Genomic DNA, 57,671 nt, shown 5'->3' with positions numbered 1-57,671 from the left:
TCGAGGCGGGCGTGCGGTTCGCCCGCAGCGAGGGGATCGTGCCGGCGCCGGAGTCCAGCCACGCGGTGCGGGTCGCCGTGGACGAGGCGCTGCGCTGCCGGGAGACCGGCGAGGAGAAGGCGATCCTGTTCTCCCTGTCCGGGCACGGCCACTTCGACATGCAGGCGTACATCGACTATTTCGCCGGAAAGCTGACGGACTGACACCGGCCGGGACGCGGCGCGGTGCGGCGCCGCGTCCCGGCCGACGAGCCCTCGGGGGTGCGATTGCCCAGCGAAGCAGCCACCATCCTGGCCATCAACGGTTCCGAACGGGCGGGCGGCAACACCGACCTCGCGGTCGCGCACGCCGGACGCCTGATCGCCGAGCGCGGGGCCGTCCTGCGCACCATCCGGCTGCGCGAGCACCGGATCTCGCCGTGCAGCCCGTGCGGCGACTGCAACAGCCGTACGCTGCCGTGCACCGTGGACGACGACGTCCCCGCCCTGGTGGAGCAGATGGTCCGCGCCGACGGGCTGATCTACGCCGCGCCGGTGCACGGGTTCGGCCTGGCCCACCTGATGCAGATCTTCATCGAGCGGGCCGGGGTCGGCTATCTGCGCTTCACCCGCCCGCTGGCCGACAAGGTCGGCGGCATCATCGTCACCGGACGCCGCTACAGCGACTCGTCGGTGCACAACCAGATCGTCAACAACCTGCTGCTCAACCGCATGATCCTGGTGGGCAGCGGCTTCCCGGTCCTGCTGCGCAACACCACCGGCACGCCCGGCCTGACCGACCCCGAGGGTGTCGACGCGCTGGAGCGCATGGTGCACCGCATGGTCGACATGGTGCAGCTGCTCAAACGCCACCAGAGGGTCACCGGCGGCCCGGTCCTGCCCTCGCGGGACCGCAACGAACGCGTGCCGCGGCCTCGCCGCGCCGAATCCGTACCGACCAGAGGAGACAGCGAGAATGTCCACTGAGCAGGCGACCGTTCCGGTCGGCATCGACTTCCCCGCCACCGAGTGGGAGAAGTGGGACAAGCCCGGCGCCGAGGGCCGGGTCAAGATCGCGTACGTCGGGGGGCAGCGGCTGCGCCTGCTGGAGCTGCCCGCCGGGTTCGACGAGCACCACTGGTGCCTGCGCGGGCACACCGGCTACGTGCTGCGGGGCGAGTTCACCATCCACTTCCGGGACCGCTCGGTGCCCTGCCGCCCCGGCATGGGCTTCGTCATCCCGGACGACGAGGAGCACCGCTCCCAGGGCAGCACGGACGAGCCCACTGTCGTGTTCGTGGTCGACCGGGTCGACCAGCCGTGAGCGACGTCCCCGCCGGGACGGACGGCGCGGCCCGCATCACCGAGCTGCGGGCCGCCGTGGACCGGCTCGACCAGCGGATCGTCGAGCTGCTGGCGGTCCGTACCCGGGTGGTCCGGGAGCTGACCGCGCACAAGTCCGACGAGGCGGCCGTGCGGTCGCCGGACCGGGTCCGGCAGGTGCTCGACCGGGTCGCCGAGCTGGCCGGCCGGCACGGCATGCCGCCGGAGGTCGCGGTGGCCACGTACCGCACGCTGATCGAGGAGCTGACCCGGATGCAGCTGGACATGCTGGCGGACCGCCGTGCCGCCGGGACGGCTCCGGCCGCCCCGGCGGCGCCGGAGCGGCGATGACCGGCGGCCGGGCGCCCGTCGACCTGCGGCACGCGCTCGCCACGCTCGACCCGCTGCCCGGCGAGCTGGTCCGGGTCGCCGAGGAGCTGCCCGCCCGCTACGGCGTCTCCGCGCACTACGCCCGGTGGGCCGGCGCGCCCGCCGCGCCGCCCACCGGCCCCGGCCCCGCGGTGCTGTTCGACCGGGTACGCCCCGCGCACGGCCCCACCCGGGCCGTGCTGATGGGCCTCTACGGCACCCGGCGCCGCGCCGCCGGGCTGCTCGGTGTCACCCCGGCCGAGCTGCCGCACCGGCTGCTCGACGCGGTGGCCGCGCCCCGGCCGCCGGTGCCCGCCACCGACCCGGCGCGCTGGCCCCGCCATCGGCTGCCACTGGATCTCACCGCGCTGCCGGTGCCGGTGCTCACCGACGAGGACGCCGGCCCGTACCTGACGCTCGGGGCGGTGCTCGCCACCGATCCGGACACCGGGGTACGCAACCTGTCCGTGCACCGGATGTGTGTCCAGGGTCCGGACACGCTGACCATCTGGATGGTCCCCGGCCGCGACCTGGAACTGGCCCACCAGGCCGCGTTGCGCCGGGGCGCGGCGCTGCCGGTGGCGATCCACCTCGGACTCGGCCCGGCAGTCCTGCTGTCGTCCTGCTGCCCCACCTCGCTGGTGCCGCCGGACCTGGACGAGCTGGCGGTGGCCGGGGCGCTCGCCGGCCGGCCGGTCGAGCTGCTGCCCTGCACCACTGTGGACGCCGAGTTCGTCGCGCACGCCGAGTACGTCATCGAGGGCGAACTGCTGGCCGAGCACGCGCCGGAGAGCCGGCACGGCGCGGTCGCCACCCCGGAGTTCCTCGGCTACCAGGGCCGCGCGCACCCGTCGCTGCCGCTGATCCGGGTCACCGCGATCACCGCTCGGGAGAGCCCGATCCTCCAGGCCGTGTCCGGGCCCGGGCACGAGCAGTCGGTGCTGCTCGGCTTCGGGATGGAGGCCGCGGTGCTGGACCTGCTGCGCCGCCGGGGCACGCCGGCGCTGGCCGCGCACTGCCACACAGCCGGCGGCGGCCAGCTCATGGTGGTGCTCCAGTGGCCGGCCAAGCGCGGCCCGGCCGACGACGACGCGGTACGGGACGCGGCGGAGGCGGTGCTGGACGGCTTCCGGATGGCCAAGCTGGTGCTCTGCGTGGACGAGGACGTCGACATGGAGTCCGACCAGGACCTGTGGTGGGCCATGGTGACGCGGTTCCAGGCGGACCAGGATCTGCGGGTGCTGGCCGACCGGGAGGGCTTCCCGCTGGACCCGAGCCAGCACACCGGCTACTCCCGGTCGCTGTCCGCCGACGGGCGCACCGCGAAGGCGGTGTTCGACTGCACGGTGCCGTACGCCCAGCGGGACCGGTTCCGCCGGCCCCGGTTCACCGAGCCGTCACTTCCCGTGCCGCGCCGGCCAGCAGCGCCACTCCCTCGCTGATCCGGGCGGTCGGCAGCGCCGCGTACCCGATCAGGAACGTCGGCTCCGACGGCGGATGGGTGACGAAGTAGCCGGAGGCGGGATAGACCCGCACGCCGCGCGCGGCGGCGGCGCGCACGATCGCCGCCTCGCCGGCGCCGGGCGTGCCGCCGAGCGTGACGAGGACGTGCAGCCCGGCGGCGGCGCCGGAGACGCGCACCCCGGCGCCGAAGTGCTCGTAGAGCGCCTCCAACAGCCGGGCCCGGCGCTGCCGGTAGAAGCGGTCCATCCGGGCGATGTGCCGGGCGTACGCGCCGGAGTCGATGAACTCGGCGAGCGCCTCCTGGGTCAGCGTCGGGGTCAGCCGGTCGGTGATCCACTTGATGCCGAGGAACGGCCGGACCAGGTGCGGGGGCAGCACCGCGTAGCCGATGCGCAGCGACGGGAACAGCGTCTTGCTGAAGCTGCCGACGTAGGCCACGTCGGCGCCCTGCGGGTCGGCGGCGAGCGACGGCAGCCGTTCGGCGGCGAACGTGAACTCGTTGTGATAGTCGTCCTCCAGCACCGTGACGGCGTGCTCGCGTGCCCAGCGCAGCAGCGCCCGCCGTCGCCGCTCGGACATGACGAACCCGGTCGGGAACTGGTGCGACGGCGTGACGTAGACCAGGCGGACCCGAGCCGGGTCCAGGCCGTGGCCGCGTACCCGGTCCTCGATCTCGCCGACCCGCAGCCCTTCCTCGTCGACCGGCACCGGCACCACGGCGGCCCGGGAGTAGCCGAAGATCTGCCGCAGCACCGTGTGGCTGGGGTCCTCGATCACCACCACGTCGTCGGGGCCGACGAGCAGCCGGACCAGGATGTCCATGGCCTGGGTGGCACCGCTGGTGACAATGGTGTGCTCGCGGGCGACGTCGAGCGCCCGGCTGCGCCGCAGCAGCGCGGCGATCTGCGCGCGCAGCGCCGGTGAGCCCTCCGCCGGGCCGTAGCCCAGCGCCACCGCGTCGGCCCGGCTCACCGCCGTGGCGAGCGACTGCCGCCAGCGCGCCACCGGAAAGCTCGCCAGCGCCGGGGTGCCGTGCCGGAAGTCGTACGCACCGTCCGGCCGGTGCATGGGTGCCGGCTCCCACGGCCGCCACAGCGGGCTGCCGGCGTCGGTGGGCAGCGGCGGTTCGGGGCGCAGCGGGGCGCGGGCCGGCGGGTCGCGGTGCGGCAGGTCGGGCAGGGCGTCGCTGACCCGGGTGCCGGAGCCGCGCCGGGAGGTGAGGACGCCGTTGGCGCGCAGCAGCTCGTACGCGCGGGTGACCACGGTGCGGGAGACGCCCAGTTGGTGGGCCAGTTCCCGGCTGGGCGGCACCGGGTCGCCGGGGCGCAGCCGGCCGGCGCGGACGGATCCGCTGATCTGGTCGCAGAGCTGCTGCTGCAACGGCACCGGGCTGTCCCGGTCGAGCACCACGAGCAGCTGCGACGACCCCACCCGCGACGCTCCCCCACCTAGCCGCCCCTTCCCCCGATCCTAGTCCCACCCCACCCCCACATCCGGTCGATCATGAAGTTGACGGCGTTCTCGATCTCCGATCCGGCCGCCAACCTCATGATCAACCGGATGTGGGGGTGGGGTCAGAGGGAGACGGGGCGGCCGCCGAGGGTCACCGTGAGGCGGCCGTCGCCGGTGAAGGACCAGGCGAGCGCGCCGGAGTACGTGGAGCAGCGGGAGCCGTTGCTGCCGGACCAGAACTGGTTCGAGCCGTCCACGTTGCCGACCGTCTTGTCGTTGGAGCCGCTGCCGGCGAAGCGGCAGGACGTGTTGCTCCGGAACACCGAGGTGCCGGCGTCGAACGAGAAGTTGCGTTCGGTGTTGTCGATGCTCAGGTTGTTCGAGATCGTCATGGTGCCCGGGTTGCGGTTGTACGTGAACCCGTGCTTGCCGTTGCGGTACGCGATGGTGCGCCGGACGGTGTGGTTCACCGCGATGTCCTCGCCGCCGAGCTTGAAGCCGTTGCGGTCGCCGTTGCCGTTCTGCGTGCCGTTGCTCAGCGTGCCGTTGCTGTACGCGAGCGAGTCCTCGATGGTCACCGTGCCGATCGCGCCGGTGTCGGACTTGGTGTACAGGTCCCACCCGTCGTCGATGTTGTGGTGCGACACCGCGTACCGGAAGACGTTGCCGCCGCCGACGGTGAGCTTGGCCGCGAAGCCGTCGGCATCCTCGCCGTCGGAGTCGGCGTTGTCGTGCGACTCCACGCTGACCATGAGGTTGTTGGCGGGCCACTGGTCGCGGGGCGTGCTGGAGGCGATCCGGGACAGTTGCAGTCCGGTGTCGCGGTTGAAGCGGGTCACCGTCCGCTCGATGATGTTGTTGCTGCCGCCGACGAAGATGCCGTTGTCACCGGCCCGCTCCACCACGATCCCGCGCACGTGCCAGTACGAGGCGTTCAGCGCGAGCCCCCGGTTGGCCGGGTCCTCGCTCATCGCGGAGAAGTTCAGGATCGGCGTCTCGCCCGGGTAGGCGTACAGGTTCTTGCGGGCGCTCGACGTGCCGTTGTTGCCGGCGGCGACGGTGACCGTCTGGGACAGGTTGTAGGTGCCGCCGCGCAGATAGACCGTGCCGCCCGCGCCGACGCGGGTGATCGCCGCGGCGATCGTGGTGGGGCTGGCCTGGGTGCCGGCCGCCCCGGCGGTGCCGTTCGGCGCGGCGTAGATCGCGCCGCCGGTCGGCGGCGGCGTGCTGGGGGGTGGCGTGCTCGGGGGCGGGCTGCTGGGCGGCGGCGTACTCGGCGGCGGGGCGCTGGTCGGCGGCGTGCCGGTGGTGGGGGTGACGCCGCCGGTGCAGGTGACACCGTTGACGGCGAACGAGGCCGGGACCGGGTTGCTGCTGTTGTTCCAGGTGCCGTTGAAGCCGAACGACGTGCTCGCGTTGGTGCCCAGGCTGCCGTTGTAGCTGACGTTGGCGGCCCGCACCGAGGCGCCGCTGGCGGTGATCTCGGCGCCCCAGGCCTGGGCGACGGTCTGACCGGCGGCGAACGTCCAGGTGACGGCCCATCCGTTGAGCGGGTCGCCGAGGTTCGTCAGGTTGACGTTGGCGGTGAAGCCGCCGCCCCACTGCGCGGTGACGGCGTAGTCGACGCGGCAGCCGGCGGCCGCCTGCGCGGCGGTCGCGCCGACGGCCAGGCCGGACGCGGCGAGCGCGGCCGTCGCCGCGGCGGACGTCCACAACACCGTACGGCGGTGTCGGTTGATCATGCTGGTCTCCTGCGGGTGGTGGTGCCGTGCCCGCGCCGGCACCGATGCCCTGTCGGTGTCGGGGGCGGGCCTTGATACCCGGACGTCCCACGAACGCTCACGTCTCCCGCGCAGTAAGCGCTTTCAGCGCAGCCTAACGACGGACGTCGATGTGGTCAAACCTCGGTACGCACTGAACGATCTCGACGCGCCGTCCGTATCCACTGCCGACCGGAACATCGGCCGGAACCGCGATGCCGGAGCGGGCACGAGCACGATTCCTCCAGTCGTCACTTCGCACCGTGGAGACGGGGCGGCAGCCGCCGCACCGGCCCTCCCGGTCAACCAGAGGAGAGGTGCATGGCCAGGGGTACGCGCAAGACCGCGGTCCTGAAGCTCGGCGGGGTGGGCGCCCTCGCGGCGCTGTTGTTCGCCGGCGGACTGCAACTGGCGTCGGCGGGCGAGAACAACCGCCCGGCCACCACAGCCGCCGCGCAGACCGTGAACTGCCCGACCGTACGCGACAAGCTGCCCGCCGTCCCCGCTGCGGCGTCGGCCCAGGTGGAACGGGAACTGGCCAACCTGGACCAGGAGATCGCCCGGCAGAACGAGCGGCTGGCCCGGCAGGCGGTACGCCCCGAGGGCGGACCGGCGTTCATCGACAACGCCATCCTCGGCCCGCTGCGCAGCAAGCGCGTCGCCGTGCTCGACCGCATCGAGATCGCCTTCAACCGGATCGGCGCGCAGCGACCTAACCTGGACGCGCTGGCGGCCTGCTCGCTCAACGCCCCGGGCGTGCCGAGCGCCGTCAACGGCGGCGCCGGCCAGAACGGTGCCGGCCAGAACGGCAACGGCAACGCCGGCGGGCAGAACGGCAACGGTCAGACCGGCAACGGCAACGCCGGGGGTCAGAACGGCAACGCGGGCGGCCAGAACGGTAACGCCGGCGGCGCGGCGCGGACCGTCAACTGCCCCCGCGTCGTGCTCCCCGCCGTCCCGGCGGCGGCCGCGGGCCAGGTGCAGGCCGAACTGGCCACGCTGGACAAGCAGATCGCCGAGGCCGACGCCCGCCTGGCCCGGCTCGCGGTACGCCCCGAGGGCGGACCGGCGTTCATCGACAACGCCATCCTCGGCCCGCTGCGCAGCAAGCGCGTCGCGGCGCTCGACCGCATCGAGATCGCGTTCAACCGGGTCGGCGCGCAGCGGCCGAACCTGGACGGGTTCGCCACCTGCGGCCTGAACTGACAGGGACCGGTCGCGGCCCGGCGGTGCGCATCCCGCCGGGCCGCGACAGCGGTCACAACGGCCCGAACACGTCGCCCGGGTCGACGTCCAGCGAGAGCGTCTCCAGCACGGTGAGCAGTTGCCGTTCCTCGTACCGGAAGTGCGACTCCATGATCGCCGCCACGCCCTCCAGGTGCCGGGCCAGTTCCCCGGGCGGGGCGTCGCGGGCCACCGCCGCGCTCAGCCCGGTCAGCAGGTACCCGATCATCGAGTGGTCCTGCCGCAGCCGGTCCAGCGTGCCGCGCAGCTCCGGATGCCGCGCTGCGATCGCCGGGAAGAGGCTGTGGTCCTCGCCCTCGTGATGCGCGGTCAGCGCCGCGCAGAACCCGTGGCAGAACAACAGCAGCTCACGTGTCGCCGGGCTGGCCGGCTCGCCGTCGGCGAGCGCCCGCCGGGTCACCGCCAGCGCCTCGCGCAGCCGCTCGTGAACGGCGCGCATCTCGCGGCTCCAGGCCACCAGCCTGGTCTGTTCGCCCTCAGCCATGAGGCGAGGGCGAAGGGACGACGAGTGTCATCGTCGTACTCCCTTCGATCCGGCGCCTCCATGCCTGACACGGTCTGCCACCGGCACGCGACGCTGGGCGGAGCCTAACCGGCGGTACCGGCGCCATCAAGTAGTGCCAGCGCTACCCCGGTTCGGCAGCTGGCGGTATGGAGCGCGGGGCCCGGTTCTCCGAGGCTTGAGGTCGTACCCGTTCACCTCCGTCGAGGAGTTCCCATGACCCGCCGTACCTTCCCGGTGGCCGTCGGCGCCGCGGCCCTGCTCACCGTCACCGCGCTGGGTGTGCCCGCCGCGTCCGCCACCACCACCGACCCCCGGCGTCCGGCCGCCGACGCGGTCCAGCAGCGACTGGACGGCCTGGTCGCCGAGCACGGCTTCCCCGGGGCGTTGGCCTCCGTACGCCGCGACGGCCGGGTGCGCGACTACACCGCCGGGGTCGGTGACCTGCGCACCGGCGCCGGGATCCCCCGCGACGCCCGGGTGCGCGTCGGCAGCAACACCAAGACGTTCACCGCGGTGGTCGTCCTCCAGCTCGTCGGCGAGGGCCGGATCGACCTGGACGCCAGCGTCGAGCGCTACCTGCCCGGCTTGGTGCGCGCCAACGGCAACGACGGGCGGCGGATCACCGTACGCCAGCTGCTCCAGCAGACCAGCGGCCTGCCCGACTACGACGACGTGGTGTTCGGCAAGGCGCAGGACCTCGTGGACCGGCGCAGCGACTACTTCGACCCGCGCCGGCTGCTGGACGAGGCACTCACCCAGTCGCGGCACTTCCCGCCGGGCGAGAAGTGGGAGTACAGCAACACCAACTTCGTCCTCGCCGGACTGATCGTCGAGCGGGTCACCCAGCGCCCGGTCGGCGAGGAGATCACCCGGCGGATCATCGAGCCGCTGCGGCTGCGCGACACGTACTGGCCGCAGACCGGCGAGCAGGACCTGCCCGGCCGGCTGCCGCGCGGATACGTGGCGGTGGAGCCCGGCGCGCCGTGGGTCGACGTGACCCGGATGGACCCGTCGCTGGGCTGGGCCGCCGGCCAGCTCGTCTCGACGCCGTCGGACCTGCGCACGTTCTTCGAGGCGCTGCTGGCGGGCCGGCTGCTCAAGCCGGCCCAGCAGGCGGCCCTGACGCGTACCGTGCCGGCGCCCGACTTCGAGCCCGGCGGCGTGTGGGAGTACGGCCTGGGCATCGCCCGGCACGAGTTGCCCTGCGGCGGTCACGCCTGGGGGCACGGCGGTGACATCCAGGGCTTCCAGACCCGCAACCTGTCCACCACCGACGGGCGCAGCGCGGTGGTCGCGGTGACCGGGCTGCCGACGAGCATGGAGATGCTGGAGGCGGTCACCAGCACCGTCGACGCGGCCCTTTGCGGCACCCGCCGCTGATCCGCCTCGACACCGCACGTGCGCCGCCTCCCGCGAGGCGGCGCGCGGACGTGCGTGCGTCTACCGCCGGCCGTCGAGGTAGCGCAGCACGGCGGTGACCCGGCGGTCGGCGCGGTCGTCAGGCGGCAGGCTCAGCTTCGCGAAGATGCTGCGGATGTGCTTGTGCACCGCGCCGTCGGTGACGAACAGCCGTTCCGCGATCGCGCCGTTGCCCAGCCCTTCGGCCATCAGCGCCAGCACCTCGTGCTCACGCGGCGACAGCTCGGCCAGCGCGGTGTCCGGCCGCCGGTTGCGGGCGAGCAGCTGCCCGACCACCTCGGGGTCGATCACGCTGCCGCCGGCCGCGACGCGGTGCAGCGCGGCGAGGAACTCCTCGACCCGGCCCACCCGCTCCTTGAGCAGGTAGCCGAGCCCGGAGGCGCCGACCGAGAACAGCTCGGTGGCGAACGCCTGCTCGACGTACGCGGACAGGACCAGCACCGCGAGGCCCGGCAGGCGGCGGCGGGCCTCGACCGCGGCGACGATCCCCTCGTCGGTGTGCGTGGGCGGCATCCGCACGTCGACGATCGCCACGTCCGGCCGGTGCTCGTCCACGGCGGCCAGGAACTCCCCCGGCGTGCCGGCGGTGGCCACCACGTCCAGGTCCTCGGCGCGCAGCAGCAGCGCCAGCCCCTCGCGCAGCAGCGCGTCGTCCTCGGCGATCACGATCCGCATGGCAGCTCCACGTGCATCCTCGTCGGTCCTCCCGGTGGACTCGTCAACGTCATCCGCCCGTCGTACGCCTCGACCCGGCGGCGGATGCCGGTCAGCCCGGAGCCGCGCGTCTCGTCGGCGTCCCCGCGCCCGTCGTCGGTGACTGTGACGAGCAGCCGGTTCCCCTCCCGGCGCACGGCGACGTCCACCGCGCTCGCGCCGCTGTGCCGGACCACGTTCGTCAACGCCTCGGCCACCACGAAGTACGCGGTGGCCTCGACCGACGCCGCGCAGCGCACGTCGACGTCCACCGACAGGCGGCACGGCACCGCGCACGCCGCGGCGAGTCCGTCGAGCGCCCCGGCCAGGCCCCGGTCGCCGAGCACCGGCGGCAGGATGCCGCGCACCACCGTACGCAGCTCACCGAGCGCCTGCTCGGCCGCGTTCTGCGCGCGTTCCAGGATCTCGTCGGCGCGGGCCGGGTCACGGCGTACCGCCCGCCGCGCGGCGCCGAGCAGCACGTTCACCGCGACCAGCCGGTTCTGCGTGCCGTCGTGCAGCGAGCGTTCGATCCGGCGCAGCTCCACCGCGTGGGCGTCGAGCGCGGCGGCCCGGGTGGCGGTCAGTTCGGCGACCCGCAGCGACAGGTCGAACCCGGGCGGCGGGGGCAGCAGCCGGCGGCCCGGCCGGGCCTGGATCCGCGCCAGGGCCGGCCCGGTCGCGACCGCGAGCACCAGCCACCCGATGCCGAGCACGCCGACCGTGAGCGCGTCGCCGAGCCCGTCGACGCGCCACCAGCCGATCCCCGGCGCACCGGCGTCCGGCGGCACCAGCCGGTACCACAGCGGGAACGTCATGTCCTGCACGGCGTAGATCGGCAGCGCGAGCGCGATCAGCCCGGCGCCGAAGCCGAGCGTTCCGTGGGTGGCCACCCAGCGCAGTTCCCGCCGGACGACCGGGTCGCGCAGCGCCGGGCGCACCCCGGCCGGCACCGGGCCGGGCGACGGGATCGGCGGCCCCCACCGGGACAGCCGGGCACGCTCGCGGTCGGCCACCGACCGCACCGCCCGCAGCATCCCGGGTACGAGCAGCAGTCCGACCCCGCCGACGCAGGCCGCCGCCACGACGACGGCCCCGAACAGCGCGCCGAGCGCCAGCACGGCGGTGCCGAGCCCGCCGACGAGGTGCTCCAGCGCGTCCACCGCGGCGCGGAACCGCCTGCGTACGTACTCCATCCCCGGCCCACCCCCGGCCGCCACGATAGGTCACCGCTGTCGCCGTCCGTCAGGTCCGGGCGCGGAAAGTACAGCCTGCTGTACCCCGGTCGTCGTGCTGGCGGGATCGTTCCCGGCCGGCCGCGCGCCTAGCGTCGAGGTGCAAGGACGTCACCCGAGGAGGCAGCCGTGAGCGACCTGGACCGTACCGCCGAGAACACCGCCGCGACGACGCCCGTCACCCGGATGCGCCCGCTGCTCTGGCTGGTGCTCGTCGTCAGCGTGGCGGCGAACGTGACGCTGTCGAGCGTCCTGGACAACCCGTGGGCCGGTTCGGCCTTCGGCGCGCTGGCGCTCGCATCAGGCGCGGCGCTGGCAGTGAACCACTACCGCAACCGCTGACCCGCCGCCGTGCGGGCGGCGCCGGGAAGCCGGGCGGGGCGGGCCGTGACGACGATCGGCCCGCCCTGCGACGTTCGCCCCGCGACCACTCCCCGGCTGGTACGACTGGTGTCGTCGCGGGAGGTCCGCAGCTGAGCGCGTTAACGTCACCACTCGATTGACAGACGACTATGTGAACGCCAGGCTAGGGGGGATTGTTAGCGCTAACGCGGACGTCATCCCCACCGCAGAGGAGGGCCCCCGTGCCCCTGACCCGACGCGCGTTCACCCTCGGTGCCCTGTCCACCGCCGCAGCCGCCTCCGGCGCGCTCAGCCTGCCCCGCGGCGCGCTCGCCGCGCCGAACACGGCCTACGCCATGGCCTACTTCACCGAGACGCCGAACGGTCTCGGCGCCGACTACGGCCTGCACCTGGCCGTCAGCCGGGACGGCCTCAACTGGACCCCGCTGAACCAGAACAACCCGGTCGTCACCCCGACCGCCGGGCAGCTCGGCCTGCGCGACCCGTTCGTGCTGCGCAGGACCGACGGCACGTTCGTGGTGCTGGCCACCGACCTCAAGGGCACCAACTGGGGGCTGACCAGCCAGTACCTGCACGTGTGGGACTCCACCGACCTGACCGCGTTCACCGGTTACCGGCGCATCCGGATGCACACGCTGGACACCCACACGTGGGCGCCGACCGCGTTCTGGGACGCCGCCCGCGGCCAGTACGCTATCGTCTACTCCGCCAACAACGGCCGGGACGTGCTGTTCGTCAACTACACGAGCGACTTCCGCACCGTCAGCGCACCGCAGGTCTACTTCAGCCCGGGCTTCGGCGTGCTCGACGGCGACGTGGTGGTCGACGGCGGCACCACGTACCTCTACTACAAGAACCTCGACGACGGGTACCTGTACGGCGCCCGGTCCGCCACCGGCGCGCCGAACAGCTTCACCACGTACACCAGCGGGCTGCGGCAGGGAAACGCGATCGAGGCGCCGCTGCTGCTGCGCACGAACGAGGGCGGCTGGCGGCTGTGGGGCGACTCGTTCAGTCCGGTCAACAACGACTACTACGCCTGGTCCACGACCACCATCGCGGGCAACTCGTGGACGCCGCTGAACCAGCGCGACTACACCCCTCCGCTGAACTCCAAGCACGGCTCGATGGTCGGCATCAGCGACGCCGAGTACGCCGGGATGGTCAACCGCTGGGGCACGCCGAACTGGGTGCGGCTCAAGTCGTCGAACCTGCCCGACCGCTACGTCCGGCACGCCGATCGGATCGCCCGCGTCGACGCGTACCCGTTCGACCCCTACCAGGACCAGATGTGGCGCATGGTCCCCGGCCTGGCCGACTCCGCCGGCGTCTCGTTCGAGTCGGTCAACTACCCCGGCAACTACCTGCGGCACTACGACTACGCGGTCCGGCTGGACCCGAACGACAGCACCGCCACGTTCCGCGCCGACGCCACCTTCCACCGCGCCGCCGGCCTGGCGGACAGCACCTGGTCGTCGTTCCGCTCGCACAACTTCCCCACCCGCTACCTGCGGCACTACGACTACCGGCTGCGCATCGACCCGCTCGGCGCCGGCTCCCCCGCGATCGACAGGCAGGACGCCACGTTCCGGGTCACCGCGTAACCGCCCCCACCACCACCGTCCCCCCACCACCACCGTCCCCCGCCACGGAGGCCGCCATGCCCGCTCCCCTGGTGAACCGCCGATTCCTCCTGCGCACGACCGCCGCGACGGCCGTCGCGGCCACCGCCGGCGCCGCCGCCGGGTCCGTCTCCGCAGGCGGTACGGCACACGCCGCGCTGCCACCGGCCCGCCCCGACATCGGCGTGTCCGCGTACGCGTTCGACCCCGGCCAGGTACGGCTGACCGCCGGCCGCTGGCAGGACAACCAGAACCGTACGGTCGCCTACCTGCGCTTCGTCGACGTGAACCGGCTGCTCTACAACTTCCGGGCCAACCACCGCCTGTCCACCGGCGGCGCCGCCGCCAACGGCGGCTGGGACGCGCCCAACTTCCCGTTCCGCACCCACATGCAGGGGCACTTCCTGACCGCCTGGGCACAGGCGTGGGCGGTGCTCGGCGACACCACCTGCCGGGACAAGGCGCTCACCATGGTCGCCGAACTGGCCCGCTGCCAGGCCAACAACGGCGCGGCCAGGTTCAGCGCCGGGTACCTGTCCGGCTTCCCGGAGTCCGACTTCACCGCGCTGGAGGCGCGGACGCTCAGCAACGGCAACGTGCCCTACTACTGCATCCACAAGACGCTCGCCGGGCTGCTGGACGTGTGGCGGCTGATCGGCAGCACCCAGGCCCGGGACGTGCTGCTGGCGCTGGCCGGGTGGGTCGACCAGCGCACCGGCCGGCTCACCTCGGCCCAGATGCAGGCCATGCTCGGCACCGAGTTCGGCGGCATGAACGCGGTGCTGACCGACCTCTACCAGCAGACCGGTGACGGGCGGTGGCTGACTGTCGCGCAGCGGTTCGACCACGCCGCCGTGTTCAACCCGCTCGCCGCCAACTCCGACCAGCTCAACGGGCTGCACGCCAACACGCAGGTGCCCAAGTGGATCGGCGCGGCCCGGGAGTACAAGGCCACCGGCGTCACCCGCTACCGGGACATCGCCGCGAACGCGTGGGCCATCACGGTCGGAGCGCACACGTACGCCATCGGCGGCAACAGTCAGGCCGAGCACTTCCGGGCACCCAACGCGATCGCCGGCTACCTGCGCAACGACACGTGCGAGGCCTGCAACACGTACAACATGCTCAAGCTGACCCGGGAACTCTGGCAGCTCGACCCGGACCGGGTCGCGTACGCCGACTTCTACGAGCGCGCGTTGCTCAACCACATGATCGGCCAGCAGAACCCGGCCGACGCGCACGGCCACGTCACGTACTTCACCCCGCTCAACCCGGGCGGGCGCCGCGGTGTCGGCCCGGCGTGGGGCGGCGGCACGTGGAGCACCGACTACAACTCGTTCTGGTGCTGCCAGGGCACCGGGCTGGAGACCAACACGACGCTGGCGGACGCGATCTACTTCCACAACGGCACCACGCTGACCGTCAACCTGTTCGTCCCCTCGGCGCTCACCTGGAGCCAGCGCGGCATCACCGTCACCCAGGCCACCTCGTACCCGGTCGGCGACACCACGACGCTCACCGTCACCGGCTCGGTGGCCGGGTCGTGGACGATGCGGATCCGGATCCCGGCGTGGACCAGCGGGGCGAGCGTCAGCGTCAACGGCGTCGCGGCGGGCATCGCCGCCACGCCGGGCAGCTACGCCGTCCTGACCCGCGCCTGGACCTCCGGCGACACGGTCACGGTCCGGCTGCCGATGCGGGTCACCACTGTGGCGGCCAACGACGACGCCGCGGTGCAGGCCGTCACGTACGGGCCGGTGGTGCTCTCCGGTAACTACGGCAACGCCACGTTGAGCGGTCTGCCGACGCTGGACCCCGCCTCGGTCACCCGTACCGGCGCCGGCAGCCTCGCGTTCACCGCCCGGGCCGACGGCGCCACCGTCAACCTCGGCCCGTTCTACGACGCCCACGGGCACAACTACACGGTCTACTGGCGGGTCGGCGCGGGCGCCGGCGGCGGGGAGGCGAGCTTCCGGCTCGCCAACGCGGCGAGCGGCCTGGTGCTCGGCATCCAGAACATGTCCACAGCCGACGGCGGGCTCGCGCTCCAGTGGGGCGACACCGGCACCGCCGACCACGACTGGCAGCTGGTGGTCGACGGGTCGGCGCTGCGGCTGCGCAACGTCAACAGCGGCAAGGTGCTGGGCGTGGAGAACATGTCCACGGCTGACAACGCCCGGATCCTCCAGTGGGCGGACAACGGCACCGCCGACCACCTCTGGACCGTCGTCGACGTGGGCGACGGCAGCCACAAGCTGCGCAACGTGCACACCGGCAAGCTGCTCGGCATCTCCGGCGGCTCGACCGCCCAGGGCGCGTTCGCCGTGCAGGATCCGGACAACGGCAGCCTGGACAACCAGTGGCGGTTCCTGCCCAACGGGGCGCGGCGGATCCAGAACCTCGGCAGCGGGCTGGTGCTCGGCGTGCAGAACATGTCCGCAGCGGACGGCGGGCTGGTCGTGCAGTGGGGCGACACCGGCACCGCCGACCACCTCTGGACCGCGCTCGTGGACACCGGCGGCTACCTGCGGCTGCGCAACGGCAACAGCGGCAAGGTGCTGGGCGTCGAGGGCGGCTCGACAGCGGCCGGCGCCCGGATCGTCCAGTGGGCCGACAACGGCACCGCCGACCACAGGTGGCGGCTGCGGCACGGCGGAGGCGGCTGGTTCCGCATCCAGTGCGCGAACGGCGGCCGGGTGCTCGGGCTCAGCGGCGGCTCCGGCGCCCAGGGCGCGCAGGCGGTCCTCGCCGACGACACCGGGGCCGCGCACCAGCGCTGGCGGTTCCTGTAGATCAGGCGGTGACGGTGGGAGCGGTCCGGCCGCTCCCACCGCCACCGGGATCGGTCAGGGCGTCAGGGCGTCAGGGCGTCCGGGGCGGGAGTCCAGGTCGACTCGTCCCGCACGTCGTCGGCGACGGTGATCCCCTCGGCGATCCGCAGCAGCTCGGCCTGGGGCAGCCGGCCGCCGACGCCCTCGGAGCTGACCTGGACGACGACAGTGCCGTCGGCGCTCCAGATGTTGCAGAACCCGCCTCCGCGGGCCGCCCCCGGGTAGCACTTCGTCGCACCGGGCTCCGGTGACTGGTTGGAGCTGGTGCTCGGCGTGACGAAGATGTGGAACCCGTCCCTGATCCCGCCCTCGACCGAGTCGAACGGCGCGGTCAGGCCCGAGGTGCGCAGGGGCGGCCTGGTGTACGTCGCGCCGCCGTAGTCACCGGCGCGGGCGGTGGCGATGCCGCTCAGGCCGGGCATGGCGTGCGTGCCCACCTGGAGCGGCACGTAACCCCGCGGCAGGTAGCCCACCGTGAACGGCAGCGGCGCCGGCGTCGGCCCGGCCGGCTTCAGGCCCGCGACCAGGCCGCTCAGGTCCGCGAAGCTCGGCGTCGCCGCGTCGCCGGAGATCGATGTGACGGCCGCCCAGGCGTTGTGGGCGTACTCCCAGGCGAACAACTTGTTGCCCGGATCCACCGGGTTGCGCGGGTCGAGGCCGAACGGCAGCGTCGCCTGCACCGCCCTGCGCCCGGCCACCCTGACGCTCCGACCGTCCTTGACCGCGGCCGGATCGAAGGCGCCGGGCCGGTAGACGGTCAGGTACGCCCACAGAGTCGGCTTCGCCCCGGCGGCCGTCCTCTCCTGCTCGAACGCCTCGGCCTCGTCCTGGCTGACGGGCTTGTCGTTCGAGGTGTGCCGGTCGGAGTAGACGGGGGCGATCTGGTACGCGGTCGACACGACGATCGGGTCCTGCACGTGCAGCGTGCCGGCGTCGTACCCGGTGAAGGTGAAGGTGAACGGCGAGGCGTCCGGCCAGGGGCTGACGCCCGGACGCGGCGCCTCGGACAGCGCCGAGGCGGTGCGCCTCGCGTCCAGGGTCGGCACCGTGATCGCGGCGGCGACCGCCACCGCGACGAGGCCCGCCGCGCCGGCTGTCGCGAACCGGTTCCGGCGGCGCCGCTCGGCGCGCCGCCCGGCCGCGACGATGTCGTCGACGGTACGGCCCATCGGCGGCTCGTCGCCGGTCACGGCGTCCACCAGTTCACGCAACTGCATTCGTCCACTCCTCCATCGGCCTGCCGGTGAGATTGAGGTGTTCGCCGCCGAGGGACTCGCGCAGCTTCGCCAGCCCACGGGAGACCTGGCTCTTGGCCGTGCCGACCGTGCAGTCGAGCACGGCGGCCGTGTCCTCCAGGCTCAGGTCCAGGTAGTGCCGCAGCACCACGGCGGCCCGCTGTCCCGCCGGGACGGCTTCGAGCGCCGCCCGCAGGCGCATCCGCTCGTCAGTCACCGCCGCCGTGTCCCGCACCGCGGCGTCCGGCATGGCGTCGCCGGCCGACCGCTCGCGCCGCCAGGGCCGGCGGGTCTCGTCGATCGCGGCCCGGTAGACCATGGTCTTGACGTAGAGATCGGGCCGCTCCAGCTTCCGCCAGCGTGGATAGAGCTTGACCAGCGCGTTTGCCACGGCGTCCTCCGCGGCGTGCCAGTCGCCGCAGGTCATGTACGCCAGCTTGCGCAGGGACGCCATCTGTGACGTCACGAACTCGCGGAACGCTTGCTCGTCTTCGGCTTTCAATCGACTGCCTCCTCGTGACGGAGGTAGAACGGCTACGCCCGCCCGGGAAGTTGCACGGACGGCGGACCAATTCCGCCACGTGTCCGGAGACCTCGTCAGTACCGTCCCGGTGGCGGCACCGGCCACGAGCGGATCATGGTCGCCAGCAGCGCCGGATGGTCGGTCGCCCCGCGCATGTCCACCGACCGGCGGCAGCAGATCGTCACGCCGCTCGACGCCAGGATCTGCTGGCGGCCGCCGTCGTCGATCCGCCGGTAGCCCACCGGCACGCACGACCGCACGTCCGGCATGCCTCCGGCCCGCAGGTTGAGGTCACCCCCGAGGACGGTCGCCGCGCCGACGGCGTCGCCCCGGACGCCCGGCACGACGGTGCCGAGCAACTGCCCGCACTGGGCCAGCGCCACCTGGCCGCTGGTGTTCGCCAGGTGCGTGGTGCACGCGTGCAGCCCGCCGGCCCGGACGCAGAGCCAGACCCGCTCCTCGGGGTCGGCGAGGTCCTGCGCCGGATAGGTCCCCCGGTGCACCGACGGCCGGTCGTCGCGGTCGTCGAGGCGGGTCAGCAGCCCGATCCCGTACGGCTCGCCGTTGTTGCACCGGGTGGGACCGCCGGAGGGGCGGTCACCGGCGGCCTGGAACGCGGACACCACTGTGCCCCCGGCACGGGCGGCCCGCAGCGCCCGCCCCAGCGTCACCACGTCGTCGCGGCAGATCTCGTTGAGCGTGACCACGTCGGGCAGTTCCGCGGCGATGACGTCGGCGGCCTGCGGGACGGCCCGGCCGGTGTAGCAGCCGGCCCGGCCGCTGTTGCAGAGGTTCATCTGGAGCACCCGCAGCGTCCCCGCGCCGGCGGCGCCGGCGCCCGACGACCCTGCGGGCAACCCGGCAACGACGAGAAGGCACACCGCGGTCAGCACCCGGCGGACACGCCGGGCGAGGTGGGTGACCGGCTGCGCTGACAGCGGGGCTCCAACGGGTACGGGCGGCGGCGGGCGCCGGTGATCCTATCGCCGCAACGCTCCCGTCGCCGCCCGGCGCGGCCTACCTCGGTACGTCCCGGAACCACGCCTCCCGGTCGTCCGGGTCCGGTCCGCGCCGGGGCAGTGTCGGGGGTTCCTCGCCGGTGACCGGCGCGTAGTGGTCGAAGGTGGTGGTCAGCACCGCCTCGCCGCCGGTGAGGTCGGGCAGGGCGGCGACGACCCGCGGCACCCGGGCGGACGGCAGGGTGCCGCTCACCTCCAGGTAGCCGCCAGCGACTGCGGTGTCGTGGACGACCGCGCCGAGCCGGCCGAGCAGCGCCAGCACCGTCTCGACCGCGTGCCGGGGCAGGTTGACGTCGAACCGCTCGATCGGCTGGCACACCCGCGTACCGGCCTGCCGCAGCGCGGCGGCGACCACGACCGGGGCGAGGTTGCGGAAGTCCGCCGCCACCGTCGAGATCGACTTGTCGAACTTCTGGTGCGGCCGGCTCTGCCGGGGCCAGTACCGGGACGCCGTCATGGTGACAGTACAGTCGGTGACCGGCCAGCCGTGCCGGCCCTGCCGCAGCGCGGCCCGCACGCCCTCCTCGGTGGCGGCGACGAAGGCCGGCGGCAGCCGGCCCGGCTCGATCCCGGGACGGAACTCGATGCCGTGCCCGGCCGGTGCGGCGTCGATGCGCAACCCCAGCCCGGCCAGGTACGGGTTGCCGCGCTCGCGCAACCGCTCCTCGGCGGCGCCGGTGCCGGCGACCCGTTCGATGCAGGCGGTGAGCGTGCCGGAGAACCGCACCCGGACGCCGTACCGGTCCTCCATCAGGGCGGCGAGGACCTCCTTCTGGACCTCGCCGTGCAGGCGGATCACCGCTTCCGCCTGCTGCTCGTCGAGGCGCAGGTCCACGAGCGGGTCCTCGTCGGCCAGCTCGGCCAGGCCGGCGAACATCGCCAGGCGCTGCGCCGGGTCGACCGGCTCGACGACCGCCTGCCGGGTCGGTGGCGGGAACCGGTAGCCGTGCCGCCGTGGCGGGTCGCCGATGTGCTGGCCGATCCGGGCCGACACCCCGCGTACCGCCGCGATCTGCCCGGCGGAGACCGACCGGCGCACCAGCACGCCGGCGGGCTCGATGACGGCGATCTCGGTGACCGGCTCCGGACGACCGCCGGCGAGCTGCACCCGGTCCCGCACCCGCAGACGCCCGGACCACAACCGCAGCCAGACGCGCCGGCCGTGCCCGTCCCGGTCGACGGCGAAGACGGTGCCCGCCGGCGGACCGTCCCGCGCCTCGCCGTACGGGAGCAGGTCGGCCAGGACGTCGCACAGCCGGCGTACCCCGGCGCCGGTGATGGCCGAGCCGCACACCGCCGGGACCAGCTCGGCGCCTCGTACCGCGCGGCGGAGCGCCCGGCGGACGTCGCGGACACGTACCGGCCGGTCGGTCAGCCAGCGTGCCGCCACCGCGTCGTCGACCTCGGCCACCTCCGCCACCACGGGTTCGGCGTCGAGGTCCACGGCATGCACCAGGGCCTCGCGGCGGCCCTGGCCGGTGACAGTGGTGAGCAGGACCGGCCGCGCCCCGAGCCGCTGCCGCACCTGGGCCGTCACCCGGTCCACGTCGGCGCCGCCACGGTCCACCTTGTTGAAGAAGAACACAGTCGGTACGCCGATGCGGCGCAGCGCCCGCCAGATGGCGACGGTCTGCGGCTGGACGCCCTCCACGCTCGACACCACGAGCACTGCGGCGTCGAGGACGGCCAGCGACCGCTCGACCTCCGCGATGAAGTCGGGGTGGCCGGGGGTGTCCAGCAGGTTGATGCTGAGGTCACCGATGGTGATCGAGGTGACGGCCGCCCGGATGGTGATGCCGCGGCGGCGTTCCAGCTCCATCGAGTCGGTCCGGGTCGTGCCGGCGTCGACGCTGCCCGGCTCGGCCACCGCGCCCGCCTCGTAGAGCAGGCGTTCGGTCAGGCTGGTCTTTCCGGCGTCAACATGCGCGACGATTCCGAGGTTCAACAGGGCCAAGGCGGAGCTCCACGGTAGGACGGGCAAGGGTCCGAAGCGTGGAAGCTGCTCGCATTGTCTCTCCTGGTGACAGTCGTGGTGGCGGCGCTCGCCGCCGGTGCGCAGTCCTACTTTGCCCGTCCGCCGCGACCACCACCACCGAATTCGGTCCGGCTCAGCGCACGGACGCGGCCGTATTCGGCCAGGGCGTGAAAGGCGGCCTTGGGCGTCCACGAGCCGTCCGGCAGCACGCGCACGATCCCCCGTGACGCCAGGTCGTAGTCGTGCTCGGGGTCGCCGGTGGTCGGCAGGTGCCGGTTCGCGAACGTGTACACGAACGCCGCCTCCGCCCCGCCGGCCTCGTAGTCGCGCAGCAGGTCGACGAGGTAGCGTGCCTGGCCCTCCTCGTCGCGCTCCAGCTCCGCGGTGAGCTTCGCCGCACGGCCGTGCTCGTCGTAGGCCACGGGCTCCGTCGCGCCCGCGACGTCGGCCGCGCCGCGGAACGTGCAGCAGCCGAACTCGGTCGCCGCGTACGGCTTGCCCTGCCCCACGGCCGCCGCCAGGGACTGCGGGAACACCGCGGAGTTGGTCGCGTCACGGTAGCCGGCGTCGCTGGCGATGATGTCGAAGGCCGTCCAGTCGACGTCCTCGAGCGGGATCGACGCGTACCCGACGGGGCCGCCGAAGCGCTCCCGCACCGCGGGCACCGCTTCCGCGAGGAAGTCGCGCACCGCCGCCCGCGCGGCGGGGACCGCCTCCCGCATCCGCATCGGGTCGGTGAACACCGCCATGCGCTCGGTCAGGTCACGGCCGGGCAGGAAACCGTCGGTGAACAGGGAGATCTCGGAACCGGTGAGGTAGACGACCGGGGCGCCGACACGCCGCAGCCGCTCGGCCCGCTCGGCGCCGTCGAGCAGGAACGCCATGAGGCCGTCGCGGTCCAGGCCGTTGGTGAACGGGCAGTACCACACCTCCAACCCCGCCTCGGCCGCCAGCCGCGCGGTCAGCTCCAGCCGGTCCTGCACGCCGCCGGTGACGCGGACCGCGTCGCAGCGCAGCTCGTCGCGGATGACACGCAGGTCGCTGCGCACGACGTCGGGGTCGAACGGCTCGTGGGTGGTGGATCCGGCGCTGACGAAGCCGGTGTCGTAGTTCATGCCGAAGACGCGCATCGAGAACTCCACTCTTAGGGTACGACGCGTACCCTATAAGGTACGGCGCGTACCCTGCAAGGCATGAGCAGGAGGCGACGGGGCGAGGAACTGGAACAGGCGATCCTGCGGGCCGCGGCGGAGGAACTACGCGAGTCCGGATACGCGGGGATGACGATGGACCGGGTGGCCGCCCGCGCCGGAACCAACAAGAACGCCATCTACCGCCGGTGGCCGCACCGGGCGGCGCTCGGCGTCGCGGCGTACCGCCACCTGTCCGACGCGGCCATGCCGAATCCGGACACGGGCACGCTGCGAGGCGACGCGCTCGAGATGCTCCGGCTCGCAAACGAGACGTGGTCGTCGCCGCACGGGGCCGTCCTGCGCGGCCTGCTCGCCGCCGCGGCCGACGATCCGGAGCTGCTCACGCTCATGCGCGAACGATCCGGCGCCGACACCATGGACCGTGCGTGGACCGGGATGCTGGAACGGGCCGCGGCCCGGGGCGAGGCGCCTGCGGCGGCCGTCCGTCACCGGGTGGCGACGGTACCGATGATGCTGCTGCGCGCCGAGTACGCGATGCGCGGCGTCCCGTCCGTCCCCGACGAGGTGCTGGTCGAGATCGTGGACGAGGTGTTCCTGCCCCTGGTACGTGGTCGCGGCTGACGCCACAGTTCATCGGCGGGCCCGCGCGATGTCGAGGCGCCGGCGCAGCACCCGTGGAGCGCGGGCGAGCACACCCGGGCCGTACCGGCGGCCGCCACCGCCCACAGCGGCAGCACACCACCGTGGGCCACCAGGACGATCACCAGCGTCAGGACGAGGACCGGCGGCAGCCCGACGAGCGTCTCCACCGCCGTGTCCACCACCAGCTGATCGTCGCCCCCAACGGGTTGACCGGTGGCGAACCGGAGCATCCGCCGGGTCGGCGATCCGTAGGGTTCGGATCGACAGCAGGCATCTGCGCCGACTGAGGGGCGGCCGAGGACCGGTGGCAGCGCGTACGCATCGCCCGTCGCCCGCCCTGCTGGTCAGCCTGGCCACCTCGACCGGTCTGCTGGCAGCGCTGAGCGCGGCCGTCCGGAGCCGCCGGGTGCCGCCCTGGGAACGGGACCTGTTCGCCCTCCTCAACCACCTTCCCGCCGGGCTGACTCCGGTCCTGGTCCTGGTCATGCAGCTCGGCTCCTACCCGGCGGTGTTCGTCGCCGCCACCGCGGCCGTCCTGGCCCGCCGGATCGGCACGGCGTGGAGCCTGCTGCTGGCCGGGAACCTGGCGTACTGGCTCGCGGTCGCCGCCAAGGCCGCGGTCGCCCGGCAGCGGCCGGCGGCGTTGCTCACCGATGTGGTCCTGCGGGAGACGATCACCGGGCGGTACGGATACCCCTCGGGACACGTCGCGGTCGCCACCGCCCTGGCGCTCGTCGCGGCGCGGGCCGGGGGCACCCGGTGGCGCCGGGCGGCCTGGGTGGCGATCGCCCTGGTGGCCGGGGCCCGGATCCACGTCGGGGCGCACCTGCCGGTCGACGTGCTCGGCGGGTTCCTCGTCGGCTGGCTCGCGGTCTGCGTGACGCGGCTCGTGGTCGGCGAGGTCGGGCCGCAGCGGTCGGTGCCCGCCCTGCGGGCGGCGCTGCGGCGGCGCGGGATCGACGTGGCAGGGCTGACGCCGATCCACGGTGACGCCCGGGGTTCGCAGCCGTGGCGGGCGGTCACCACCGGCGGGCGGCAGTTGTTCGTCAAGGTGACCGGCGGCGAGCAGCGCGACGCGGACTGGGCCTACAAGCTCTACCGCCGGGCGCGGTACCGGCACGTGGCCGACGCGCCCCCGTATCTCAGCGCCCGCCAGCAGAGCGAACACGAAACCTGCATGACCCTGCTGGCCGAGCGCGGGGGCGTGCGGATCCCGGCGGTCGTCACGACCGCCGCGATGTCCGGCGGGGACGCCGTCCTGGTGCAGGAGTTCATCGACGCCGCCCCGCTGCACGCCGTCGTCGGACCGGTCCCGCCCGCCGCCGTGCGCGACGCGTGGGACCAGGTGGGTCGCCTGCACCGGGCCGGCATCGCACACCGCGACCTGCGCGCCGCGAACGTGCTCGTCGGCCGGGACCACGTCTACCTGGTGGACCTGGGCTTCGCCGCCGACGACGCCCCGGCCGACCAGCGGGCCCGTGACGTCGTCGAGCTGATGGTCGCGCTGTCCACGCGGGTGGACCCCGCCGCTGTGGTCGCCGCCGCGGTCGACCGTCTGGGCGCCGCGGCGGTCGCGGACAGTGTGCCGTTCCTGCAACCCGCGGTGCTGTCCCGCGCCGGCCGCAGCGCCCTGCGCGGCCGTCCCGGCATGCTCGACAGCCTCCGTCAGGAGATCGTGCGGCGCTGCCCCGACCGCGACCGCCCGGCGGCGAAGGTGGTCCGGTTCAACCGCCGCACCGTCCTGGAGCTGCTGATCCTGGGGCTGATCGTGCACCTGCTGCTTCCGCAGCTCGGCGAGATACGCACCGCGGCGCGTCTGATCCTGCACGCCGATCCGCTCGCGGTCGCCGCGGCGCTGCTCGGCTCAGCCCTGACCTACCTGCTCGGCGGCGTCGTGCTCCGGCTCGCCGCGGCCAAGCGGATCCCGCTGGGCGAGGCCACCCTGGTGCAGGTGGCCGCGTCGTTCGCCAACCGGCTGGCTCCCGGCAGCCTCGGCGGCGCCGCGCTCAGCCTGCGGTACCTGCACCAGAGGGAACTCACCACCGCCGACGCGGCCACTGCCGTCGGTGTCTCCCGCGCCGCCGGTGCGGTGTCGGTCGTGCTGCTCCTGCCGGTGCTGCTGCCGTTCGCCCGCCGGCCCGCCCGCATCCTCACCCATGACGCGACCAGGGCGATACCGCTGCTGCTGGGCGCCCTGGCTGTGCTGCTCGTCCTGGCGGCCGTCCTCGCCGCGCCACGGCTCCGGCGGCGCGGACGCGACGCGGCCGGCCAGGTCGTCACCGCCCTGCGCGCCCTGACCCGTCAGCACGGCCTGTGGTGGCTCGTCGTCGCGTCCACGGCGCTCACGCTCACCTACGGCCTCTGTCTCTACCTCGCGCTCCTCGCCACCGGCCCGCTCCCCCTCGCGCACCTGCCCCCGGTGATCCTGGTCTGCCTCGTCGGCGAGGGAGTCTCGTCCGCCGCGCCCACCCCCGGCGGGCTCGGCGCCACCGAGGCCGCGCTCGTCTCCGGGCTGCTGCTCTACGGAGTGCCACTGGACGCCGCCGTCGCGGGCACCCTGATCTACCGTCTCGCGACGTTCTGGCTCCCGGTACCGCCGGGGTATCTGGCCTTCCGGCTCCTGACCCGCCGCCGGCTGCTGTGAGCGCCACAGTCGCGGCGGCCGGCGGCGGTACGCGGGGCGGCCTCAGCCGGGGGCACCGGCCCGGATGTCGTCGACGAGTTCCCGTACGGCCTCCCGGTACTCCGGCTCGGTGTGGTAGTGCCAGTGGCGTTCGACGGGCGGCGGCACGGTGTCCGGCGCCTCCACGACGACGCTGCGCGGATCCCGCAGCCGGACGTCGACCGCCTCGGCGGCCGGGGGCAGGTGGGCCCGCAGAGCCGGGTCGGCGAAGATCGGGCCGCCGATCGGATCGGTGTCGCGCCACAGGTTGCGCCAGCGCCAGCCGATCCGGTCGCCGACGTCGCGCAGCGCCTCCTCACCGAGATAGGCGGGGTAGAGGCGGGCGTAGATGCGGTGCAGTGGACTGCCGTGGGTCAGCAACGCGACGTGGGGCAGGGCCTCCGGCGGCAGTTGCAGGACGGTGGCGGCGGCCAGGACGGAGCCGTGGCTGTGTCCGGAGATCACCACCGGGCCCTGCGCGGCGAGCGCGGAGACCCGCCGGGCCAGCTCCGGTACGGCGCGGGCGGCGTAGCACGGCGGCGCGAACGGGTGCACCGTACGCGGCCAGAACGTGCCCAGGTCCCACAGGACGCCGACGAGCCGGCGGGTCTCCGGCGACCGGTACGCCCGGTAGCCCAGGATCAGCAGCCCGATGACGAGCAGACTGATGGCCCAGATGCCGACGTCCGTCACGTACGCGGTCAGCACGGCGAGCGTGTCGTGCCGGCGGCCGAGGCGGGCAACGAGCTGGGTCGGGCCGATCCCGATCAGGTCGAGCGCGACGGTGGCGAGCCCGACCGACGAGATCACGAAGAACGCCACGAACGTCGGCCCCAGTTCGTCGGTCACGAAGGACCGGGCGATCGTCGAGCGGACCGCGTCGAGTCGTGGTGTCGCCTCGGCGGGCGCGTCGGGATAGTCGTGCTCGACCACGTGCCGCGCGTACGCCCGCCGCCGGCGCCGGGCCACCGGCAGGGTGACGGCGATCGCCGCGCTGACGACCAGCAGAGCGGCGAGCCCGGCCAGCGCCGCCCACCAGTACCCGACGGGTGGTTCCAGCGGGCCCAGGGCGGGTGGGTTGTTCCGGATCGGGTCGGGGATACGGCCCCGGTCGAGCTGGTCCGCCGTCCGGAACACGAGCGTGGCCGTGTAGGCCGAGGCGACGGTGACCGACATGGCGGCGACCAGCGGTGTGCCGAGCCCCCGGAGCAGGGCGCGGGAACCGGCCGGCCGGGCGCGCCGGCGCACGAGCGTCACCGCGGCGATCAGGACCAGCATCAGGCCCTGCGCCGCGACCAGACCGGCGACGGCGCCCTCGTAGCCGGGCATCTGCCCGGCCGGCACGGGCACCTCCCGCCGGGACACGGCGTACCCCAGGCTCGACACGGTGGCGACCGCGACCAGGATCCAGACCACGCGGCGCAACGGCCCGGCCCGCCCGGCGGGGACCGTCACTGTCAGCAGCACGGCGCAGAGGACCACGAGCCCGGCGGTGAGGCCGAGCAGCCCGACGGCGACGGCGCCCCACCGGCCGTGCGACACCGCGACGACGAGGCTGACGCCGACGGTGCCGGCACCGAGACCCACGTGGATCTGGCGCAGCCACGAGGTCATCTGCTCGTCGTGCCAGACCCCGGGGGCGGCGAGACTCCCGGTGGACTCCAGGAACCGCCCGCGCGGCGGGGCCGAGCCGAAGCCCTCGAAAGCGGCGGCCGACCGCTTCCCGACGGCCCAGAACACCCGCAGCGCCAGCAACGGGACCAGTGCCAGCACGGCCAGGCGCGGGCCGATCGGCAACGCCACCAGCCACGACAGGTACGGTCTCCCCTCCCGGCACTCGGCGTACGGGACGCACTGCCAGCCGGTCAGGTTCATGGTGACCCCGACCAGCGCCAGCGTGAACGCCACGGTCAGCGATCCGGCCAGCAGGCGGCACAGCCCGCCGAGCAGGCCGCAGCGGTCCACCGGCGTGGAACGCATCCACACCGCCAGGTTGCTCAGCATGAACGGCAGCAGCACCAGCATCGACGCCGTCCGCACCGCCACCCCGGCGGTCAGGGTTCCCCACCGGTACGCCTCCACCACCACCCCGGCAGTCGCGCCGCCGGCCGAGCCGAGCCCTTCCCGGACCCGGTAGAACCCGGCGTGCCCGTCGCCGGCCACACGCACCACTATCGGATGGTCGACGATCGTCTCCGCCGACGCACCGGACACCCCGTGGATGCGCAGCTCGACGCCTCTGTCGCCGCCGGGTATCTCCACTATCGAAGCGTCACAAAGACGGCCCGCCCCGCGCTGCCGAACGCGGAACAGAGGGCCGCTGTCACCTCATGCCGGCCGCGGCGGCGGTAACCGGGTGCGGACCGGACCGGACGGGAAACCGCACGCCGGTGAGGTCCTCGGAGACGGCCCAGAGCCGCTGCTGGACGGCCGCCTCGTACGACTGCGGGCTGGAGGTGACCAGCCGGGGGTGACCCTTCACCTCGTACCGTCCGCCGGGGCCGTAGTACTGGCCGCCGAGCACGGCGGGGTCGGTGGCGGCCCGCAGCGTGGGCAGCGCGCCCATCGCGGGTGTCTGGGTGATCAGCGGCGCGAGCCAGGTGAGCGGGAGCCGCAGGGCCGCCGGGGTGTTGCGGGCGAGTTCGGTGCTGGACATGCCGGGGTGCGCGGCCACCGCGACAGTGGTGCCGTACGGGGCGAGCCGGCGTTGCAGCTCGTACGTGAACATCAGGTTGGCCAGCTTGGACTGCCCGTACGCGGCGGCCCGGCCGTACGAGCGCTCGAAGTGCAGGTCGTCGAAGTGGATCGCGGCCCGGATGCGGTGGCCGGTGCTGCTGACCGTCACCACGCGTGAGCCGGGCACCGGCAGCATCAGGTCCAGCAGCAGCCCGGTGAGCGCGAAGTGGCCGAGGTGGTTGGTGCCGAACTGGAGTTCGAAGCCGTCGCGGGTGGTCCGCTTCGGGGTGTACATCACGCCGGCGTTGTTGACCAGCAGGTCGATCCGGTCGAACCGGGACCGCAGCGCCGCCGCTGCGGTGCGGACGGAGTCGAGCGAGGTCAGGTCAAGCGCCTGCACGCTCACGTCGCCGGTCAGGCCGGCTGCGGCCCGCTCGCCCTTCCCGACGTCGCGGACGGCGAGCACGACCGAGGCGCCGCGCTCGGCCAGTGCCTTCGCGGTCTCGTACCCCAGGCCGGTGTTGGCCCCGGTCACCACCGCCACCCGCCCGCGCTGATCCGGGATGTCCGCCGTCGTCCACGTCTCGTCCATGCCACGCCTCCACATAAAGTACCGGAAGTATCTTGTGCCGTAGACGCTAAGGTACCTCCGGTACGTTGTAAACGTACCGGAGGTACTCAAGTTAGGCTGGCGGGCGTGACTTTCCAGCGGGCCCGGACCGAGGAGCAGCGGGAGATCCGCCGGCGGGCGATCCTCGACGTGGCGTCGGCGATGCTCGACGAGATGCCTGTCGCCGCCGTCACGCTGAACGAGCTGAGCCGCCGGGTCGGCCTGGCGAAGCCGAACGTGCTGCGCTACTTCGAGTCCCGCGAGGCGGTGCTGCTGGAGCTGCTGGACCGCTACCTGCGGGAGTGGCTGACGGAGCTGGCCGACGAGCTGGCCGACGGCGTCGACGCGAACCTGCCGATGGCCGAGCGGGCGACCGCCGTGGCCGGGATCGTCAGCCGCTCGCTCGCCCGCCGATCGGTGATGTGCGACCTCTTCGGGGCACAGGGCAGCGTCCTGGAGCACAACGTCTCCGTCGAGGTCGTGGCCCGCTACAAGCGCGCCTCCCTGGACCGCCTGGCGACCATGACCGACCTGATGCGGAAATACCTGCCGGAGCTGGGCGGGAACGCGATGCTGTTCAGCCTCCAGACCATGGTTCTGGCGGGAGCGCTGTCGGCGTACAGCACGCCGCCGCCGAGCCTCGCGGCGGCCTACCGGGCCGAGCCCGAACTGGCCCGCCTGCACCTGGAGATGGCGGACTCGCTGACGATGGCCCTGACCGCGACCCTGCTGGGCGTGCTGCCCCGGGCCTGACCGGCTGCCCCGCGCGCCACCGGCGCTGCGGGGCAGCCGGACCGTCAGCACCAGGTCAGCGTCGAGTTGACCCGCGTGACGTTGCTGATCGTGTTGTTCGCCCCGCCGCACGGGCTCTGGGTGATGTTCGTGTTGGTGACCGTCAGGTTCTGGAAGCGGATACCGGAGGAGATCGGGAACTCGGTCCGCGAGGCGATCCGCACCTCACCACCGCCCGTCACCGTGCCGGACACCCCGGCGATGGTGACGTTGTAGCAGTTCTCCACGAGGATCGAGTTGTTCCCGGTGTTCGAGATCGTCACCCGGTCGATGACCGCGCCGCCGGACTCCGACACGCAGAAGACCCCCCGGCCACCGCCGGACGCGATCACGGTGCCGACCCGGATGTTCGTCGGGTACGAGCTGCCGACCCGGCCGTTGCGGTTGGCCATCCGGAACGCCGCGTACCCGGTTCCGGTGCCGGCGCCCTGCGCGTCGACGGTGCCGACTGTGGCGTTGATCGTGTCGTTGAGCAGCAGGCCGGAGTAGCCGGTGTTGCGCGCGGTGACGGTGCCGATCGTCAGGCCGTCCACGCCGTACGTCTCCACGCCGTGCGCGCCGGTCCCCGACACGTACACGGTGTCGATCCGCACGTTGCGCACCTTGACCGCCCGGTCGCCGCCGTGGTTGTCGATCCGCACCCCCAGGCCGCCGGACAGCCGCATGTCGATCTGGCCGAGCGTCAGGTTGTTCACGTTGCGCATGAAGATCCCGTACAGCGGCGCCCCGGTGAGGGTCAGGTTCTGCACCTCGACGTCGGTGGTCCCGCGCGAGTACACGGGCGCATAGTCACCCGACCCCGAGCCGGTCACGTTGATCGTGCCGCAGACCGCGAGCGTCGTGTACGACGGCAGCGACAACCGCGACCCCGCGCTCATCGACCCGGAGCCGCGCACCACCACCCGCTGCTTCGCGGTCCGGCCCGCCGGCAGGGAGTTCACCGCGGCCTGCATCGCCGACAGCATGTCCCCGCCCGAGTACACGGTCGACGATCCGTTGCGCGCCGTCCAGGTGCCGCCGTTCAGCACGGCCTCGGCCTGGTAGGAGCCGCTGCCGCACCCGGTGGACGGCGGCGGTGTGGTCGGTGTGCCCGCTCCCACCCGCACCATCTGCCACTGCTGGTTGGTGCCGTTGAGATCGGCGTACTGGCTGACCCGGGCGCCGTCGGCGGTCGACCTCTCCCAGACCTCCAGTGCCTTACCGGAGTGCCTGTTTATCAACCGGATGTAGCCGCCGTCCGAGTCGCGCACCTGGAACTGCTGGTTGGCGGCGTTGAGGTCGGGCCACTGCCGGTACTCCGCGCCGTCCGCGACGTTCCACTCCCACAGGTCGACCACCTTGCCGCTGTGCCGGGCACGGAGGCGGTAGTAGCCGCTGCCGGAGGAGACGAACTGGAACTGCTGCCACTCGCCGTCGTTGCGGGACCACTGCTGGATCGCCGCGCCGTCGCTGGTCGAGGTGTCCCGGACGTCGAGGACCTTGCCGCTGTTGCGGTTGACGAGCACGTACCAGGCGCTGGTGTCGATGGTGGCCGCCTGCGCCGACGGCGCGGCCACCACTGCCACGCCGATCGCGGCGGCCAGCGCCGCCACCAGGGTCAGCGCCAGGCCGGCGCGCCGGCCCCGGCGGGCGCCGGGCGGCGACGTCACTGCGGGGTTGAGCATCGTTCGACCTCCGAGAAAGGGGTACGCCGAGTCCGGCGCAGCGGTTGTCGGGGCGCCTACTCCAGGTGGAACGTGGCCGCGGCCCGGTCCGCGCCCGTACCCACCGTTTCGAGCTGGAGCAGTCCGTCCCGGTGGCGGACGTACCGGCCGGGGTAGTTCTGCGATTCCAGGGAGAGCCCCTCGGTCGTGGCCAGGCCCGGTCGGCGCTGGAAGCTCGCGTCGCCGTCGAACAGGGCCGAGCCGTCGTCGCGTTCGACGTAGAGAGCGAAGGCCCGGTGCCGCAGGTAGTAACCGGGGAAGTTCGTCGACTCCAGCGACACCGATCCGGCGCCGGCGAGACCGGGGACGAGGCGGAACTGCGAGTCGGCGAGGTTGGTGACGTTCGGTTCGACCCGGGCACGGTAGTCGTAGTGCCGGACGTAGGCGGCCGGGAGATCGTGCGAGCGCAACCGGACCGGTGTGGCGCCGTCGGGTACGGGGATGCCGAGGTTCGGCGTGCCGTCGGCGTTCCAGTACAGCTTCTGGATCCGGGTCCGCCGGTTCGGGTCGTTGAGCGGATCACCGCTGATGTCCCGGTAGTTGCGGTCGTGGTAGACCAGGATGTCGCTCTGCCCGTCCTCGGAGACGGTGAAGGAGTTGTGGCCGGGGCCGTACTGGCCGGTGGCGGCGTTGCTCGCGAACACCGGGGTCGGGCTCTTGCTCCAGGAGGCGGGGTCGAGCAGGTTCGCGCCGGCCGACGCGGTGAGCATGCCGAGGCAGTAGTTCGCGTCGGTGGCGCTGGCCGAGTACGTGAGGAAGACCCGGCCGTTGCGCTGGATCACAGCCGGTCCTTCGGCGACGCGGTAACCGCGGGTCTCCCAGTCGTACGCCGGCACGACCAGCCGGGCCACCGGGCCGGTGATCTGCCACGGTTCGGCGCCCGTCCGGGCGAGGTAGACGTTGGAGTTGGTGGCGATGCCCGGTTCCTGCTGGGCCCAGGTCAGATACCGCACCCCGTTCACCACGAACGTCGAGGCGTCCAGGCTGAACGTGTCCCACGGGGTGGTGATCCGGCCGCGTTCGGTCCACGAGCCGGTCAGCGGGTTCGCGCTCGCGTTCTCCAGCACGTACATCCGGATCCGCCACACGTCGTCGGTCCGCCCGGCGGCGAAGTAGACGTACCACCTGCCGTTTATGAAGTGGATCTCCGGGGCCCAGATGTGGGCGCCCATCTCGCCGCTCGTGTGCCGGCGCCAGATCGTCGTCTCCGTGGCGGTGGTCAGCCCTTGCAGCGTGGTGGCCCGCCGGAGCACGATCCGGTCGTACTGCGGCACCGTCGCGGTCATGTAGTAGTAGCCGTCGGTGTGCCTGACGATGTGCGGGTCGGCGCGTTGGTCGACCAGCGGGTTGGCGTAGTTCACCGCGGGCGCCGCCTGCGCGGGGCCGGGCGCGGTGAGACCGGCGGACGCGGTGAGCATCGCGAGCGCCGCGGCCAGGATCGGCCGCAGACGACGGCGGGCCGGGTCGGCGGTGCGGGCCGGGTCGGCGGCCGTGCGGCGGGCCGGGTGGAGAAGGTGACGAGGCGACATGCGCGCCCTCCCTGGTGGCCGGTTCAGTACGCGTAGGGCCAGGCAGCGGCGTCGTAGCCGATGCGGTTGACGCCGAGCAGCGACGCGCCGTTCTCGGCGTAGTAGTGGTAGAAGAGGACGTCGCCGTCGGTGTCGGCGAGGACCGCCTGGTGGCCGGGGCCGTGCACGCTGCCGTGCGAGGCCAGGATCTGCGTGCCGCCCCCGGCGAGCATGTCCCGGCCCGCGCGGTCGACGAACGGCCCGGTGGGGCTCGCCGAGCGACCGACCATGATCCGGTACGTGCTGGCGGCGCCCTGGCAGCATCTGTCGAACGAGACGTACAGGTAGTACCAGGCGCCGCGCTTGACCAGGACGGGCGCCTCGATGCCGGGGCCGTAGTTGGCGAGCGCGTACATGGCGGTGCCGAGCCGGCGTCCGGTGGCCGGGTCGATCGGGATCATCTTGATGCCGGACCAGAACGAGCCGAAGGTGAGCCACCAGCGGCCCTGGTCGTCGACGGTGAGGTTCGGGTCGATGGCGTTGAAGTCGTCGGTGGTCCGCGACTCGACGACGAGCCCCTCGTGGGTCCAGCTCCCGGAGTTCCCGGTGGTGCTGGTCGCCAGGAAGATCGCCGAGCGGTTGGAACCGAACGTCGACGCCGAGTAGTACAGGTGGTAGCGCCCGTTGCGGTACGACAGGTCCGGCGCCCACAGGTTGCGCGCTCCCCCGGTGTAGGTGGTGGTCCACGGCGCGCCGCCGGGGAAGACGGCGCCCGCGTTGCGGAAGGCGATCCGGTCGGCGGAGGTCTTCAGCGCGATGCCGTCACCGGTGTGCGCGACGAGGTAGGTGCCGTCGGGTCGCTTGACCACCGTTGGGTCGTGGACGCCGATGTCCCCGGTCACCCGGCCAGGCTGCGGGTAGGCCGGCGCCGGGGTGGTGGGCGCAGGGCTGGTGGGTGCCGGGGTCGTCGGCGTGCCGCCGCCCACCCGGATCAGTTGCCACTGCTGGTTGGCGCCGTCGAGATCGGCGTAGCCGGCCAGCCGGCCACCGTCGGCCGTCGACCACTGCCACACGTCGACGACCTTGTTCCACTGCCGGTTCACGAACCGCACGAACCCGCCCGCGGAGTCCTGCAACCGGAACTGCTGGGTGGCCGACGAGCGGTCGGTGCTCTGCACGAGCTGGGTGCCGTCGCCGCCATTCGGCAACTCCAGCACCTTTCCGCTGTGCCGGGATCGCACCTTGTAGAACCCGCCGCCGGCGTCCACGAACTGCCACTGCTGCACCGCGAGGTCGTTGCGCGTCCACTGGTTCACCGGCGCGTTCTCCGCGGTCGACCAGTCGTACAGGTCCATCGCCTTGCCGCTGTGCCGGTTCACGACGACGTACGACGCGGACGTGTCGACTGTCGCCGCCGACGCCGGCGGCATCCCTGCCACCACCCCCGCGGCGAGGACGGCCGCCGCCGAGACCACGACCGCGGCCGTACGCGTCGTCCGAGCGGTCCCTGTCACCGAAACCTCCTGCGCTCGGCCGCCTCCGGCTCCCGGAAGCACGATCGGGGGCGAAGGATGATGGCGGCGGCGTTACGTCCGGGTTACCGGTCATGTTGTCGATAACATCGATATCTGTCAAGGTCTTGCTCATTCCCGCTCCTGCCCGACGTCACATCACGGCGCACTCGTCTCACGGCGCGGGCGATTAGTTAGCGCTAACAGAGCTGCTGACAGGGCTCCGGCCGCACGCCGGAGCCGCGTCGCCGGCTTAGCGCGGGTCGGCCGGACCCGGGTCGTTCGCGTCCACGATGGCGACCGGAGTGCCCAGCTCCACGGTGCGGGACACGGTGCAGAGCCGGTCGTGCGACTGCCGCAGCGAACGCGGCAGCACCTCTCGTGCCCGGTCACCGTCCGCGCCGTCCGGGAACGTCACCGCGAACGTGACGGTGAGGTTCTCCATCCGGTTCCCGGCCTCCGGGTCACGGATCTTGTCGCCGCTCACCGTGACGGCGAACCGGGTCGGTTCGGCGCGCCGGCTGGTCACGTGGTCGACGTCCACGGCGGTGCAGCCGCCGAGGGCCGCCAGCAGCAGTTCCACGGGCGTGAAGGTCGCGTCCTCCCCCGTACCCATCGACAGCTCGCCGCCGCGGGCGTTGCGCGCGACGTATCTGCCCACGCTGGTGCGCTCGATCTCCACCGACCGGAAGGTGTCGTCACTCATGCGACGAACCTACCGAAAAGCGTTCCGCGAACGTGCGGTACACCGGTGTGCCCGGCAACCCGTCACGAACGGCGAACACCACGAGGTCGAACCGGTCGACCACCCGGAGCGCGTCGGCGAACGCACCGGCCACCGTCGCCGGGTCGTTCCGGAACACCCCGCACCCCCACGCGCCCAGCACCACTGTCCGATGCCCGTGCGCGGCCGCCACCTCCAGCACCCGCCGGGCGCGCCGGCCCAGCGCCGCCGGCACGTCCGCGGCGTGCTCCGGCTGATTGCGCACCATCGCGCCCAGGTTGGGCGCCGCCGCGGTCAGGAAGGACGTCGTGTACGGCTGGTCGAGCAGGTCGCCCTTGTCGTCCCGGAACACCGGCACGCCCGGCGAGTAGACGACCCGGTCGCTGTACCGCAGATCCCGCTGCGCCCGGTGGAAGGCGTAGAAGTCGGGCGCCGCGAGCAGACACGGGTACAGCGCGGACGCGCGGGCGATGCTCTCCTCCTGCGCCTTCGCGCCGCCCAGGAACCCGCCGCCCGGGTTCTTCGCCGACGCGAACACCAGACACGCCGCGCCGGGCCCGAGCCGGCGGGCCGCCTGCAACGTCGACTCGTGCGTCACCTCAAGGTCGCCGGTGCCGGGCTTCGCGCCGTCGACATGGAGGACCTCGTCCGGCAGGTGCTCACGGGTGCCGGCGACGGCGGCGCGTACCGCCGCTTCGATCGCGATGTCCTCGCCGGCATTGTTGCGATAGCGTCCGGCTTCGGTGATCGCGACCGTATGCCGGGCGATCTCGCGGAGACGGCCACTCATCCGGCATACCCGTCGATGTCGTGCATGATCGGCAATCTAGGCAGTCCCTGCCGCGTCGGGCAACCGATTAGTGGCCGCCGCCGGTCGGCTCGCCGGGTCAAGTGCAGCCGGTCCCGACCGCGGACCGAGGGCTACCGCCCCGCCGGCTCCCCCAGCAGCCGGTCCAGGGCCCGGTCGGCCACCGCCGCGATCGTGAGCGCCGGATTTGGTCCCACCGGCCCGGGCATCGCCGAGCCGTCGAGCACGTAGAGCCCGGGATGACCGAACACCTGGCCGTGCCCGTCGCACACCCCGTCCCCCCGGTGGCGGCCCATCGGCGCGCCCCCGAGCGGATGGACGGTGACCACCCGGCGCAGCCACCACGCGGGGTTGTCGGTGTAGCGGCCACCCAGGACGTCGGCCACCGCTCGCATCGTGGACCGGACCGCCGCGAAATAGCCGGCGCTGGTCCGGGTCGTCCAGTCCACGTCGAGGTGGTCGCCGCGCAGCCGGAACACGCCGTCCGGCACGTCCCGTCCCATACCGAGGAGCGGCAGCGAGCCGGCGGAGAGCCGGCCGTCGCCGAGCAGCCGGGCCAGTCCCCCGCCCAGACCGCTGCGGGGCGAGCCGGTGAGCCGGGCCGACAGCCAGTCCACAGCGAACCGCAGCCGGCGGGCCGGGGCGCCGGACAGCCGGGACGACTCCGCCAGCCAGTCCACGAACCCGGGGTAGCCGCCGTCCTGAAGATAGAAGCCGCGGCCCGGAGAGCCGTCCCCGTCGTGCGCGTCCCCCACCCGGATGGCCGTGGTGATGACGGGCCCGCGGCTGGCCGAGAAGCGGGTGGCGTCGCCGCGACGTGGCGGCCGGATCAGCCCGAGCAGGTCACCGTTGCCGCTGAACCGGGTGCCGAGTGCCGGGCCGACGGCGGGCAGCCGGTGCCGGTTCCGCAGCAGCAGGTACGTGGTGCCGTACGTGCCCGCGGCGAGCACCAGACGGTCACAGGTGATCGTCCTGCCCGGCCGGGCGCGGCCGTCGCTCCGCCGGTCCTCGTCGGCCGGGTCGTGGACGAGATACCGGACCTCGTACCCGCCGCCGCGCCGGGGGCGGATCGTCCGGACCTCGGCGCGGGTCCGCAGCTCCGCGCCGTGCCACCGGGCCGCCGACAGGTAGGTGTGGTCGAGGGTGTTCTTGGCGCCGTCGTTGCAGCCGATGTCGCACTCTCCGCACAACCGGCAGGTGCGGCGCGGCGCGGCGTGCAGGTTGCCGTACGCCGGCTCGGCGATCAGCGCGGCCGGGACCGGCTCCGCGCCCGGCCCCGGAGCGAAGCTGACCGCGAGCGGCGGGTACTGGTACGCCAGTCCCAGCCGTTCGGCTGCCGTCCTCATCGCCGCCGCCTTGGGCACCGAGCGGTACGGCGGACGGTCGGCCGGGAACCGGCTGGCGCCCAGCATCCGCTCGACCCGGTCGTAGTGCGGGTCCAGGTCGGCCCGGGTCACCGGCCAGTTCTCATGGCCGGCGCCGGGCACCGGATCCTCGGTGACGAACCAGTGCTCGTCCTTGCGCAGCAGGACGTTCGCGTAGATCAGGGAGCCGCCGCCGAGGCCACTGGCCACCACCGACTCCAGTCCCCGGAAGGTCCACACGTCGAACAGGCCGTACAGCCCTTCGCTCGGATCCCAGAACGCCCGGCCCATCTCCTGCGGCGTACGCGGGAAGCTGCCCGGCGGGTACGGCCGCCCGCGCTCCAGCACCACGGTGCGGCGGCCCGCCTCCGCCAGCCGGTACGCGGCGACCGAGCCGCCGAATCCGGAGCCGACGACCACCGCGTCGACGTGCTCGTGGGTTTCCATGTTCCGGTCTCCTCTCGGAGCGCGTGGATCAGGGGCGCGTGGGTCAGGGGCGCGTGGTCAGGGAGGCCGTCTCCTGGAGTCCGCGGAGCACGTAGGGCACCGCCTCGGCCTGGAAGTCGATGTCCGGCGCCAGTTCGCGCACCGAGCCCTCGAGCACCAGCAGGGCGAGGATCGGGAAGACGAACTGCGGGTCGGCGTACAGGCCGCGGGAGCGCTGGATGGCGAAGAGCGAGGCCGCGAAGGACACCAGGTCGAAGTCCGCGGCCGCGACCGAGCTGTTGCGGGCCACCAGCGCCACCACGTCCTCCCGGAAGCCGTCCCGGTCGTACCCGCCGCCGGGCGCCCGGGCCGTCGACAGCAGGACCTCGGCGCAGCGTCGCCCGTCGTTGCGGCCGAGGTGGTAGAAGAACTCGGCGAAGGTACGGCGCGCGAAGTCGGTCAGACAGCGGACGAAGCCCGCGTCGACGATCACCGCCGTCCCGTCCGCCATCAGGTAGAGGTTTCCCGGGTGCAGGTCACAGTGGACGAAGCCGTCCCGGAAGAGCATCTGGTAGGCGGCCCGCAGCCCGTTGAGCACCGCCGTCCGGCGAGCGCCGGTCGGCTGGGCGTCGCGTACCAGCCCGTCCATCCACTCCGTCACCAGAACCGTGCGGCTGGACAGCTCGGGCACGACGGCCGGCACCCGGACATCGGGCAGGGTGTGCAGGTTCTCCCGCAACCGGGTCAGCGACCGGGCCTCGCGGACGAAGTCGAGTTGCTCGTACACGGCCGCCGAGACCTGGTCGACGATCTCCGCCAGCGGAACCCGGCGCAGCGCCGGCAGCCGGCCCACCGCGCGGGCGACGGCGCCGACCAGAGCCAGGTCGAGCCTCATGGTCCGGTCGATTCCCGGCCGCCGCACCTTGACGGCCACCTCGCGGCCGTCCCTGAGCCGTGCGCGGAAGACGCAGGCGATGCTGCCCGCCGCCGTGAGGGTCAGCCCGGACGCCTCCCCGACGACGGAGCCGGTCAACCTCGGCGGCACGGTCCGGACGACCGCGGCGATGTCGAACGGCGGTGACACCCGGTCGTGCAGCCGGGACAGGCTCCGGCAGAGCCGGGGAGGCAGCACGTCGGACCGGGTGCTGAGCACCTGTCCCAGCTTGACGTAGGCCGGGCCGAGCCCTTCGACGGCATCGGTGAGCGTGGCCGCCACCCGCTCCCGCGGGGCGACCCGGCCGGCGCCGCCCGGACCGGTCCGGCGCAACGCGTCGACCAGCAAACGGGCGCCGAGCCGGCCGGTCCAGCCGGCCAGCAGGACGGCGACCGTTCCCGCCCGGACCACGAGTGACAATCGTACGAACATTGATTCCCGCACCGCTTTCTCCCGACCTCGACGACGGGGGGAACAATAGTTCGCAACAACCCCCGACCGGGTTTCTCGAATGCAGGAGAGCAAGACTTCGCAGTTCTCCGGCATTCGCAGTTACGCGTTCTTGCTGCGCTGCGCCGGACGGTTGACGCCGCGCTGCCGCGCTGCCAACCCTGGAGGGGCACCACCGCAGGCGGGGCCATGGCATGTGGAGCAGCGGCCAGCGGAGCCGGCCGCCACCGGGCGGCTTCATGGTTCTTCGCCTGCGGCCCGAATCCTGAACCGGCAATGAGGTCGCGAATGGTTCGCACTCGGTCTGCAGCCGGTGCCCGTATTCGCCATCCGAGGCGGAACCCCCGATGACTGCTCCGCATCGGGATCCGCCGCACGCATAACACAGGCACCGCAATCACCAGAGATGAAAGGGTGATCACGAAAATGACGCTCCAATCCATCGGCCTGTCCACCGGGGGCCGGGACCGCGCGCCGCAGTGGGAGCATTACCTCAAGGGTGACCCGGCGCTGCTGAACAGCGAGTTCGGCGACATCCTGGACCGGGACGCCGTCCGGCTCGACATCCGCACCGACGACCAGGTGGCGTACGAGGCGCTGCACCACCCGGACCCGATGGTTCGCGAGCAGTCGCTGTACCAGGCGATGGACCGCCGGCTGACCGGGACGATCGACCTGATCGCCGAGAGCATCGCCAGCGACGAGAACCGCGAGGTGCGGTGGAACGCGCTGTGGGCGCTGGAGAAGATCGGCGGCCCGCGGGCCCTGCAGGTCATCGAGCGGCACATCGACGACGACGACGCGGACGTCGGCGAGTGGGCGCGGTTGTTCAGCTCCGAGCTGCGCACCGGCGTGCCGGCCTTCGACAACCGGTCGTTCACCTGGGACGGCGACCGGACCTTCGACGAGACGATCCTGCTCAACATCCACTGCGACGTCTACGTCGCCCTGGACGAGACGGGCCGCAACTGGGGCAAGATCTCCCTGTCCCCGCAGGGACTCGCCCGAAGCTACGGGCAGGCGCACGCGTGCCCGAACGTGGACACCCGCAACCAGAAGCTGATCATCAGCAAGACGCTCTCCGGCCTGCACGACGACGGCTCGCCGCACACCGAGAACTTCGTGTTCCGGGGTCTGACGAACCACGCCAACGCCGGTCGGGGCAGCTTCTACTTCGAGTCCCGCGGCCTGCGCCCGGTCTTCCTGTCCGGCCGCGCGGACGACGACAGCCTGGGCCACCGCAACGAGATGGTCGCGGCCAAGCGCAGCGGTGAGTGGACCCTCGACCCGCAGATCCAGATCAAGGGCGAGTCGGCCATCCGCTACGTCCGGGGCCGCGTGCACACCTGGGGGTACGTCAACTTCGACACCATGGCGGGCAGCTCGCTGGAGGAGGTGCTGTTCCCGGGCAACAGCATCCTCGGCACCCTGGACACCCCCACGGGGCCGCTCGCCAACGCGTTCATCGTGGGCACGTTCAAGGGCAAGCTGGTCGACTGGGACGGCGACGGCAAGATCAACGTCAACTCCCTCGACATCTACTCCACGCTCGACGGGGACGTCGACTCCGACCAGGACGGCGTAGCCGACATCCCGGGCGTGCAGTTCTGCCCGCGCACCAACTGGATGAACTGAGCTGATTGGTCTCCGGGGCGGACGGCGAATGCCGGCCGCCCCGGAGCCGTATCTGTGGATTCTTTGGCGGGCCGATGACGACAATCAGTGTCTTTGCCACAGTCAGGTCTTTCCGCCGTCGACATCACGCCATTGGTGAGGACATTAGCAAGATTGCGACTATACGCACAGCGTGACGAGCTGTTGACTGAACGCTCAGCGGCGCAGCCGGCAGAACGTCAGTTCGAGTGCCTGGAGGCGTACGAATCTCGGGCCTTTGTGCCCGGATGAGGACTGGTCGGCGGCAAGGAGAGACGCCCGCCCGGACTCCGTCGGACCACCGTCCGATGCTCAAGTAAATCCTAGGGGAGGCCATACGATGACCACCGCCGATCAAGCATGGCGACAGGGGGGGAACTGTATGGATTGCGCCCAATTCATGACGTGCAGCACCCTGGGCGTCTGCCTCGGCAATCCTACCGACGCGGCCCGGCTGGATTCCGTCACCCGAGCCGTCGAATACATGACTGAATGTCTTTCGGAACCTCAGCGGCTGTCCGACATCGCCCAGGCCGCATTGCTCAGCCCGTTCCACTTCCACCGGGTCTTCCGACACGTCACCTCCACCACGCCCGCGCGGTTCCTGACCGCGCTACGGATGGCTCAGGCCCGGAACCTCCTTGTCAATTCGAACCTGTCGGTGACCGAGGTCTGCATGGCCGTCGGCTACTCCAGTCTCGGCACCTTCATCAGCCAGTTCACCCGGCTGACCGGGATGTCGCCGCGTCGGTTCCGGTCCGCGATGTCCGTCTTCGGCCAGGTACGACTGAGCGAGCTGACCGATCCGGCCGCCGACCGCCACTGCGCCCCGGGCCCGGTCGGCGCCGTAACCGGAGGACCGAGCGGCGGCGGGTGCGCGGTGCTGGCGCTGTACCGGTCGGAAGAGCCCGACGACGTCCCGCTGACCTACGGCGTGCTGGAGACCAACCGTCTCAGCCGCATCCGGCCGCTGGCCGACGGGGCCTACCACGCCGTGGCGCTCGGGTTCGACAAGACCTCGACGCTGTCCGACGTGCTCGGCGACAACGGCCGGCAGGTGGAGTTCGTCGGCACGGGCGGCGCACCCATCGTGGTCCGCGGCGGGCGCACCTTCCGGACCTTCCAGGTCGCGCTGCGGCGACCTCGCCCCATCGATCCTCCGCTGCAGCTCACCTCGTCGGTGCTCGCCCTCGCCCAGCGCAGGCGTCCGCAGCTGCTGGCTACCGGCAGCTGACGACGCAGGACGGCGCGTCCCCGACGAGGGGGTGCCGACACCGCGGCGCCCGACCCGTTAACCGGGTCGGGCGCCGCGACTGTGTCAGGCGGTGAAGGCCGCCAGGGCCGCCCGCAGGTCGACCGGCGGATCGACGGGAACCGGCCCGGCCGGGGTGGGGCGCAGACAGGCCACCGTCTGCCGGCCCCGGGCCACCTCCCGCCCCGCCCGGAGGAACTCGAAGTGCATGCTCAGCCGGTGGCCCTCCCGGCCGTCGGCGCTCATCCGCACCTCGATCTCCTCCAGGCCGAAGCACTCCTCGTAGTAGTCCATCGCGCACGACACTGTCACCAGCGTCAGCTCACCTCGACGGAGCTGGTCCAGGACGGCCGGTGCGTGGTCGGCGAGGAAGCGCTCCCGGCAGTGCCCCTGCCAGTGCAGGAAGTGGGCGAAGTAGACGTTGCCCACCATGTTGGTCTCGTCCAGGGTGACCACGTGCCGGTAGACGTACCAGCCGGTCATGACGCCACCGGCCGGGTCGCCACCGCCACGGCCACCCGCGTCGCCCCGTCGGCCCAGGCCGGCACTGTCACCACGGTCAGGTCCCGGCCGGTCGAGACGAGCAGGCCGTCCGGCTCCGGCTCCCCGTGCGCCAGCACCTGGTCCGGGTCGGCGCCGAGCTTGACCAGCGCCTCGCGGGCGGCCCACAGCCGGGTGGCGGCCACCGCCGGGTCGTCACCGGTCCGCCGGCCGAGCTCCTCGGCGCTCGCCCGCGCGCCGTCGTCCAGCAACCCGGCCGGAGGCCGGTCGGTCACCGGTTCCCAGTCCACCCCGACCGGACGATCGGCCAGCGCGACGAGCACCTGCCCGTCGGCGTAGCTCGCCGAGGCGTACCGGCCCGGCACGTGGAGCGCGCCGGACGGCTGGTGGTCCACGTCCGCCTCGGGCACGGCGAGATGCCGGGCCAGCAGCCGGCGGGCGCCGTCCGCCTCGCGCCGGCCGGGCCCCACCACGAGTTCGACCGCGTCGACCGCACCGGCCTCGATCAGCCGGCGGGTCAGCCACGGGCCCACCAGCTCCGCGCCGAGCCGGCCGCCGGACCTGGCCACCGCGAACTCCCGGTTGTCGCCGACCGCCCGCAGCCGTAGACCCCGCCAACGGGCCACCGGTACGCCGGCGTGCGCGACGTCCACGTCGAAGACGTACTCGTCGGCACTGTGCCGCACCTCCCGGGCCTCGACGGTGAGCCGCCCCCGCAGCGGCCGCCAGACGACCACCTCCGCCGCGCCCACCGGCAGCACCCTGCGGTGCGGCGCGCAGGCGAGCAGCGCGTGGATCGCCGCGTCGTGCCCTCCCGGGCTGCCCAGCAGCAGCTCCTGCCCGAGGAAGGAGGCGAACCAGCGGTCCCGGTCGTCGGCGTCGACGGTGGCGCGCACCGCGAACGCCGAGACCGGTCCGGCGTGCGTCAGGCGGCGCATCCGTCCCTCGTGGAAGAGCACCGGGCCGTACCACGGATGCGGGGTGGTGGCCTCCCGCCCGCTGTCCACGGGTGACTCCGGCCGGTGCGCGGCATCGTCCGCCGTGGCGGCGGCCGGCAGTGCCGGCGGGTCGGTGACCGTCCCGGCGAACCGGTCCGTGGCGAAGCCGTCGGTGTCCGCGCGGATCGCCACCGCCACGTCCCCGCCGATCTCCGCGGCCAGTGCCGCCACCCGGATCCGCCTCGTCCGGCGCTCGGGGACGTCGATCGGCGCGGCGAAGCTCGCGTCGCGGACCGCCCAGCCGGCCCGGCTTCCGGTGGTCAACGCCGCCACCTGCACCATCGCCTCCAGTCCGAGCACGGCGGGCAGCAGCGGCGCGTCGCCGACCCGGTGCTCCCGCAGGTACGGGTCCGCCCCGACGGACAACTCCGCCTCGGTCACCGTGGCGACCTGCCCGACCCGGCCGATCACCGACTCGGCGAAGCGCAGCCGGCCCGGCTCGGGGGTGCCGGGCGCGGGCGCCGGGCTCAGGGTGCCGGACTCGGGGAAGGCAGCAGTGCAGAGCACTGTCACCGGAGCGGTCGGATCGGTGAGGATCCGCCACAGCGCCCCGACGCCGTCGTCGGGCGCGATCCCGGCCACCCCCCGGCGGCGCAGCGAGTCGAGCACGTCGAGCCGCACCCCCATGCCGATCCCGGACCAGACCGACCACTCGACGAGGTGCACCCGGGTCTCCGGGTGATCGCCGGCCCACCGTTCCACGTCGTGCCGCAGCCACTCGTTACCGATGCAGTAGGCGGCCTGCCCGGCGAGCCCCTGCCGGCCGATGATGGAACCGAACGCGAGCACCAGCCGCAGGTCCGGTCCGACCGCGTCGAGCACCGACCGGAGTCCGGTCACCTTCCCGCCCAGGTGCTCGCGGAGGTCCCCGGCAGTGACGTCGGTCAGCTGGGCCGGCCGGTTGATCCCCGCCCCGTGCACCACCGCCCGGACCGGACCCAGCCGGCCGGCGCCGAGCACCTCCCGTACCGCGTCGGGATCGGTCAGGTCGACCCGCTCGTAGCGCAACCGGTCGTCGCCGAGGACCGTGCGTAGCCGGCGCAGCGCCTCCCCGGTCTCGGCGTCCTCGGCGGGACGCCGGCCGAGGACCACCAGCCGGCATCCGGTCCGCTCGGCGACGGCCGCCGCGGCGAAGGCGGTGATTCCGGTGGCGCCACCGGTGACGACGCAGACGTCGCCGGGCCCCAGCGGCACCTCCCGGGTCTCCTCGGCGGGCCGATGCACGGAGGTCACCAGCCGCTGGACGCCACCGGGCCCGGCCCGCAGTTCCGCGTACCCGGCCGGCACCGCCAGCCCGGCCAGCAGGCCCACGTCCCCGTCCGCGGACACGTCGAGCACCGTCACGGCGCAGCCGGAGATCTCCGCCGCCACCGACCGGCCCACGGCGGCGGCGGCCGGGTGGTCGTCGTGCACGATCGCCAGCCGGGCCGGCCGCTGCCCGGCGATGCGGGCCAGCAGCGCGGCCACCTGCTCCGGGCCGTCGTCCGGGCCGAGCGCGACGGCGAGACCGTGCGACGTCGCCGTCCCGTCGGGTACGGCGGGGAAGACCGTGTGCAGGGGATGTCCGGCCGGCGCCTCGACCCGCCACCGCACGGAGCCGGCGGCCGGCGGCCCGGACAGCGGTCCCCGCAGCGGAACCCAGTCGTGCCGGAACAGCCGCACCCACGGCGCGAGGCCCTGCGCCGGCGCATCGTCGTCGCCGGCGGCGGGCAGTTGCGCGAGCACCTCGGCCGCCTCGGCGACTGTCGCGTCGGCCAGTGACAGGGGCGCGGCCGGGGGTTGCCGACCCAGGGCCGCGGCGACCGCGGCGACGGTGCGGGCCACCTGCAGCGAGTTCAGGTGCAGGTCGCCGAGCAGCCGGCTGGCCGGGGTGATGCCCGCCACCGGCAGTTCCAGCTCGGCGGCGAGGTGGGCGCGCAACCGGCCGAGCGGGTCGTCGGGACGGGGAGCGGACCCGGCCGGGTCTACCGACCCGGCCGGGTCCGCCTCGGGCGGGGTCGGCGCCGGTCGAGCGGAGGCGGTCCTCACCACCGCTGCTGCGACACTCGACGGCTGCTCGACCCGGCCCGGAGGGGAGTCGCGCTCCGCGTCGGCGGACGCGGAGCGCGACCCCGGCAGCCCGGCGCGAGAGATGCCGGCTCCGCACGGGCTGCTGAGGAACGTCATGGCCGCCCCGGGCCGGAGCGGACGGTAGGGCCGCCCGTCGTACCAGGCGGCGAGGTCGCCCGCGCCGGCGACCACGACCGCGGCGGTGGCGAGGGCGAGCGAGCGCGGCGGACCGCCGCAGTCCAGGCTGACCGCCGGTACCGGCAGGAAGCGGGTGACCAGCCGCGACAGCACGGTTCCCGGGCCCGCCTCGACCAGCAGGTCGCACCGCTGGCCGAGGTCGCGGGCGGCGGCGGCGAAGCGCACCGGGGCGGTGAGCTGACGGGTGAGCAGTGCCGCCAGGTCGTCGACCGTCCGCACGTCCGCGCCCGTCACGGTGGACGTCACGGACCGCGCCGGCGGGGCGAACTCGACAGTGTTCAGCTCGGCGGCCCACGCCGGCAGCGCGGGTTCCATCGCGGGGCTGTGGAAGGCGTGCGACACCGGCAACCGGATCGCCTCGACCTCGCTGTCGCGCAGCGCCGCCGCCAGCCGGGTGAGGTTCTCGTCGGCCCCGGCGAGCACCGTACGGTCGGGGGCGTTGAGCGCCGCGACCACGAGTCCGTGCTCGTCCGCCAGCCGGATCGCCCGCGTCTCGTCGACGGAGAGGCTCACCATCCCGGTGCCGGGCACACCACTGTGCTCCATCACCCGTCCGCGGGCGGCAGCCAGCGCGACGAGCCGGCCCGGGTCCAGCGCACCGGCCCAGGCGAGGGCGGTCAGCTCGCCGAGGCTGTGCCCGACGGCGCCGACCGGGGCGCAGCCGAGCCGGTCCAGCCAGGCGAGCCCGAGCAGCGACTGCCACACGACAGCCGGCTGCGCGGCCTCGGTGCCGGTGGCGCCGGTGGCCGCCGGCCCCTCGGGCAGGTCGCCGAGCAGCCGGGCCAGCGGGCCGGCGTCGTACCGCACCGGTGCTCCCTGGCCGGGCAGGAGCAGGCCCACCCGGGCGGGCGGTCCGCCACCCAACGCCACCCCCGCCGCCTCGTCCACCACGACGCGCCCGTCCCAGGTGGCGAGCAGGCCCGTCGCCGCGCGGGCCGCCGCCGACAGCTCGTCGGCGTCCCCGGCGACCAGGGCACAGCGGATCCCGGCCGTGCCGCCGGCACCGGCGGCGAGCGTCGCCGCCACGTCGCCGACCTCGGCGTCGCTGAGCGTCGCGCCCCAGCTGCCCAGCAGGTCGAGCCGTTCGGCCAGCTCCGCCGTGGTGGCCGCCTCGATCAGCAGGATCTCCGGTCGTACCGGACGGCGGGACCAGGACCGCACCGAGGGCGGGAGGCGACGGCGACCCACGGCGGCGGGATCGGCGTTCTCCACCACCACGTGGCTGTTGATCCCACCGAAGCCCATCGCGGACACCCCGGCGGCCAGCCGCCCGCCCGGCCACGGTTCCGGCTCGTCGAGCACCCGCAGGGTGGCGTCCGGCGCACGCAGCAGAGGATGCGGCGTCTCGCAGCCGGTGGTCGGCGGAAGGACCCGGTGGTACGCGGCCAGGACCGTCTTGATCAGTGCGGCCGCTCCGGCGGCCGCCTTCGTGTGCCCGATGTTCGCCTTCACCGAACCGAGCGCCGCCGCCCCGGGCGCGTGCCGCCGGATCCCGGCCAGCGTCTCCAGCTCGACCCGGTCGCCGACGGCGGTTCCGGTGCCGTGCCCCTCGATCAGGGCGATCTGCTCCGGCGCCAGTCCGGCCATCCGGTACGCGCGCCGCAGCGCCAGCGCCTGTCCCCCGGCGTCCGGGCGGGTCAGGCCCCCGGACCCGTCGGAGGACGTCGCCCATCCGGTCAGCCGCGCGTAGACGCGCAGGCCGCGCCGTTCCGCCTCGTCGGCGCGCATCAGGGCGACGATCCCGCACCCCTCCCCGGGCAGGAACCCGGTGGGCCGCTCGTCGTACACCCGCATCTCGCCGTCGGCGAGCGCGCCGAGGCGGGCGAAGCCGATCATCTCCAGCGGGTCCAGAGACAGGTCGACGCCTCCGGCGAGGGCGAAGTTCAGCTCGCCGGAGAGCAGCGCGTTGGCGGCTGTGACGACGGCCAGCAGACTCGACGCGCAGGCGCCGTCCACCGTGTAGCCGGTGCCGTGGAAGTCGAAGTGGTTGCAGATCCGGCCGGCGATGGTGTTGCTCAGGGCCCCGGCCAGCGATTCGTCGCCCGGCTCGGGGAACGCCGCCGCGATGCCGCGCCGGGCCTGGTCGACCACCTGCGCGGCGACGGCGGAGTCCACTCCGGTCTGCCGCAGCGCCGCCTCGACCGAGCGGCGTACGAACGGCCAGTGCAGCCGTACCAGGCCGGCCCGGGTGAACTCGCCGGTGAGCGAGTTGCCGAGGATCACGCCGACCCGGTCGGCGTCCAGGCCGGCGCCCGAGGGGAAGCCGGCGTCGGACAGGGCGGCCGCCGCCGTCTCCAGTGCCAGCCAGTGCGTGTGGTCGGCCGCCCGCCAGCTCGACCCGGACACGCGGAAGGCTTCACGGTCGAAGTGCCAGTCGCGCAGCAGCCCGGCCCGGCGGACGTACGTGGACTCCGGCGCGTGCGGCGCGCCGAGCCGGTGCTCGGGGTCCAGGCGCGTGGCCGGGATGGCCCGGAACGCGCGGCGGCGGGCCAGCACCGACCGCCACAGCTGTGCCGGGTCGTCGGCATCCGGGTAGCGGCAGGCCAGGCCGACGACCGCGATCTGCCGTTCGCCCGGCCTCATGCCGCCTCCCGCAGCCGGACCCGCCGGGCCCGGGCCGGCCGGCGACGGCCGATCAGGAGCAGACCCGCGCGCAGGGCGCAGGTGATGACCAGGGCGAGGAACAGCCCGTACGACACGTGCGCGAGCACCAGCAGTCCGTAGACCGCCGCGGTGCACAGCCCGAACGCCCACTGGTTGGCGCGGGCACGGGGGGTCGTCCCCGGGTCGGTGATCATGTAGTTGGTGAAGAGGATGAAGGCCAGGCCGGTCATCGGCAGCAGCGCGGCGACGAAGTCGTGGTCGAAGAGGAGGGCACGCAGCAGCGCCTGCGCGACGAACCCGGTCAGCCAGCCGAGGATGAGCGGCATCTTCCCGGTGAGCTTGCCGTTGAGCAGCGTGCCGGCCATCAGGACACCGAGCGGCAGCAGCCAGTCCAGCGCACCGGAGACCCCGGCGGTGAACTGGTAGGGCGGCGCGATGCTGACCCACGGGAAGAGCACGAGGGTCAGCGCGATGCCCGCGTTGGACGGGTTGAGCACGTGCCGGGCACGGCCGTCGATCCGGATCCGCAGGACGTGGCGGGAGCCCACAGCGGCCGCGACGGCGAACAGGTACGGCCAGGGTGAGGAGTTGCCGTACAACAGCATGGCGCAGGCCAGCGCGCCGATGTGCGTGGGCAGGAGATGGTCCACCAGCCGCCGGAAGCCACCGGCGAAGGCGGGCGCGCGGCCCTCGGCCCGGGCGGCGAGCGTCTCCAGTGTCAGGTCGAGGGCGTAGCCCAGCAGGAGGGTCAGCACCGGCGTCACCGGGGCCTGCTCGAACCCGAGGAAGAGGTGACCGAGCACCGTGAGGATCGTGATGGACAGGGCGAAGCGGCGCAGGGCCGTCAGGCGGAGGTCTCTCGCGGCAGCGGACGTCACAGCGGTCACCGTTTCCGTCGGTGGATGGTCGGGTTGGAGGGCCGTCGCGCCGGCCGGCGCGCTGAGGGGAACAGCAACCGGCCGGCGCGACGGGGCTCAGATGGTGACGGACGTGCCGTCGAACCGGGTCAGGGTCAACGAGTGGTCCTCGTTGAACCAGGACTTCTGGCGCCGCAGGATCTCGATGGCCAGCGCCTCACCGAGCCGGCTGGACGCCGAGTAGTCACTGCGGTAGTGGACGCCGGCGATGTTGCGGCCGACGGCGATGTTCGCGGCGAGCTTGTTCAACTCGCCGCCGACGGTGAGCTGCCCGGCGTCCGCGCCCTCGTACGGCACCAGCGCGGTGCCGGTCGCGTCCGCCTGGACCGGGTCGGCCAGCGGGGCCGTCTCGTCGAACCACGCCTTCAGCACAGTCGCGGTGGCGGCCGCCACTGTGGCGTGACCGGCCGTGTACGAGGGGTGGGTCGGTGCCCCCTCCGGGTACGCCTGCGGGAGCAGGTGGCTCTGGTTGCGGTCGAAGACGCGCTGCACCGCCTCGGACTCCAGCAGTTCCCGGTCGAGGAAGTCGTACCGGTGCAGACCGGTCAGGTGGGCGTGGACCCGCCCGCCGACCGCCTCCGGCCGCAGCCTGCGGTGCACGTACCACTTCTGCCACCAGGCGGTCCGTAGCGCGCGGGCGGCGACCGAGGTGATCAGGTCGAACAGGTGCGGCATGCCGAAGGTCGCGAAGCCGTCCTGGTTCGAGGACCAGTGGTACGGCAGGTTCGCGTCCAGCGGCGCCCGCTCCCGCAGCAGGATCAGCCCGGCGTTCAGGAAGGGCTGGAACGGGCTGGCATCCGCGTCGAAGTGGACGTAGTGGCTCAGGTCGCGGGGCGTACGCAGGTACCGGGTCTCGGTCCGGTTCCGGTCGCCGGGGGCCAGTCCCCGGGACAACCCCCGCTGCACCGCGAGCCAGGTGGGGAACGTGGTGACGTAGTCCCGCCCCGGCTGCACGGTGTCCTGCCGCTGGGAGTAGTGATGGGTGCCGAACTGCACGTCGCGCAGGAGGAACTGCGAGATGTACGGCCCGATCCGGTCCTGCGGGGTGTCACCGCGGAAGAGCGTGCGGGTGGTCACCACCCCGCCTTCCTTCGGGCCGCGGAAGTCCGACATCCGGGACAGGTCGGCGGCGGCCGACGCGACCAGCGGATCGGTGTCGAACTGGTCGAACGGCACGTCCCGGGTCAGCGCCATCCAGTAGAGCTCGGCCATGTCGCCGGAGTTCTCCGGGCTGTCGAGCCGGGGCGCCGGCGGCGCGGTGAAGGAGGTGGCGTCGATGCCGTCGGCGTTCGCCGCCAGCCCGCCCTGGGGATTGGTCAGCTTGCGGGCACCGGCCGGGTCCAGCGGGATCGACTCGAAGTCCGCCGGGTCGGCGCTGTTGACCGCCCGCAGCAGCCGCCGGTACGCCTCCGGGTCCACCTCGCCCGTGTCGTCGTGCGGCAGCCCCTTGCTGTAGCAGGCGACGTATCCCGGGTAGATGTTCTCCTCTCCGTTGTTGACGTGCTCGGTCGGATCCGGGCCGGCGATGCGGCCGCCGGTCACCGGCGGCTGCCGTCGCGAACTTCCTGACGAGGTACTCACTGCACACACCTTTCTGCTGCGGCTTCGGACGAACAGCCGCCGGCGGACACGTCAGTCCGCGACCGGGGTGCCGGTCGCCGGGGCGCCATCGAGCGGGATCCGCACGCCGTTGGCGTTGACCCGGAAGCGCGGGGCGGCGGCCGACATGTGCCAGTGCAGCCACTTCCAGCCCTCGGCCGTGCGGATGGCCACGGCCGAGGCGCGCAGCGGCTGGTGCTCGAAGGTGCCGTCGGTTCGGGCGATGACGACGTCGCCGTCCTCGCGGGTCAGACCGATGGTGGAACTGGCCAGCACCTGGCTCACCGAGACCGACTTGTTCTGCGTCTCGCCGTCGGCCGGGAACAGCGTGTCGAGGTACTCACGCATGGCGGCCTTCTCGGTGATGGTCACCGCGTGTCCCTCGGCGGAGGTGAGTTCGTAGGTGGTGAATTCCTCGGCCAGGCTGTCGACGATGGCATCCGCGTTCTTCTCCGCGAAGGCGGTCTGGAGGTCGTTGAGAAGCTGCCGGACCTCGATCTCGGCCTGCGGGTCGGGCCGGAAGACACCGGCTCCGCCACCCGCGGCGTCGGCGAAGACACCGCCGAGGAAGTCGCCGAGCTGGCGGCCGAAGTTCTGTACCTCTGTCATTTCTGCGCCATTCCTCTCTGGATGTTCTCGGGACGGATACCGCCCGCCCGTGAACAGTGGGAAACAATCGGTCCGGTGCGACCGTTCTCGTGCGGCGATCGGTACGTCTGTTGTAGATCGCGCGGGTGGTGGGGAACTTCTTCCGCCTTGCGGTGCGCCGGGACCGGCGCCCGGGCGGGCCGGCCGGTCAGTCCCCGGCGGACGGGCCGGGACGGTGCCGGTCCCGGACGGCCTGCACCTCGGCCCGCAACTGCACGATCTGCCCGCGCAGGTCGGCGATGACCAGCTGGGCGCTCTCCCGGACGCCGGCCACCTCGTCCCGCGTCTCCTGGCGGACCCGGGCGAGCTCGGACCGGTGTTCCTGGAGCAGGCGCTGACGGTCGTCACGGGCCTCGTCGAGGGTGCGCTGCCAGCGCTCCAGCAGCTCGTTTCGCTCCATGATGATCGCGGCCTGGGCCTGTTCGTGGGCCGTGGACAGGGCCTGCTCGACGACGAGGGCCTCGTCCCGTGCCGCCTCGGCGAGACGTGCCTCCTCGCGGCTGCGTTCGACCCGGGCGATGTGCCGGGTGCCCAGGTAGGTCAGGATCGCGGTGCAGACGGCGGCGATCGGTGTCCCCACGGACTGCCAGTCCACCGGTCACCTCCCTCGCGCCACGCTCGACAGGCCCGTGGCCTCCGCGCGGGCGACGATCCGCAGGCAGTTCATCGCCAGCCAGGCGAGGGCCAGCTCGGTGAGCCAGACGGAGGACCGCCAGTCGGCGAGCATCGACTCGACCGCGGCGAACACCCACCAGGCGGCCGCCGCGGCCACGATCCGCCGCTGATGCCGGCGTAGTCGGCCGAACAGATTCATGACCTGCGCGGCGAGCAGGAGGGTGGCGAGGCCCGGGGCGAGCACACGGAACACCTCCCGCAGTCGCTGTGGCATCGCCCCGAGTTCTGCGATCACCAGCCCGGGTTCGGCCCAGAGCACGGCGGCCTGCACGGCGACGGCGACGGCCAGCACCAGGCCACCGGGCAGCCGGCGGAGGTGGTCACCACCCCGGGCGGTCCGTGGTTCGCGCTCCGGTGCGAAGCGGCGGCGGTCTCGGACGTGTGAGGTGGGCATCGGTGCCTACCACGATCCGTGGTCATCGGAACTCGACCGCCCGGACGGGCACGGCAGGGTTGCATACATGGTGGATCCCTCTCTCTGGCTGCGTTGTCACGCGTACGGCCGGATCTCCCACCTCCCGACGGACTCCGCCTCCCGGACCCCGACCACCTCTCGCGCGCTCAGGTCGACCGACGCCTGGCCGAGTCGTACCGGCCGGTCGGTCGCCGACCAGAAGAAGAACGTGTAGAGGCGGTGGCCACGGCGCGGGTGGCCCGCGCCGATCGCCGCCCGGGAGATCCTCGGCACCGCGACCCATCGGCTCGCCTCGGCGAGCGGGCCGAGCCGGCCGGCCGCACGGAGCAGGTCGAGCGCCTCGGCCCGCTCGGACCGGGTCAGTGGCGGACGGGCCCGGGCCCGTCCGGTGACCGCCGTGAGGCGGCCGGACGGCAGGTCGAGGAAGAACTCCAGCAGCAGGTCCGAGTCGTAGTCGTAGAGCCGGATCCGGGCCGTGCCGGCGTGCCGCCGGGACGTCCGGAACCACGAACGGGCCGGCGCCGGCACCACCTCCACGTCGAGCAGGTGGTGCCGTACGCCGGCCAGTCTGGTCCGGGCCGCCGGGTGGGCGTACAGCAGACGCACCAGGCGGGTCTTGAGCCGGTCGGCGGCGGCGAGCAGGTCCTGTTGGTCCCGCTCACTCGTCCGTACGCCCGCGAGCAGATGCCGGGCGCAACGGCCGAGACGTGCCGAACCGGTCATGGGCTTCCTCCGGTCATCGGGGGGTGGGTTCCTCCTTTCTATGCGTCGGCGTGCCGGGGCGACTTCTCGCGGATTGCCCTACCTGATCAAGGGCGGGACGCGGCCGCGAGCACCGCCACGACCAGGTCGGTGTCGTTGCCGGCGGGCACCGGGCGCAGGTCGAGCAACAGGTGTCCGTCCCGCAGCTCGCCCACCACGGCCGGGTCTCCCACGCGCAACCGGCCGGCGAGCCGCTGGTCGACCGCCACCGCGAAGCTGTGCAGCCGGGTGCTGGCGCCGCTGAGCACCGTGACGTGGGACTCGACCAGCTCGGCGGGGACTCCCCCGGCCCGCAGGGCGCCGACGAGCGACTCGCCCCGGGCCCGCAGGTCGTCGGGGGCGGCCCGGACGGCGGCGAGCGTCGGTGTGCCGCCGTGGGCGACCGTCGCACGGAGCGCGGCCAGGGCCAGTTTGTCCGCCTGCATCGCCCGGGCGAGCGGATGTCGCCGCACCTGTTCGATCACCGCCCGGTCGCCGAGCAGCAGCCCGGTCTGCGGACCACCCAGCAACTTGTCGCCGCCGGCGGTGACCAGCGTGGCGCCCTGCCGCAGGGCGGTCTCCGCGTCCGGCTCACCGGGCAGCGCGGGCTCGGGACGCAGGAGGCCGGAGCTGATGTCCGCGATTACCGGGACGTGCAGGCCGGCCAGGGCCGCCACGTCCGGCCGGTCCGCCGGGGCGTCCGTGGCGGAGCGGCCCGGCACCAGGGTGAGCACGCACCCGGTGCCGGACCACACCGCCTGCCGGTAGTCCTCCAGCACCGCACCGTCCGCCGTACCGACCGGGCAGAGCCGGGCACCGGTCGAGGTGAGTAGTTCGGGCAGGCGGAAGCCGTCCCGGATCTCGTACAGCTCCCGCCGGCTGATCACCAGTTCCCGGCCGGGCGCGAGCACCGTCGCGGCGAGCACCAGCGCAGCCGGGTTGCTGTTGACCACGTAGGCCGCCGCGGCCGTCGGCACCGCGGCGAGCAGGGCGGCGACCGTCTCCCGGCCGCGCCGCCCCCGCTGCCCGTTGTGCAGGTCGTACTCCAGGTCGGTGCAGCCGGAGGCCACCGCCACCGCGCGCCGGGCCGAACCGGAGAGGACGGCCCGGCCGAGGCCGGGGTGCACCAGGACGCTCGTCGCGTTGATGACGTGGCGGGGCGTGTCCCTCGCGGCCGGCGGCCCGCACGGCAGCGGGTCCTGGTTCCGTTCGCCGGGTGGGCGGGCGGCGGCGGTCCGCGGCGGGTCGAGGAGGGCCGGTGTCGCGACGGGCCGGCTCGTCCGGGCCCTCATCGCGTTGTCACCCGGCCGTCGTCGTGCATCACCAGTTCGTGCCGGCCCGGCGCCAGCCGCACCTCCGCCGTCCGCACCCCGCCGGCCGTACGCCAGGACAGCGTGAACGGGGCTTCCCGGTCGACGGCGAAGAAGAGTTCCGTGCTGGAGGCGCCGGCGTGACCGTTGCTGGGGTAGAGCTGAGCGCGAAGGGCCGGCCGGCCCTCGCCGGGCCGGACGACCACCGAGGCGCCGAGCGCGGGAGTGGGCTGCCGTCCGTCCGCGCCGGCGCGCAGCAGGACCAGCGTGGCCCGGCCGACCGACCGGGACCGGTTCATCAGCAGCCGGCTGTCCTGCCACTGGTTCGCCACCAGCGCGTCCGGGCGGCCGTCCGCGTCCACGTCTCCGACGGCGATGCCGCGGCTGACGTCGAGGTGACCGAGACCGCTCCGGGCGGCCACGTCGACGTACCGTCCGTCGGGCCCCCGCGTCCAGAGCACGTTCGCCTGGTGGCCCGACACGTCGTCGCCCGGGCGGAAGTGTGGCCAGGCCCACGGGTGCTGGAGCACCTGGTCGTTGGCCATCGCGAGTTCCTGGAGTTCGGGCCAGCGCCACCGGTCCCCGGCCATGAATCCGGTCGCCTGGAACAACTCGTCGGTGCCGTCGCCGTCGAAGTCGACGGCCTTGACGTCCCAGCCCCAGCCGCTGCGGGACAGGCCCAGGGGTTCACTGCGGTCCCGGTACGGCAGCCGGCCGTCGAGCAGGTCGGAGCCCTTACCGGTCGGGGTGAAGGCGAAGTTGCTCTCCTGCAGCCCCCAGGGTGTCGTGATGTTGCTGACCACGATGGTCGGCAGGTCGGCGCCGTCCGGGTAGGTGTAGGCCACGCCCATGCCCTTGAACGAGTCCCGGCCCAGCACCTTCGACTTCGGCGTCGACGCGGTCCGCTCGCCCCGGACCGGGCGCAGGTCGAGCCGCCCCGGCCGGGAGTGGTTCACCAGGAGGTGGTCCGGGCCGAAGTCGTTGGCGAGGTATACCTCGGGCCGCAGGTCCCCGGTCAGGTCCTGCATCCCGATGGCGAGCGTCCAGGAACGGGCGACCCGGTCGGGCACTCCGGTGGACGCGTCGAGCCAGGCCGGCGCCGTGTCGGGGGCACCGGGGCGGGAGAGGAAGGCCCGGTTCGTGCCGCCGTTGCCGGCGTCCGCCATGCCCGCCTGCATCCGCATCCGCCCGTCCCCGGCGGCCTCCGGATCGAGCACCCGGGCACCGTCCGGGAAGTAGTTGCCGACCAGGATGTCGGCCGCGCCGTCACCGTCCAGGTCGCCCACCGCGAGCGCGGTGGTGTTCCACACCTGCGGCGGCTGGACCAGTTCCACCGGGCGCCATCCCTCGGCGACCCGCAGGAACTGCACCGGGGAACGGCCCCAGTAGTAGACGACGAGATCGCTGTCGCCGTCCGCGTCGAGGTCCGCCGGGACGCAGCCCATCGGCGCGACGCGGTCGATCGGGCCCGGCGGCGCGACGAGCGACGCCGGCGGATAACGCTCCCCGGTGCCTGGTGCCGGGAAGACCCGCACCGAGTCGTCCCGCGGATCGACGAGGCACACGTCGTCCTGGCGCCGGTTGCCGTCGGCGTCGAGGAGCGCGACCGCGGCGCCCACCGCGGAGATCCAGGACCGGATGCCCGACAGCTCGGGCGCGACGTCACGAACGTTCCTGGCCCCGGCAGGGGCGGTGTTCAGCGGGCGTACGTCGAAAGCGAAGCGGGCGGCCAGCACGGCGGCCTCGCGAGGGCTCGGCGACGGCCGGACGGTGAGCACGCCGAGGACAGCGACCAGCACGATCACCAGTGCTCCGGGCAGCATGCGACGCGGTGACAAGGACATGGGGTTTCTCCCTGCTCGTGGCGGCGGGCGCCGCCGGCGGGTGCGGATCGGGACCGGTGGAGCCGAGGCTCAGCCGGCCGCCGCGGTTGCCCGGCGGCGGATCTCCCGCTGCCACCACCGGTAGGAGTCGATCTCGGGGCCGAGGGCGAGGGCGGAATCTCGGGAGTCCCGTGCCCAGTTGGCGGCCGTGTCGGCCGGTACGCCGGTGAGCGCGGCCACGGCCGCCGCCGTGTGCGCAGGCACATGACCGGCGGTGCGCCGGGCCTCGGCCGCGAAGGCGGCGCCCTGGGCCAGCGCGGCGCGCTCCTTGCCGTCCAGCGTCTGGAGGTGTTCGAACTGGCGGTCCGAGCAGCCGCCCGCGTAGCAGACGGCAAGGCCGACACCGGCCCACAACTCGGGCCGCAGGCCCGGTGGGAACCCTTCTATCTGCCGGCCGATCGCCGGGACGTCACCACACTCGACGAACCACAGGCTGCGGCCCAGCCCTTGCCGGAGCACCGTCTGGACGGGATCGTCGCGGTCCGGCCGGCGGGCCAGCCGGCGGATCGCGCCCGGCCCGCCGAAGAAGCCGCGGGCGAACCCGGCGCCGTCCAGGGCGAGCCAGCGCAGCAGCGGGTCGAGCGGCAGCCGGCGGTGGACGGTCCGCCAGGGCAGCACGGCGGCCGCCCAGCCGGCCCCGACGTGGACGAGGTGGACGAAGCCCGCGCCGGGGCCGTCGAGCAGGTGCCCCAGCCGGGTCTGCCGGCCGTCCCGGCTCCCCGGTGCCGGGGCCCGGCGCGGCGTGGCGAGGTCGGCCAGGGCCGCGGCCAGCGCGGCCCCCTCGTACGCGAACCCGCGGTTGACGGGTTCGATCAGTGCCAGTTCCTCGTGGATGTCGCGGCGTCCGGCACGCCGCAGCCGGTAGCCCTCGACGAAGGCGAGCGCGCGGGTCTGCAGGAGCAGCCGGCTGGTCACCTCCCCGCGCCGGTGTCGCCGCCCGGCGAGTTCGACGAGCGCCGGCGACAGGGGCGGCACGAGCAGACGCCCCTGTCCCCTGCCGCTTGTCACCGGTAGGACCGATCGTCGTCCGGCCCTCCGCCGGCGGGGGCGAGCCGCCGGCCGTGCGCGTCCCGGGGGTCGCTCAGGGGCGTCACCAGCCGGCGGGTGATCACACCGAAGGCGGCGGCGACAGCGGCGTTCACGGCAGCGATCTGGGCGCAGGACCACCCGATCACCCCGAACGCGGCCAGGAGGTTGAACAGGGCGAAGAGTGCCACCTGGAGGATGACGGGCTCACGCTTGAAGATCATGTC

The 57,671-nt window shown here is 73.4% G+C and carries 46 protein-coding genes (1 of these 46 only partly in view); 15 read left to right on the top strand and 31 right to left on the bottom strand.

Annotated features, from left to right (window positions below; genetic code table 11):
* The 5 genes in view from IF06_RS0103050 to IF06_RS0103030 are tightly spaced (at most 57 nt apart) and all read left to right on the top strand, a layout consistent with a single transcriptional unit that may run on beyond the window.
* On the top strand, nt 1-203 hold the end of the coding sequence (locus IF06_RS0103050; protein ID WP_013285745.1) for a TrpB-like pyridoxal phosphate-dependent enzyme. The gene continues 1,102 nt to the left of window position 1, outside the view; only the last 203 of its 1,305 coding nucleotides appear in the window; its start codon lies beyond the left edge, outside the window; the stop codon is at nt 201-203.
* A 57-nt stretch (nt 204-260) separates the two neighbouring features.
* A complete protein-coding gene (locus IF06_RS0103045) occupies nt 261-965 on the top strand; it encodes a flavodoxin family protein (RefSeq protein WP_036310210.1) in 705 nt (234 codons plus the stop codon).
* On the top strand, nt 955-1,302 hold the full coding sequence (locus IF06_RS0103040; protein ID WP_030268799.1) for a cupin domain-containing protein: 348 nt from the start codon (nt 955-957) through the stop codon (nt 1,300-1,302). The genes IF06_RS0103045 and IF06_RS0103040 overlap by 11 nt, the downstream gene beginning before the upstream one ends.
* Nucleotides 1,299-1,652, top strand: coding sequence for a chorismate mutase (locus IF06_RS0103035; RefSeq protein ID WP_030268797.1), 354 nt, complete (start codon nt 1,299-1,301; stop codon nt 1,650-1,652). Before IF06_RS0103040 ends, IF06_RS0103035 begins: the two co-directional genes overlap by 4 nt.
* Nucleotides 1,649-3,112, top strand: a complete 1,464-nt coding sequence (locus IF06_RS0103030; RefSeq protein ID WP_013285741.1) for a UbiD family decarboxylase — start codon at nt 1,649-1,651, stop codon at nt 3,110-3,112. The genes IF06_RS0103035 and IF06_RS0103030 overlap by 4 nt, the downstream gene beginning before the upstream one ends.
* Here IF06_RS0103030 and IF06_RS0103025 read toward each other — a convergent pair.
* Together IF06_RS0103025 and IF06_RS0103015 are read right to left on the bottom strand one after the other, a co-directional pair.
* Complete coding sequence (locus IF06_RS0103025; protein ID WP_030268795.1) at nt 3,057-4,565, bottom strand: PLP-dependent aminotransferase family protein; 1,509 nt, start codon at nt 4,563-4,565, stop codon at nt 3,057-3,059. The genes IF06_RS0103030 and IF06_RS0103025 overlap by 56 nt on opposite strands.
* Nucleotides 4,566-4,708: 143 nt before the next feature.
* A complete protein-coding gene (locus tag IF06_RS0103015) occupies nt 4,709-6,328 on the bottom strand; it encodes a cellulose-binding domain-containing protein (RefSeq protein WP_030268793.1) in 1,620 nt (539 codons plus the stop codon).
* A 339-nt stretch (nt 6,329-6,667) separates the two neighbouring features.
* On the opposite strand from IF06_RS0103015, the gene IF06_RS0103010 reads away from it, so the two are divergent.
* Nucleotides 6,668-7,552: a hypothetical protein gene (locus IF06_RS0103010; protein ID WP_030268791.1), complete on the top strand. Its 885-nt coding sequence runs from the start codon at nt 6,668-6,670 to the stop codon at nt 7,550-7,552.
* 52 nt (nt 7,553-7,604) lie between these two features.
* Here IF06_RS0103010 and IF06_RS0103005 read toward each other — a convergent pair whose 3' ends face one another.
* Nucleotides 7,605-8,075, bottom strand: a complete 471-nt coding sequence (locus tag IF06_RS0103005; protein ID WP_030268789.1) for a hemerythrin domain-containing protein — start codon at nt 8,073-8,075, stop codon at nt 7,605-7,607.
* Between the two features lie 234 nt (nt 8,076-8,309).
* Here IF06_RS0103005 and IF06_RS0103000 point away from each other — a divergent pair, with 234 nt between their 5' ends.
* Nucleotides 8,310-9,476: a serine hydrolase domain-containing protein gene (locus tag IF06_RS0103000; RefSeq protein WP_030268787.1), complete on the top strand. Its 1,167-nt coding sequence runs from the start codon at nt 8,310-8,312 to the stop codon at nt 9,474-9,476.
* A 60-nt stretch (nt 9,477-9,536) separates the two neighbouring features.
* On the opposite strand, the gene IF06_RS0102995 is transcribed toward IF06_RS0103000, so the two are convergent.
* Both IF06_RS0102995 and IF06_RS0102990 read right to left on the bottom strand, forming a co-directional pair.
* Nucleotides 9,537-10,190 carry a response regulator transcription factor gene (locus IF06_RS0102995; RefSeq protein ID WP_030268785.1) on the bottom strand — a complete coding sequence of 218 codons (654 nt, stop codon included), beginning with the start codon at nt 10,188-10,190 and terminating at the stop codon, nt 9,537-9,539.
* Nucleotides 10,178-11,404 (bottom strand): sensor histidine kinase, encoded by a 1,227-nt coding sequence (locus IF06_RS0102990; protein WP_030268783.1) that lies wholly within the window; start codon nt 11,402-11,404, stop codon nt 10,178-10,180. The genes IF06_RS0102995 and IF06_RS0102990 overlap by 13 nt, the downstream gene beginning before the upstream one ends.
* A gap of 168 nt (nt 11,405-11,572) precedes the next feature.
* On the opposite strand from IF06_RS0102990, the gene IF06_RS0102985 reads away from it, so the two are divergent.
* The 3 genes from IF06_RS0102985 to IF06_RS0102975 all read left to right on the top strand — a co-directional run bounded on the left by IF06_RS0102985 (nt 11,573) and on the right by IF06_RS0102975 (nt 16,220).
* Complete coding sequence (locus IF06_RS0102985; RefSeq protein WP_030268782.1) at nt 11,573-11,785, top strand: hypothetical protein; 213 nt, start codon at nt 11,573-11,575, stop codon at nt 11,783-11,785.
* Nucleotides 11,786-12,027: 242 nt separating this feature from the next.
* Nucleotides 12,028-13,410: a glycoside hydrolase family 43 protein gene (locus IF06_RS0102980; RefSeq protein ID WP_030268780.1), complete on the top strand. Its 1,383-nt coding sequence runs from the start codon at nt 12,028-12,030 to the stop codon at nt 13,408-13,410.
* A 56-nt stretch (nt 13,411-13,466) separates the two neighbouring features.
* Nucleotides 13,467-16,220, top strand: coding sequence for a beta-L-arabinofuranosidase domain-containing protein (locus IF06_RS0102975; RefSeq protein WP_030268779.1), 2,754 nt, complete (start codon nt 13,467-13,469; stop codon nt 16,218-16,220).
* Between the two features lie 62 nt (nt 16,221-16,282).
* On the opposite strand, the gene IF06_RS0102970 is transcribed toward IF06_RS0102975, so the two are convergent.
* The 5 genes from IF06_RS0102970 to IF06_RS0102950 form a co-directional block, all read right to left on the bottom strand.
* On the bottom strand, nt 16,283-17,476 hold the full coding sequence (locus IF06_RS0102970) for a hypothetical protein (protein WP_030268776.1): 1,194 nt from the start codon (nt 17,474-17,476) through the stop codon (nt 16,283-16,285).
* The gene (locus tag IF06_RS0102965) at nt 17,463-17,996 is read right to left on the bottom strand and encodes a SigE family RNA polymerase sigma factor (RefSeq protein ID WP_030268774.1); all 534 of its coding nucleotides are present in this window, start codon (nt 17,994-17,996) and stop codon (nt 17,463-17,465) included. The genes IF06_RS0102970 and IF06_RS0102965 overlap by 14 nt, the downstream gene beginning before the upstream one ends.
* A 95-nt stretch (nt 17,997-18,091) precedes the next feature.
* A complete protein-coding gene (locus IF06_RS0102960; protein ID WP_030268772.1) occupies nt 18,092-18,910 on the bottom strand; it encodes an endonuclease/exonuclease/phosphatase family protein in 819 nt (272 codons plus the stop codon).
* Nucleotides 18,911-19,034: 124 nt separating this feature from the next.
* The gene (locus tag IF06_RS0102955; RefSeq protein WP_030268770.1) at nt 19,035-20,990 is read right to left on the bottom strand and encodes an elongation factor G; all 1,956 of its coding nucleotides are present in this window, start codon (nt 20,988-20,990) and stop codon (nt 19,035-19,037) included.
* 107 nt (nt 20,991-21,097) lie between these two features.
* On the bottom strand, nt 21,098-22,153 hold the full coding sequence (locus tag IF06_RS0102950) for a hypothetical protein (RefSeq protein ID WP_232236606.1): 1,056 nt from the start codon (nt 22,151-22,153) through the stop codon (nt 21,098-21,100).
* A gap of 51 nt (nt 22,154-22,204) precedes the next feature.
* Here IF06_RS0102950 and IF06_RS0102945 point away from each other — a divergent pair, with 51 nt between their 5' ends.
* Together IF06_RS0102945 and IF06_RS0102940 are read left to right on the top strand one after the other, a co-directional pair.
* Nucleotides 22,205-22,786 (top strand): TetR/AcrR family transcriptional regulator, encoded by a 582-nt coding sequence (locus tag IF06_RS0102945; protein WP_013477236.1) that lies wholly within the window; start codon nt 22,205-22,207, stop codon nt 22,784-22,786.
* Between the two features lie 325 nt (nt 22,787-23,111).
* On the top strand, nt 23,112-25,451 hold the full coding sequence (locus tag IF06_RS0102940) for a lysylphosphatidylglycerol synthase domain-containing protein (protein WP_013285696.1): 2,340 nt from the start codon (nt 23,112-23,114) through the stop codon (nt 25,449-25,451).
* A 42-nt stretch (nt 25,452-25,493) separates the two neighbouring features.
* On the opposite strand, the gene IF06_RS0102935 is transcribed toward IF06_RS0102940, so the two are convergent.
* Both IF06_RS0102935 and IF06_RS0102930 read right to left on the bottom strand, forming a co-directional pair.
* Nucleotides 25,494-27,731 (bottom strand): hypothetical protein, encoded by a 2,238-nt coding sequence (locus IF06_RS0102935; RefSeq protein WP_232236605.1) that lies wholly within the window; start codon nt 27,729-27,731, stop codon nt 25,494-25,496.
* 61 nt (nt 27,732-27,792) lie between these two features.
* A complete protein-coding gene (locus tag IF06_RS0102930; RefSeq protein ID WP_030268762.1) occupies nt 27,793-28,737 on the bottom strand; it encodes an SDR family NAD(P)-dependent oxidoreductase in 945 nt (314 codons plus the stop codon).
* A gap of 105 nt (nt 28,738-28,842) precedes the next feature.
* Between IF06_RS0102930 and IF06_RS0102925 the strand changes: the two genes are divergently transcribed.
* Complete coding sequence (locus tag IF06_RS0102925) at nt 28,843-29,508, top strand: TetR/AcrR family transcriptional regulator (RefSeq protein ID WP_013285693.1); 666 nt, start codon at nt 28,843-28,845, stop codon at nt 29,506-29,508.
* 44 nt (nt 29,509-29,552) lie between these two features.
* Here the strand turns inward: IF06_RS0102925 and IF06_RS0102920 are convergent, their stop codons facing one another.
* The 7 genes from IF06_RS0102920 to IF06_RS0102890 form a co-directional block, all read right to left on the bottom strand.
* Nucleotides 29,553-31,211, bottom strand: a complete 1,659-nt coding sequence (locus IF06_RS0102920; RefSeq protein ID WP_030268760.1) for an RICIN domain-containing protein — start codon at nt 31,209-31,211, stop codon at nt 29,553-29,555.
* A 56-nt stretch (nt 31,212-31,267) separates the two neighbouring features.
* Nucleotides 31,268-32,779 carry a family 43 glycosylhydrolase gene (locus IF06_RS0102915; protein ID WP_036310170.1) on the bottom strand — a complete coding sequence of 504 codons (1,512 nt, stop codon included), beginning with the start codon at nt 32,777-32,779 and terminating at the stop codon, nt 31,268-31,270.
* Nucleotides 32,780-32,802: 23 nt separating this feature from the next.
* Nucleotides 32,803-34,272 (bottom strand): family 43 glycosylhydrolase, encoded by a 1,470-nt coding sequence (locus IF06_RS0102910; protein WP_030268756.1) that lies wholly within the window; start codon nt 34,270-34,272, stop codon nt 32,803-32,805.
* A gap of 250 nt (nt 34,273-34,522) precedes the next feature.
* Nucleotides 34,523-34,975, bottom strand: a complete 453-nt coding sequence (locus tag IF06_RS0102905) for an OsmC family protein (RefSeq protein ID WP_030268754.1) — start codon at nt 34,973-34,975, stop codon at nt 34,523-34,525.
* Nucleotides 34,968-35,783, bottom strand: coding sequence for a TIGR02452 family protein (locus tag IF06_RS0102900; RefSeq protein ID WP_030268751.1), 816 nt, complete (start codon nt 35,781-35,783; stop codon nt 34,968-34,970). The genes IF06_RS0102905 and IF06_RS0102900 overlap by 8 nt, the downstream gene beginning before the upstream one ends.
* A 131-nt stretch (nt 35,784-35,914) precedes the next feature.
* The gene (locus tag IF06_RS0102895) at nt 35,915-37,612 is read right to left on the bottom strand and encodes a GMC oxidoreductase (protein ID WP_030268749.1); all 1,698 of its coding nucleotides are present in this window, start codon (nt 37,610-37,612) and stop codon (nt 35,915-35,917) included.
* A gap of 43 nt (nt 37,613-37,655) precedes the next feature.
* On the bottom strand, nt 37,656-38,936 hold the full coding sequence (locus tag IF06_RS0102890; RefSeq protein WP_232236604.1) for an ABC1 kinase family protein: 1,281 nt from the start codon (nt 38,934-38,936) through the stop codon (nt 37,656-37,658).
* A gap of 465 nt (nt 38,937-39,401) precedes the next feature.
* On the opposite strand from IF06_RS0102890, the gene IF06_RS0102885 reads away from it, so the two are divergent.
* Both IF06_RS0102885 and IF06_RS0102880 read left to right on the top strand, forming a co-directional pair.
* Entirely contained in the window at nt 39,402-40,610 is a 1,209-nt protein-coding gene (locus IF06_RS0102885) for a HEAT repeat domain-containing protein (RefSeq protein ID WP_013285685.1), read from the top strand.
* Between the two features lie 358 nt (nt 40,611-40,968).
* Nucleotides 40,969-41,862, top strand: coding sequence for a helix-turn-helix domain-containing protein (locus IF06_RS0102880; protein WP_030268744.1), 894 nt, complete (start codon nt 40,969-40,971; stop codon nt 41,860-41,862).
* 84 nt (nt 41,863-41,946) lie between these two features.
* On the opposite strand, the gene IF06_RS0102875 is transcribed toward IF06_RS0102880, so the two are convergent.
* The 12 genes from IF06_RS0102875 to IF06_RS0102820 all read right to left on the bottom strand — a co-directional run bounded on the left by IF06_RS0102875 (nt 41,947) and on the right by IF06_RS0102820 (nt 57,668).
* Entirely contained in the window at nt 41,947-42,363 is a 417-nt protein-coding gene (locus IF06_RS0102875; RefSeq protein WP_013477245.1) for an acyl-CoA thioesterase, read from the bottom strand.
* The gene (locus IF06_RS0102870) at nt 42,360-48,209 is read right to left on the bottom strand and encodes a type I polyketide synthase (protein ID WP_030268741.1); all 5,850 of its coding nucleotides are present in this window, start codon (nt 48,207-48,209) and stop codon (nt 42,360-42,362) included. Before IF06_RS0102870 ends, IF06_RS0102875 begins: the two co-directional genes overlap by 4 nt.
* Nucleotides 48,206-49,108 carry a hypothetical protein gene (locus tag IF06_RS0102865; protein ID WP_013285681.1) on the bottom strand — a complete coding sequence of 301 codons (903 nt, stop codon included), beginning with the start codon at nt 49,106-49,108 and terminating at the stop codon, nt 48,206-48,208. Before IF06_RS0102865 ends, IF06_RS0102870 begins: the two co-directional genes overlap by 4 nt.
* Before the next feature lie 96 nt (nt 49,109-49,204).
* Nucleotides 49,205-50,728, bottom strand: coding sequence for a phosphatase PAP2 family protein (locus tag IF06_RS0102860; RefSeq protein ID WP_013285680.1), 1,524 nt, complete (start codon nt 50,726-50,728; stop codon nt 49,205-49,207).
* Between the two features lie 51 nt (nt 50,729-50,779).
* Nucleotides 50,780-51,355, bottom strand: coding sequence for a nuclear transport factor 2 family protein (locus IF06_RS0102855; protein ID WP_013285679.1), 576 nt, complete (start codon nt 51,353-51,355; stop codon nt 50,780-50,782).
* Between the two features lie 187 nt (nt 51,356-51,542).
* Complete coding sequence (locus tag IF06_RS0102850; protein ID WP_013285678.1) at nt 51,543-51,989, bottom strand: hypothetical protein; 447 nt, start codon at nt 51,987-51,989, stop codon at nt 51,543-51,545.
* 3 nt (nt 51,990-51,992) lie between these two features.
* Nucleotides 51,993-52,463 carry a hypothetical protein gene (locus tag IF06_RS0102845; RefSeq protein WP_141722500.1) on the bottom strand — a complete coding sequence of 157 codons (471 nt, stop codon included), beginning with the start codon at nt 52,461-52,463 and terminating at the stop codon, nt 51,993-51,995.
* Nucleotides 52,464-52,559: 96 nt separating this feature from the next.
* Entirely contained in the window at nt 52,560-53,207 is a 648-nt protein-coding gene (locus IF06_RS0102840) for a hypothetical protein (RefSeq protein ID WP_030268739.1), read from the bottom strand.
* 86 nt (nt 53,208-53,293) lie between these two features.
* Nucleotides 53,294-54,517 carry an aminotransferase class V-fold PLP-dependent enzyme gene (locus tag IF06_RS0102835; protein ID WP_030268737.1) on the bottom strand — a complete coding sequence of 408 codons (1,224 nt, stop codon included), beginning with the start codon at nt 54,515-54,517 and terminating at the stop codon, nt 53,294-53,296.
* A complete protein-coding gene (locus IF06_RS0102830) occupies nt 54,514-56,379 on the bottom strand; it encodes an FG-GAP repeat domain-containing protein (RefSeq protein WP_013477248.1) in 1,866 nt (621 codons plus the stop codon). The genes IF06_RS0102835 and IF06_RS0102830 overlap by 4 nt, the downstream gene beginning before the upstream one ends.
* A 69-nt stretch (nt 56,380-56,448) precedes the next feature.
* The gene (locus IF06_RS0102825) at nt 56,449-57,393 is read right to left on the bottom strand and encodes a DUF1702 family protein (protein WP_013285673.1); all 945 of its coding nucleotides are present in this window, start codon (nt 57,391-57,393) and stop codon (nt 56,449-56,451) included.
* 29 nt (nt 57,394-57,422) lie between these two features.
* Nucleotides 57,423-57,668, bottom strand: a complete 246-nt coding sequence (locus IF06_RS0102820) for a hypothetical protein (RefSeq protein ID WP_013285672.1) — start codon at nt 57,666-57,668, stop codon at nt 57,423-57,425.
* Between the last annotated feature and the right edge of the window lie 3 nt (nt 57,669-57,671).

It is taken from the genome of Micromonospora globosa, from assembly GCF_000717585.1.
Taxonomy (GTDB): domain Bacteria; phylum Actinomycetota; class Actinomycetes; order Mycobacteriales; family Micromonosporaceae; genus Micromonospora; species Micromonospora aurantiaca.
This window is presented reverse-complemented; position numbering and strand designations above follow the sequence as displayed.

Excerpts from the sequence above, each read along its gene's own strand:
- IF06_RS0103040 (WP_030268799.1), top strand. The coding sequence starts at position 955 with ATGTCCACTGAGCAGGCGACCGTTCCGGTCGGCATCGACTTCCCCGCC.
- IF06_RS0103030 (WP_013285741.1), top strand. The coding sequence starts at position 1,649 with ATGACCGGCGGCCGGGCGCCCGTCGACCTGCGGCACGCGCTCGCCACG.
- IF06_RS0103015 (WP_030268793.1), bottom strand. The coding sequence starts at position 6,328 with ATGATCAACCGACACCGCCGTACGGTGTTGTGGACGTCCGCCGCGGCG.
- IF06_RS0103010 (WP_030268791.1), top strand. The coding sequence starts at position 6,668 with ATGGCCAGGGGTACGCGCAAGACCGCGGTCCTGAAGCTCGGCGGGGTG.
- IF06_RS0103005 (WP_030268789.1), bottom strand. The coding sequence starts at position 8,075 with ATGGCTGAGGGCGAACAGACCAGGCTGGTGGCCTGGAGCCGCGAGATG.
- IF06_RS0103000 (WP_030268787.1), top strand. The coding sequence starts at position 8,310 with ATGACCCGCCGTACCTTCCCGGTGGCCGTCGGCGCCGCGGCCCTGCTC.
- IF06_RS0102995 (WP_030268785.1), bottom strand. The coding sequence starts at position 10,190 with ATGCGGATCGTGATCGCCGAGGACGACGCGCTGCTGCGCGAGGGGCTG.
- IF06_RS0102990 (WP_030268783.1), bottom strand. The coding sequence starts at position 11,404 with ATGGAGTACGTACGCAGGCGGTTCCGCGCCGCGGTGGACGCGCTGGAG.
- IF06_RS0102975 (WP_030268779.1), top strand. The coding sequence starts at position 13,467 with ATGCCCGCTCCCCTGGTGAACCGCCGATTCCTCCTGCGCACGACCGCC.
- IF06_RS0102970 (WP_030268776.1), bottom strand. The coding sequence starts at position 17,476 with ATGCAGTTGCGTGAACTGGTGGACGCCGTGACCGGCGACGAGCCGCCG.
- IF06_RS0102945 (WP_013477236.1), top strand. The coding sequence starts at position 22,205 with ATGAGCAGGAGGCGACGGGGCGAGGAACTGGAACAGGCGATCCTGCGG.
- IF06_RS0102930 (WP_030268762.1), bottom strand. The coding sequence starts at position 28,737 with ATGGACGAGACGTGGACGACGGCGGACATCCCGGATCAGCGCGGGCGG.
- IF06_RS0102920 (WP_030268760.1), bottom strand. The coding sequence starts at position 31,211 with ATGCTCAACCCCGCAGTGACGTCGCCGCCCGGCGCCCGCCGGGGCCGG.
- IF06_RS0102915 (WP_036310170.1), bottom strand. The coding sequence starts at position 32,779 with ATGTCGCCTCGTCACCTTCTCCACCCGGCCCGCCGCACGGCCGCCGAC.
- IF06_RS0102905 (WP_030268754.1), bottom strand. The coding sequence starts at position 34,975 with ATGAGTGACGACACCTTCCGGTCGGTGGAGATCGAGCGCACCAGCGTG.
- IF06_RS0102900 (WP_030268751.1), bottom strand. The coding sequence starts at position 35,783 with ATGAGTGGCCGTCTCCGCGAGATCGCCCGGCATACGGTCGCGATCACC.
- IF06_RS0102895 (WP_030268749.1), bottom strand. The coding sequence starts at position 37,612 with ATGGAAACCCACGAGCACGTCGACGCGGTGGTCGTCGGCTCCGGATTC.
- IF06_RS0102885 (WP_013285685.1), top strand. The coding sequence starts at position 39,402 with ATGACGCTCCAATCCATCGGCCTGTCCACCGGGGGCCGGGACCGCGCG.
- IF06_RS0102880 (WP_030268744.1), top strand. The coding sequence starts at position 40,969 with ATGACCACCGCCGATCAAGCATGGCGACAGGGGGGGAACTGTATGGAT.
- IF06_RS0102875 (WP_013477245.1), bottom strand. The coding sequence starts at position 42,363 with ATGACCGGCTGGTACGTCTACCGGCACGTGGTCACCCTGGACGAGACC.
- IF06_RS0102870 (WP_030268741.1), bottom strand. The coding sequence starts at position 48,209 with ATGAGGCCGGGCGAACGGCAGATCGCGGTCGTCGGCCTGGCCTGCCGC.
- IF06_RS0102855 (WP_013285679.1), bottom strand. The coding sequence starts at position 51,355 with ATGACAGAGGTACAGAACTTCGGCCGCCAGCTCGGCGACTTCCTCGGC.
- IF06_RS0102845 (WP_141722500.1), bottom strand. The coding sequence starts at position 52,463 with ATGCCCACCTCACACGTCCGAGACCGCCGCCGCTTCGCACCGGAGCGC.
- IF06_RS0102840 (WP_030268739.1), bottom strand. The coding sequence starts at position 53,207 with ATGACCGGTTCGGCACGTCTCGGCCGTTGCGCCCGGCATCTGCTCGCG.
- IF06_RS0102835 (WP_030268737.1), bottom strand. The coding sequence starts at position 54,517 with ATGAGGGCCCGGACGAGCCGGCCCGTCGCGACACCGGCCCTCCTCGAC.
- IF06_RS0102830 (WP_013477248.1), bottom strand. The coding sequence starts at position 56,379 with ATGTCCTTGTCACCGCGTCGCATGCTGCCCGGAGCACTGGTGATCGTG.
- IF06_RS0102820 (WP_013285672.1), bottom strand. The coding sequence starts at position 57,668 with ATGATCTTCAAGCGTGAGCCCGTCATCCTCCAGGTGGCACTCTTCGCC.